53 protein-coding genes, 2 pseudogenes, 1 riboswitch and 1 other annotated feature are annotated in these 56,685 nt (G+C 59.7%); of the genes and pseudogenes, 30 read left to right on the forward strand and 25 right to left on the reverse strand.

Annotated elements, in window-relative coordinates; genetic code table 11:
• Positions 1-72: 72 nt before the first annotated feature.
• Together AB6803_RS18110 and AB6803_RS18115 are read right to left on the reverse strand one after the other, a co-directional pair.
• Complete coding sequence (locus AB6803_RS18110; RefSeq protein ID WP_371110182.1) at positions 73-495, reverse strand: hypothetical protein; 423 nt, start codon at positions 493-495, stop codon at positions 73-75.
• Between the two features lie 99 nt (positions 496-594).
• Entirely contained in the window at positions 595-1,278 is a 684-nt protein-coding gene (locus AB6803_RS18115; protein WP_371110183.1) for a hypothetical protein, read from the reverse strand.
• Between the two features lie 90 nt (positions 1,279-1,368).
• Between AB6803_RS18115 and AB6803_RS18120 the strand changes: the two genes are divergently transcribed.
• Positions 1,369-1,929 (forward strand): hypothetical protein, encoded by a 561-nt coding sequence (locus tag AB6803_RS18120; RefSeq protein WP_371110184.1) that lies wholly within the window; start codon positions 1,369-1,371, stop codon positions 1,927-1,929.
• A 402-nt stretch (positions 1,930-2,331) separates the two neighbouring features.
• Here AB6803_RS18120 and AB6803_RS18125 read toward each other — a convergent pair whose 3' ends face one another.
• The gene (locus AB6803_RS18125; protein ID WP_371110185.1) at positions 2,332-4,413 is read right to left on the reverse strand and encodes a carboxy terminal-processing peptidase; all 2,082 of its coding nucleotides are present in this window, start codon (positions 4,411-4,413) and stop codon (positions 2,332-2,334) included.
• Positions 4,414-4,663: 250 nt separating this feature from the next.
• Between AB6803_RS18125 and AB6803_RS18130 the strand changes: the two are divergent.
• The 5 genes and pseudogenes from AB6803_RS18130 to nrdF form a co-directional block, all read left to right on the forward strand.
• Positions 4,664-4,807 (forward strand): annotated as a pseudogene (locus AB6803_RS18130) (hypothetical protein); the annotation flags it as partial.
• A 42-nt stretch (positions 4,808-4,849) separates the two neighbouring features.
• Positions 4,850-5,077, forward strand: a riboswitch (cobalamin riboswitch).
• Between the two features lie 250 nt (positions 5,078-5,327).
• Positions 5,328-5,549 carry a glutaredoxin-like protein NrdH gene (gene nrdH, locus AB6803_RS18135; RefSeq protein ID WP_371110186.1) on the forward strand — a complete coding sequence of 74 codons (222 nt, stop codon included), beginning with the start codon at positions 5,328-5,330 and terminating at the stop codon, positions 5,547-5,549.
• 14 nt (positions 5,550-5,563) lie between these two features.
• The gene (nrdI, locus tag AB6803_RS18140) at positions 5,564-5,977 is read left to right on the forward strand and encodes a class Ib ribonucleoside-diphosphate reductase assembly flavoprotein NrdI (RefSeq protein ID WP_371110187.1); all 414 of its coding nucleotides are present in this window, start codon (positions 5,564-5,566) and stop codon (positions 5,975-5,977) included.
• Positions 5,947-8,100: a class 1b ribonucleoside-diphosphate reductase subunit alpha gene (gene nrdE, locus AB6803_RS18145; RefSeq protein WP_371110188.1), complete on the forward strand. Its 2,154-nt coding sequence runs from the start codon at positions 5,947-5,949 to the stop codon at positions 8,098-8,100. The genes nrdI and nrdE overlap by 31 nt, the downstream gene beginning before the upstream one ends.
• Before the next feature lie 16 nt (positions 8,101-8,116).
• Positions 8,117-9,106: a class 1b ribonucleoside-diphosphate reductase subunit beta gene (gene nrdF, locus AB6803_RS18150; protein ID WP_371110189.1), complete on the forward strand. Its 990-nt coding sequence runs from the start codon at positions 8,117-8,119 to the stop codon at positions 9,104-9,106.
• Between the two features lie 63 nt (positions 9,107-9,169).
• On the opposite strand, the gene AB6803_RS18155 is transcribed toward nrdF, so the two are convergent.
• Entirely contained in the window at positions 9,170-9,307 is a 138-nt protein-coding gene (locus AB6803_RS18155) for a hypothetical protein (protein ID WP_371110190.1), read from the reverse strand.
• A gap of 81 nt (positions 9,308-9,388) precedes the next feature.
• On the opposite strand from AB6803_RS18155, the gene AB6803_RS18160 reads away from it, so the two are divergent.
• Positions 9,389-9,619, forward strand: a complete 231-nt coding sequence (locus AB6803_RS18160; protein WP_371110191.1) for a hypothetical protein — start codon at positions 9,389-9,391, stop codon at positions 9,617-9,619.
• Positions 9,620-9,690: 71 nt separating this feature from the next.
• Here AB6803_RS18160 and AB6803_RS18165 read toward each other — a convergent pair whose 3' ends face one another.
• On the reverse strand, positions 9,691-11,157 hold the full coding sequence (locus AB6803_RS18165; protein ID WP_371110192.1) for a SulP family inorganic anion transporter: 1,467 nt from the start codon (positions 11,155-11,157) through the stop codon (positions 9,691-9,693).
• Between the two features lie 70 nt (positions 11,158-11,227).
• Positions 11,228-11,283 (reverse strand) — a sequence feature (sul1 is cis-regulatory element that is thought to sense ions involved in sulfur or methionine metabolism; They are found in Alphaproteobacteria).
• 281 nt (positions 11,284-11,564) lie between these two features.
• Between AB6803_RS18165 and AB6803_RS18170 the strand changes: the two genes are divergently transcribed.
• Both AB6803_RS18170 and AB6803_RS18175 read left to right on the forward strand, forming a co-directional pair.
• Positions 11,565-11,711: a DUF1127 domain-containing protein gene (locus tag AB6803_RS18170; RefSeq protein WP_007690640.1), complete on the forward strand. Its 147-nt coding sequence runs from the start codon at positions 11,565-11,567 to the stop codon at positions 11,709-11,711.
• A gap of 672 nt (positions 11,712-12,383) precedes the next feature.
• Positions 12,384-13,586 (forward strand): MFS transporter, encoded by a 1,203-nt coding sequence (locus AB6803_RS18175; protein ID WP_371110193.1) that lies wholly within the window; start codon positions 12,384-12,386, stop codon positions 13,584-13,586.
• A 49-nt stretch (positions 13,587-13,635) separates the two neighbouring features.
• On the opposite strand, the gene AB6803_RS18180 is transcribed toward AB6803_RS18175, so the two are convergent.
• Entirely contained in the window at positions 13,636-14,031 is a 396-nt protein-coding gene (locus AB6803_RS18180; protein ID WP_371110194.1) for a hypothetical protein, read from the reverse strand.
• A 719-nt stretch (positions 14,032-14,750) separates the two neighbouring features.
• Between AB6803_RS18180 and AB6803_RS18185 the strand changes: the two genes are divergently transcribed.
• The 3 genes and pseudogenes from AB6803_RS18185 to AB6803_RS18195 all read left to right on the forward strand — a co-directional run bounded on the left by AB6803_RS18185 (position 14,751) and on the right by AB6803_RS18195 (position 16,775).
• A complete protein-coding gene (locus AB6803_RS18185; protein WP_371110195.1) occupies positions 14,751-15,845 on the forward strand; it encodes an LLM class flavin-dependent oxidoreductase in 1,095 nt (364 codons plus the stop codon).
• A 5-nt stretch (positions 15,846-15,850) separates the two neighbouring features.
• A pseudogene (locus tag AB6803_RS18190) lies at positions 15,851-15,949 on the forward strand (VOC family protein); the annotation flags it as partial.
• A gap of 61 nt (positions 15,950-16,010) precedes the next feature.
• Entirely contained in the window at positions 16,011-16,775 is a 765-nt protein-coding gene (locus tag AB6803_RS18195) for an alpha/beta fold hydrolase (RefSeq protein WP_371110196.1), read from the forward strand.
• Between the two features lie 33 nt (positions 16,776-16,808).
• Here AB6803_RS18195 and AB6803_RS18200 read toward each other — a convergent pair whose 3' ends face one another.
• From AB6803_RS18200 to AB6803_RS18280, 17 genes are all read right to left on the reverse strand, one after another.
• Positions 16,809-17,303: a GNAT family N-acetyltransferase gene (locus AB6803_RS18200; protein WP_371110197.1), complete on the reverse strand. Its 495-nt coding sequence runs from the start codon at positions 17,301-17,303 to the stop codon at positions 16,809-16,811.
• Between the two features lie 25 nt (positions 17,304-17,328).
• Complete coding sequence (pepT, locus tag AB6803_RS18205; RefSeq protein WP_371110198.1) at positions 17,329-18,561, reverse strand: peptidase T; 1,233 nt, start codon at positions 18,559-18,561, stop codon at positions 17,329-17,331.
• Positions 18,562-18,673: 112 nt separating this feature from the next.
• Entirely contained in the window at positions 18,674-20,308 is a 1,635-nt protein-coding gene (locus AB6803_RS18210) for an acyl-CoA synthetase (RefSeq protein WP_371110199.1), read from the reverse strand.
• Positions 20,309-20,566: 258 nt separating this feature from the next.
• Complete coding sequence (gene phnX, locus AB6803_RS18215; protein WP_371110200.1) at positions 20,567-21,370, reverse strand: phosphonoacetaldehyde hydrolase; 804 nt, start codon at positions 21,368-21,370, stop codon at positions 20,567-20,569.
• Complete coding sequence (locus AB6803_RS18220; RefSeq protein ID WP_371110201.1) at positions 21,367-22,521, reverse strand: TIGR03364 family FAD-dependent oxidoreductase; 1,155 nt, start codon at positions 22,519-22,521, stop codon at positions 21,367-21,369. The genes phnX and AB6803_RS18220 overlap by 4 nt, the downstream gene beginning before the upstream one ends.
• 203 nt (positions 22,522-22,724) lie before the next feature.
• Entirely contained in the window at positions 22,725-23,624 is a 900-nt protein-coding gene (locus AB6803_RS18225; protein ID WP_371110202.1) for a LysR substrate-binding domain-containing protein, read from the reverse strand.
• 119 nt (positions 23,625-23,743) lie between these two features.
• The gene (locus AB6803_RS18230) at positions 23,744-24,541 is read right to left on the reverse strand and encodes an ABC transporter permease subunit (RefSeq protein ID WP_371110203.1); all 798 of its coding nucleotides are present in this window, start codon (positions 24,539-24,541) and stop codon (positions 23,744-23,746) included.
• Positions 24,525-25,394 (reverse strand): 2-aminoethylphosphonate ABC transporter permease subunit, encoded by an 870-nt coding sequence (locus AB6803_RS18235; protein ID WP_371110204.1) that lies wholly within the window; start codon positions 25,392-25,394, stop codon positions 24,525-24,527. The genes AB6803_RS18230 and AB6803_RS18235 overlap by 17 nt, the downstream gene beginning before the upstream one ends.
• Complete coding sequence (locus AB6803_RS18240) at positions 25,387-26,535, reverse strand: ABC transporter ATP-binding protein (protein ID WP_371110205.1); 1,149 nt, start codon at positions 26,533-26,535, stop codon at positions 25,387-25,389. Before AB6803_RS18240 ends, AB6803_RS18235 begins: the two co-directional genes overlap by 8 nt.
• Before the next feature lies 1 nt (position 26,536).
• On the reverse strand, positions 26,537-27,568 hold the full coding sequence (locus AB6803_RS18245) for a 2-aminoethylphosphonate ABC transporter substrate-binding protein (RefSeq protein WP_371110206.1): 1,032 nt from the start codon (positions 27,566-27,568) through the stop codon (positions 26,537-26,539).
• 428 nt (positions 27,569-27,996) lie between these two features.
• Entirely contained in the window at positions 27,997-28,452 is a 456-nt protein-coding gene (locus AB6803_RS18250; RefSeq protein WP_371110207.1) for an RpiB/LacA/LacB family sugar-phosphate isomerase, read from the reverse strand.
• Positions 28,449-29,234 (reverse strand): triose-phosphate isomerase, encoded by a 786-nt coding sequence (locus AB6803_RS18255; RefSeq protein WP_371110208.1) that lies wholly within the window; start codon positions 29,232-29,234, stop codon positions 28,449-28,451. The genes AB6803_RS18250 and AB6803_RS18255 overlap by 4 nt, the downstream gene beginning before the upstream one ends.
• Before the next feature lie 8 nt (positions 29,235-29,242).
• Positions 29,243-30,007, reverse strand: coding sequence for a DeoR/GlpR family DNA-binding transcription regulator (locus tag AB6803_RS18260; RefSeq protein WP_371110209.1), 765 nt, complete (start codon positions 30,005-30,007; stop codon positions 29,243-29,245).
• A 115-nt stretch (positions 30,008-30,122) separates the two neighbouring features.
• A complete protein-coding gene (locus tag AB6803_RS18265; RefSeq protein WP_371110210.1) occupies positions 30,123-31,061 on the reverse strand; it encodes a sugar-binding transcriptional regulator in 939 nt (312 codons plus the stop codon).
• Between the two features lie 63 nt (positions 31,062-31,124).
• Positions 31,125-32,057, reverse strand: coding sequence for a sugar phosphate isomerase/epimerase family protein (locus AB6803_RS18270; RefSeq protein WP_371110211.1), 933 nt, complete (start codon positions 32,055-32,057; stop codon positions 31,125-31,127).
• Positions 32,058-32,085: 28 nt separating this feature from the next.
• Complete coding sequence (locus AB6803_RS18275) at positions 32,086-33,597, reverse strand: glycerol-3-phosphate dehydrogenase (protein ID WP_371110212.1); 1,512 nt, start codon at positions 33,595-33,597, stop codon at positions 32,086-32,088.
• Positions 33,598-33,663: 66 nt separating this feature from the next.
• On the reverse strand, positions 33,664-35,214 hold the full coding sequence (locus tag AB6803_RS18280) for an FGGY-family carbohydrate kinase (RefSeq protein ID WP_371110213.1): 1,551 nt from the start codon (positions 35,212-35,214) through the stop codon (positions 33,664-33,666).
• Between the two features lie 924 nt (positions 35,215-36,138).
• Between AB6803_RS18280 and AB6803_RS18285 the strand changes: the two genes are divergently transcribed.
• The 7 genes from AB6803_RS18285 to AB6803_RS18315 all read left to right on the forward strand — a co-directional run bounded on the left by AB6803_RS18285 (position 36,139) and on the right by AB6803_RS18315 (position 44,797).
• Positions 36,139-36,795: a DUF2291 domain-containing protein gene (locus AB6803_RS18285; protein WP_371110214.1), complete on the forward strand. Its 657-nt coding sequence runs from the start codon at positions 36,139-36,141 to the stop codon at positions 36,793-36,795.
• Positions 36,792-38,336, forward strand: coding sequence for a sugar ABC transporter ATP-binding protein (locus tag AB6803_RS18290; RefSeq protein ID WP_371110215.1), 1,545 nt, complete (start codon positions 36,792-36,794; stop codon positions 38,334-38,336). Before AB6803_RS18285 ends, AB6803_RS18290 begins: the two co-directional genes overlap by 4 nt.
• Positions 38,337-38,358: 22 nt before the next feature.
• Positions 38,359-39,411 (forward strand): ABC transporter permease, encoded by a 1,053-nt coding sequence (locus AB6803_RS18295; RefSeq protein WP_371110216.1) that lies wholly within the window; start codon positions 38,359-38,361, stop codon positions 39,409-39,411.
• A 114-nt stretch (positions 39,412-39,525) separates the two neighbouring features.
• Positions 39,526-40,473, forward strand: coding sequence for a D-ribose ABC transporter substrate-binding protein (locus AB6803_RS18300; protein ID WP_007689334.1), 948 nt, complete (start codon positions 39,526-39,528; stop codon positions 40,471-40,473).
• Between the two features lie 145 nt (positions 40,474-40,618).
• Positions 40,619-41,461 (forward strand): DeoR/GlpR family DNA-binding transcription regulator, encoded by an 843-nt coding sequence (locus AB6803_RS18305; RefSeq protein WP_371110217.1) that lies wholly within the window; start codon positions 40,619-40,621, stop codon positions 41,459-41,461.
• A 43-nt stretch (positions 41,462-41,504) separates the two neighbouring features.
• A complete protein-coding gene (locus AB6803_RS18310; RefSeq protein WP_371110218.1) occupies positions 41,505-43,034 on the forward strand; it encodes an FGGY-family carbohydrate kinase in 1,530 nt (509 codons plus the stop codon).
• 23 nt (positions 43,035-43,057) lie between these two features.
• Positions 43,058-44,797: a glycerol-3-phosphate dehydrogenase/oxidase gene (locus tag AB6803_RS18315; RefSeq protein ID WP_371110219.1), complete on the forward strand. Its 1,740-nt coding sequence runs from the start codon at positions 43,058-43,060 to the stop codon at positions 44,795-44,797.
• A gap of 30 nt (positions 44,798-44,827) precedes the next feature.
• Here the strand turns inward: AB6803_RS18315 and fba are convergent, their stop codons facing one another.
• On the reverse strand, positions 44,828-45,892 hold the full coding sequence (gene fba / locus AB6803_RS18320; RefSeq protein ID WP_371110220.1) for a class II fructose-bisphosphate aldolase: 1,065 nt from the start codon (positions 45,890-45,892) through the stop codon (positions 44,828-44,830).
• Positions 45,893-46,308: 416 nt separating this feature from the next.
• Between fba and accB the strand changes: the two genes are divergently transcribed.
• The 6 genes from accB to AB6803_RS18350 all read left to right on the forward strand — a co-directional run bounded on the left by accB (position 46,309) and on the right by AB6803_RS18350 (position 51,565).
• Complete coding sequence (accB, locus tag AB6803_RS18325; RefSeq protein WP_371110221.1) at positions 46,309-46,752, forward strand: acetyl-CoA carboxylase biotin carboxyl carrier protein; 444 nt, start codon at positions 46,309-46,311, stop codon at positions 46,750-46,752.
• Positions 46,752-48,125, forward strand: coding sequence for an acetyl-CoA carboxylase biotin carboxylase subunit (gene accC, locus AB6803_RS18330; protein WP_371110222.1), 1,374 nt, complete (start codon positions 46,752-46,754; stop codon positions 48,123-48,125). Before accB ends, accC begins: the two co-directional genes overlap by 1 nt.
• Positions 48,122-48,583, forward strand: coding sequence for a hypothetical protein (locus AB6803_RS18335; protein WP_371110223.1), 462 nt, complete (start codon positions 48,122-48,124; stop codon positions 48,581-48,583). Before accC ends, AB6803_RS18335 begins: the two co-directional genes overlap by 4 nt.
• Positions 48,580-49,290 carry a 5-oxoprolinase subunit PxpB gene (gene pxpB, locus AB6803_RS18340; protein WP_371110224.1) on the forward strand — a complete coding sequence of 237 codons (711 nt, stop codon included), beginning with the start codon at positions 48,580-48,582 and terminating at the stop codon, positions 49,288-49,290. Before AB6803_RS18335 ends, pxpB begins: the two co-directional genes overlap by 4 nt.
• Complete coding sequence (locus AB6803_RS18345) at positions 49,287-50,285, forward strand: biotin-dependent carboxyltransferase family protein (RefSeq protein ID WP_371110225.1); 999 nt, start codon at positions 49,287-49,289, stop codon at positions 50,283-50,285. The genes pxpB and AB6803_RS18345 overlap by 4 nt, the downstream gene beginning before the upstream one ends.
• Before the next feature lie 77 nt (positions 50,286-50,362).
• Positions 50,363-51,565 (forward strand): pyridoxal phosphate-dependent aminotransferase, encoded by a 1,203-nt coding sequence (locus AB6803_RS18350; RefSeq protein ID WP_371110226.1) that lies wholly within the window; start codon positions 50,363-50,365, stop codon positions 51,563-51,565.
• 46 nt (positions 51,566-51,611) lie between these two features.
• Here AB6803_RS18350 and nac read toward each other — a convergent pair whose 3' ends face one another.
• A complete protein-coding gene (nac, locus tag AB6803_RS18355; RefSeq protein ID WP_371110227.1) occupies positions 51,612-52,517 on the reverse strand; it encodes a nitrogen assimilation transcriptional regulator NAC in 906 nt (301 codons plus the stop codon).
• 279 nt (positions 52,518-52,796) lie between these two features.
• On the opposite strand from nac, the gene AB6803_RS18360 reads away from it, so the two are divergent.
• Genes AB6803_RS18360 through AB6803_RS18380 form a run of 5 tightly spaced genes read left to right on the forward strand, consistent with a single transcriptional unit; the run spans position 52,797 to position 56,649 of the window.
• Complete coding sequence (locus AB6803_RS18360) at positions 52,797-53,555, forward strand: SDR family oxidoreductase (protein ID WP_371110228.1); 759 nt, start codon at positions 52,797-52,799, stop codon at positions 53,553-53,555.
• 4 nt (positions 53,556-53,559) lie between these two features.
• The gene (locus tag AB6803_RS18365) at positions 53,560-54,267 is read left to right on the forward strand and encodes an amino acid ABC transporter permease (RefSeq protein ID WP_371110229.1); all 708 of its coding nucleotides are present in this window, start codon (positions 53,560-53,562) and stop codon (positions 54,265-54,267) included.
• Positions 54,264-55,022: an amino acid ABC transporter permease gene (locus AB6803_RS18370; protein WP_371110230.1), complete on the forward strand. Its 759-nt coding sequence runs from the start codon at positions 54,264-54,266 to the stop codon at positions 55,020-55,022. The genes AB6803_RS18365 and AB6803_RS18370 overlap by 4 nt, the downstream gene beginning before the upstream one ends.
• Positions 55,019-55,783, forward strand: a complete 765-nt coding sequence (locus AB6803_RS18375) for an amino acid ABC transporter ATP-binding protein (protein ID WP_007689376.1) — start codon at positions 55,019-55,021, stop codon at positions 55,781-55,783. Before AB6803_RS18370 ends, AB6803_RS18375 begins: the two co-directional genes overlap by 4 nt.
• 29 nt (positions 55,784-55,812) lie before the next feature.
• Positions 55,813-56,649: an ABC transporter substrate-binding protein gene (locus tag AB6803_RS18380; RefSeq protein ID WP_012649324.1), complete on the forward strand. Its 837-nt coding sequence runs from the start codon at positions 55,813-55,815 to the stop codon at positions 56,647-56,649.
• Positions 56,650-56,685: the final 36 nt, after the last annotated feature.

Here is a 56,685-nt window from a genome sequence, read left to right on the forward strand (position 1 = left end):
TTGATTGGCGATTTGCACCGGGAGCCAGGCAACCGAGCAATGGCAGATAGTGTTGGCTTGTCGCTGCCTCCATCAGTATCGTCGATCTGATCCAATTTCGGTCGGTATCGATACTGCGGAGGGGTGGTGATGGAAGAGTGTGACCTGATCATGAAAGGCGGGATCACCTCCGGTGTGGTCTATCCCCATGCGATCGCGGAGATCGCGACACGCTACCGGCTTCGCAATATTGGCGGCACCTCGGCCGGTGCGATCGCGGCGACTTTTGCAGCCGCGGCGGAATATCATCGGCAGGCGGAAAACGGCAGCATGGCGGGTTTCGACAAAATCCGGGACGTCGCCGGAACGCTGGCAAGCGACATGGGAACGCTGTTTCAGCCGTCGCCGAAGATGAAGCCTCTCTACGGCCTGATGATTGCCGCAATCGAGGCTGGCGAGAACGGCAACAAACTGCTGGCTGTTATCGGGGCGAATTTTAGGATCTTTGCCAGGCAATGGATGCTTGGGGCGATCGTCGCGCTCGCCGGTGTCATCGGCGGGATTTTGCGCGAAGACCTCTGGCTTGCTCTGTTCGCCATCGTCCTGAGCCTGTTGCTATCCATCGGATGTGTCGCTTACAGGCTCTATCGCCTTTTGACCATCGACCTGCCGAACGAGAACTACGGTCTCTGCCCCGGCTTGACGCAGAATGGCAGCAAGGGTCCGGCATTCACCGACTGGATGGCCGACCGGATTGACGAAATTGCCGGCAATGTCGGTCGCGACGGAAGGCCGGATAGGCCGCTGACAGTGGGGCAATTGCAGGCCCATGGCGTGAGCGTTGCCGCAATGACCACGGATCTGTCGACTGGCCGTCCATACCAATTGCCCTTGCGGACCCATATTCACTATTTCAGCAAGAGGGAATTCGAGGAACTCTTTCCAAGCCGCGTGGTTAGTTATCTCGTGCGTGAGCAGGACCGCCTGGAAACGAGGCGGGACGATATCCCGGATGACCTCTACAAGCTGCCTGTCGACAACGATATGCCCGTCCTCCTGGTGGCGCGAATGTCGCTTAGCTTTCCCGGTCTGATTCGTGCCGTTCCACTCTATCGCTTCGATGACGAGATCAAGCCCGAAGACGATTCCACATCTGAAAATAGCGATTATCGAATCCGCAAATGCATTTTTTCGGACGGCGGCATTTCCAGCAATTTCCCGATCCACTTTTTCGATGAATTCCTGCCGGGCCGTCCGACATTGGGGATCACACTCGCCGAATATAGCGAGGAACGTCATCACCGGCTGAGGGTCTGGCTGCCGAGCAACGCGCGTACCCGGACGACCGCGTTGCCGGTGCGTGCCATCGATGGTGTGCTTGGTTTTCTGATGTCCATCGTGGATACGGCCAAGGACTGGCAGGACACGCTGCAGACGAAACTTCCAGGCTATGCTGAACGCATCGTGGAAATAAGGCTGGAGAAGAACGAGGGCGGCATGAACCTTAAGATGCCGCCGGCTATGATCGAAAGGCTCGCCGGATATGGCCGCGACGCCGGCCGCCGGCTTGTCGAGGATTTCGATTTCAACGAACACCGCTGGCGGCGTGCCTTGTCCTTCATGTCGAAGCTTGAGGAGGAGCTGGCGAGCCTTGCCGACAGCTACGCCAAACCGGCGCCCGGCGGGAAGCATAGCGAATATAGCCTTCGCGACGTCTTGCTCGACTACCGGGCTAAGAGCTACGAGAACCCCTCGCAATGGCGACTTAACGTTCTCTCGGCTTTCGTGGAAAAGCTGAACGTCATGGGAGAGGATGCGGCAAGGGCAATGCAGGACCCAAAGCGCAAATGCGTTCGCGAGGGAAACGTGCCGCACATCGACGCCCGCATCCGGCTTATTGCCGATGCCGACCGCGTGCCGGCCGGTTCGGGCGGAGGCGAGGCCGATTGACGAGGTTGTTGGATGTCTATCCTCTAAAACGCGCGGGAGCGATTGAATATTCGGCGGCAAGAGCGGCGTCTCGGCCCGATAGAGCGCTTCACGGAATCACTGAAGCGCTCTAGCTTTTTGTTTCTACGCAATTTCGGACGGAAAACCGCTACGCACTTTTCCTGGAATTGCTCTAGTGATCGCATCAACACGGGCCTTGCACGGCGCGGGAAGCATTCGCCATCAAGGCCGATGTTTGCGCAAGGGCCCGCCATGCCCATCGATATGAGTTTGCCACACCTCGGTGGCTCCGAGAATACGGACCGGCAGCATCCCATTGTCGGCATGGAACTGTTTCGTTGCCTCTTTCGATGGAGGACACCCCAATATGCTCAAATTCCGCGTTACGTTGCGCGGTAGTCTTCAGCGCACACCCGTCTGCAGATCCGCCTCATCGGCGAGAATGGAGGCGGCCTCGTTCAGCAGGACGTCCTTTGCGTTCTTGCGGGCCTTTTCAAGGGCAATATCAGCACTCAGGCTCCGCTCGTTCGCCTGCAGGCCGTCGTCTTCACCGGTGTCCACACCGTCGTTTATTTTCTCACGTGACTTAAGACGATTTGCCTGTGCAAGCAGTTCATTGCGACGTTCGGTTTCATTGAGGGAGATAACCCGTTTCTCGCGCTGCGCCTTCAGTTCGGCGATGTCGTCTAGAAAGCGCTGGAAATCCGGATCGTTCTGCATGCGGGCATCGTGGCGGCTTTGCAGTTGCGGCAGCAATGCCTTTATATCGCCATCGGGCTTATAGTTGGCTGGCTTGACCTCAGTCCACGGCAGAGCATTGTCATAGCTCGCCTCGCCAAAGGTCTTAGGGTCCGAAAGGCCCGGCAGGCTGATGTCAGGCGTCACGCCGCGCAGCTGTGTCGTGCCGCCATTGACACGGAAAAACTGGGCAACCGTCAATTTCAGCTCGCCGAACTTCGGCTTGCTGTTGCGGGCCACCTGGTCGAGATTGACCACGGTCTGCACGGTGCCCTTACCAAAACTGGGTTCGCCGACAATCACCCCTCGACCATAGTCTTGTATCGCTGCGGCAAAAATCTCGGAGGCCGATGCCGAGCCGCGATTGATCAACACGCCAACCGGACCAGTCCAGGCAGGCACGGGAAGATCGTCGCTTTCCACGTCGACCTTGCCGTCCGCATCGCGTTGCTGAACCACCGGGCCTTTGCCAACGAACAGGCCGGTCAAATCGATCGCTTCGGACAGCGAACCACCGCCATTGTTGCGCAAGTCGATCAAAACGCCGTCGACCTTGTCTTGGTTGAGCTCAGTAAGAAGCTTGGCGACATCGCGGCTTGCGCTTCTGTAATCCTTGTCGCCTTTTCGACGCGCTTCGAAGTCCTCATAAAACGCCGGCAGAGTGATCACACCAATTTTGCGCGTGGCGTCGCCATCCTTTACCGACAGGATGGTCTTCTGGGCAGCCTGCTTTTCGAGGCTGATCTTATCGCGCACCAGGCTGATAAGGCGATGTTTGCCATCCGGCCCGGCATCCGCTGGCAAGATATCCAGGCGCACGACCGAACCCTTCGCGCCACGGATCATCTGCACGATTTCGTCAAGGCGCGTGCCGACCACTTCCTTTATCGCGCCGTTTTCGCCTTGACCGACACCGGTAATGCGGTCACCGACCGCAAGCTTACCGGACAATTGCGCCGGGCCGCCGGCCACGAGTTCACGGATCGTCGTGTAGTCGTCTCTTTCCTGCAAGACCGCGCCGATACCAACCAGCGACAGCTTCATGGAAATATCAAATTCAGCCGAAGCGCTGGCACCGAAATAGTCGGTATGCGGGTCAACCGACGTTGTGTAGGCGTCCATGAATGACTGGAACACATCGTCGCTTTTGTACTTGTAGGCACGATCGAGGGAGTTTTTGTAACGTTTGTCGAGCGTATCGCGAATGGCCGCGTCAGTCTTGCCCGCCAGTTTCAAGCGCAGCCAGTCGCTCTTGACGCGTTTGCGCCACAGCTCATTGCTTTCCGCATCGGATTTCGGCCAAGGCTCCTTGTCGCGAATCAGGGGATAGTCTTCCTGCACACTGAAGTCGAATTTCTGGCCGAGCAGGCTGCGCGCGTAGCTCATGCGATCGACGACGCGCTGCTCATAAACGTTGAAAACGGAAAACGGGATATTCAAGTCTTCCCGATTGATGGCGTCATCGATCTTGGTGCTACTGGCCATGAACGTGTCGATATCCGTCTGCAGGAAGATGGCACGGTCCGGATCCAGAGACTTGATAAACCGGTTCATGACCTTGACCGACAAGGCATCATCAAGCGGAACGGGCTTATAATGGAAACGCTCGAGAAATTGCGCGCTCAAATGAGCAGCTTGTGCCTGTTGCTCTAACGGCGTCAAAACTGGCGGCGAGCCGGCTTCCAGGGCGTATGCCGACGGCGCAATTGCCAGGAATATGCAGAGGAAACCGTATTGTATACGCATTGAACTTTGATCCGATTCTCAACGTTGAGTGTTTAATGTGTAATGTTGGTGGAACAATTATGGTTTTTTGGCAACTAGACTAATGCTCTTCCAGAAAGATTTCCGGAATGCCTCCGCCCGGCAATACGTCAATCTGATGAAGTTTCCTGACGATATCTCTGTCTCTTCGCCAAGTTTGAGCGTGCGCGGGTCTGGCAGTCAAGATATCAATAAATAAACATATGTTTATATGTGTTGACACCGCGAACTCAAATTCGCGCTCGAAGCCTATTGGTCCGGTAAGAGCGATAAAGCGACATTGCTTGATGACGTGAGGAAACTTCGGGCCGACAACTGGAAGCTCCGGCGTTCGGCCCATCTGGTCCCTCACCGGTTATTCCCCACCAATTTCTGATGGGTCCCTATCATAGTCGTTGACGAGAATTTAACCTCGTCTACTATATGTAGTGTTCGAGGTTCTTCCGATTCGCAAGGATTGGAGGCTAAGACGGGAATACGGTGCGTGACCGCCCATTATGGGCGCCGCAATGCCGGAGCTGCCCCCGCAACTGTAAGCGGCGAGCATCTATCCACTGAAAGCCACTGAAGCATGATGTTTCGGGAAGGCGAGGATGGATGCAACGACCCGCGAGCCAGGAGACCTGCCTCAAACAAAACGTCCACGGGCGGGGTGTCCGGAAGGTCGCGTTTATGTGCGGAATGAGCTCCGCATATGCCGCTGCCCCCGTATGTCCCGCATGAGCCAACTTCGGGGTGAAGTCCATGTCCAGTTTGTCAGTCAAGCGCAAGCGCGAGTAACCGGGCCTAGCCGCGCGTCGTCGAGGCGCGTCCATCCTCATTTCAGATTTTTCGCACGGGCATCGACGGATGCCTGATCGATCCCGCATGTCTTTCGAACTCATACGAGGAAAATTATGAGCATTACCGTCTATAGCAAGCCCGCTTGCGTCCAGTGCACGGCCACCACCCGCGCGCTCGATCGACAGGGGATCGAATATCAGGTCGTGGATGTCTCCACGGATACCGCCGCCTATGAACTTGTCCAGGGACTTGGTTACAGGCAGGTGCCTGTGGTCGTCGCCGGCGAACAACACTGGGTGGGATTCCGGCCCGACATGATCAGCGCGCTTGCCTGATGGGAGAACCATCGATGGGCCAGATCGTCTATTTCTCCAGCCGGTCCGAGAACACTCATCGTTTCGTTCAGAAGCTTGGTCTTCCAGCGTTGCGCATCTCCCAGAACGCAGTGGGCCTTCTTCATATCCGGGAGCCCTTCGTCCTCATTCTCCCGACCTATTCGGGCGATGGCGGCAAGGGAGCCGTTCCAAAACAGGTGATCCGTTTCCTCAACGAGATGGAAAACCGATCGAACATCCGGGGTGTGATCGCCGCGGGCAACAGCAACTTCGGAGCGACCTTCGGGATCGCCGGCGACATCATCTCCGCCAAATGCCATGTGCCGTATCTTTACAGGTTCGAGCTGATCGGCACGGAAGAGGACGTCGCCAATGTCAGAGATGGATTGGAACGATTTTGGACACGCTCACACTCGAACGCCCGGTGAAGGCCATCGAAACGCAGCTCGACTATCATGCGCTGAACGCGATGCTGAACCTTTACGACGAGGATGGCAAAATCCAGCTCGACAAGGACCGGCTGGCGGCGAAGCAGTATTTTCTCCAGCACGTCAACCAGAACACCGTCTTCTTTCATAACCTCAGGGAGAAGCTCGATTATCTCGTGACCGAGGGCTATTACGAGCGCGAGGTTCTCGACCAGTACTCCTTCAATTTCGTGCGCGATCTCTTCGATCACGCCTATGCGAAGAAGTTCAGGTTCCCGACATTTCTCGGGGCCTTTAAATATTACACCAGCTACACGCTGAAGACCTTCGACGGGAAGCGTTACCTCGAGCGCTACGAGGACCGCATCTGCATGGTGGCGCTGACCCTGGCGCAGGGCAATGAATCCCTGGCTAAGGACATGGTCGACGAAATCATTGCCGGCCGCTTCCAGCCAGCGACCCCGACCTTCCTCAACGCCGGCAAGAAGCAGCGCGGCGAACTGGTCTCCTGCTTCCTGATGCGCGTCGAGGACAATATGGAGTCCATCGGACGCTCGATCAACTCGGCGCTTCAGCTTTCCAAGCGTGGTGGCGGCGTCGCACTGTCACTCACCAACATCCGCGAAGCCGGCGCGCCGATCAAACATATCGAAAACCAGTCATCCGGCATCATTCCGGTGATGAAACTGCTGGAAGACAGCTTCTCCTACGCCAACCAGCTCGGTGCGCGGCAAGGGGCGGGCGCGGTCTATCTGAACGCGCATCACCCCGACATCATGCGGTTCCTCGACACCAAACGCGAGAATGCCGACGAGAAGATCAGGATCAAGACGCTGTCGCTCGGCGTTGTCGTCCCCGACATCACCTTCGAACTCGCGAAGAACAATGAGGACATGTACCTGTTCTCGCCCTACGACGTCGAACGCGTCTATGGGGTGCCGTTCACGGAAATTTCCGTGACGGAGAAGTACCGCGAAATGGTGGCCGACAACCGTATCCGCAAGAAGAAGATCAAGGCGCGCGAATTTTTCCAGGTGATCGCCGAAATCCAGTTCGAGAGCGGCTATCCCTACATCATGTTCGAAGACACGGTGAACCGCGCCAACCCGATCGCCGGGCGCATCACCATGAGCAACCTTTGCTCCGAAATCCTTCAGGTGAGCGAGGCTAGCACCTACAGGGACGATCTTTGCTATGAGCATATGGGCAAGGATATTTCCTGTAATCTCGGTTCCTTGAACATCGCCGCAGCCATGGATTCAGACAACTTCGGCAAGACGATCGAGACGGCAATACGAGCGCTGACGGCAGTCTCCGACATGAGCCACATCTCGTCGGTGCCCTCGATCGAAAAGGGCAATGACGAAAGCCATGCGATCGGCCTCGGCCAGATGAACCTGCATGGCTATCTCGCTCGCGAGCGAATTTTCTATGGCTCCGAAGAAGGCGTCGATTTCACGAATATCTATTTCTATATCGTGACCTATCACGCCATCCGCGCGTCCAACCGCCTGGCAATGGAAAGGGAGCGCAGCTTCAAGGGGTTCGAGAATTCGAAATACGCCTCTGGCGACTATTTCGACAAATACACCGAACAGGAATGGAAGCCTGCAACGGAGCGGGTGCGGACACTGTTCGAAACTGCCGGCATCGACATTCCGACGCAGGAAGACTGGCTGGAGCTGAAGCAGGCCGTGATGACATCGGGCCTCTATAACCAGAACCTGCAGGCGGTGCCGCCGACGGGATCCATCTCCTACATCAACCACTCGACCTCCTCTATCCATCCGATCGTCTCGAAGATCGAAATCCGCAAGGAGGGCATGATCGGCCGCGTCTATTATCCGGCTGCCTTCATGACCAACGACAATCTCGACTACTATCAGGATGCCTACGAAATCGGGCCTGAGAAGATCATCGATACCTATGCTGCTGCCACCCAGCATGTCGATCAGGGACTGTCGTTGACGCTGTTCTTCCGCGACACCGCGACGACCCGCGACATCAACAAGGCGCAGATCTACGCCTGGAAGAAGGGCATCAAGACCATCTACTACATCCGCCTTCGCCAGATGGCGCTGTCCGGCACGGAAGTGCAGGGCTGCGTGTCCTGCGCACTCTGATACCCTGGGGAACAAGATGAACATCCAACTGAAAACCAACACGCCGAAGCGTTCCAAAGCAGTGCGCGCCATCAACTGGAACCGCATCGAAGACGACAAGGATCTGGAGGTCTGGAACCGGCTGACAGGCAACTTCTGGCTGCCGGAAAAGGTGCCACTCTCAAACGACATCCCTTCCTGGGCGACGCTGAAACCCGAGGAGCAGCAGCTTACCATCCGCGTCTTCACCGGCCTGACGCTTCTCGACACGATACAGAACGGCGTCGGTTCGGTGACGCTTATGGCGGATGCGGAGACGTCTCATGAAGAAGCGGTGCTGTCTAACATCTCCTTCATGGAGGCGGTACATGCGCGGTCCTACTCATCGATCTTCTCGACGCTGTGCCAGACGCCGGATGTCGACGACGCCTATCGCTGGTCGGAGGAGAACGAGTTCCTGCAACGCAAATCCGCACTGATCATGGAGCAATATGCCTCCGGCGATCCGCTGAAGAAGAAGGTCGCCAGCGTCTTTCTCGAAAGCTTCCTTTTCTATTCCGGCTTCTATCTGCCGATGTTCTGGTCAAGCCGGGCGAAACTGACGAATACCGCCGACATGATCCGCCTCATCATCCGAGACGAGGCCGTGCACGGCTATTACATTGGCTACAAGTTCCAGAAGGGCCTGGATCGGCTGCCGGAACCGCGCCGGCAGGAGATCAAGGACTTTGCTTTCGACCTGTTGCTCGAGCTCTATGACAATGAGACAAAATACACCGAAGCGCTCTATGACGACGTCGGCCTGTCGGAGGACGTCAAGAAATTCCTGCACTACAATGCCAACAAGGCCCTGATGAACCTCGGTTATGAAGCATTGTTCCCGCCCGAGGCTTGCAAGGTCAATCCGGCGATCCTGTCGGCGCTCTCGCCGAATGCGGACGAGAACCATGACTTCTTCTCAGGCTCGGGATCGTCCTATGTTATCGGCAAAGCGGTGGCGACCGAGGATGAGGATTGGAACTTCTGATTTCATATCTGTCAGTCAGCGAGGACCGCACGACGATTAGGCCTTTGCAGATCAAGGATAAGTTTAACGTGGATTCTGCCAGCCGGCCGCTTCAGCCGCAGTCGGCTGGCGAGTGGCTTTCGCGGTATCCTCGCCAAGGCGATGGTCCGCAGCCAGCTCGACGTCGGGTTGATCTCTTCGGCCCGGACTGAGTTGTTTCATCAAAATTTCCCGACACCCTTGGGTCGTTTCATGAAGTTGTGCGTTTAGCTCAGGAGAAACCGAGCCATCCAGGAGGCTATTATGACCAAGACATTTGATCTATCCGACTTTTCCGAAGAGGAACTCACCTCTATCATCGAAGAGGCAAGGAACTTGCGGGACGTCAGACGCGAGACCCGTGATCGGGAGCTTACAATAGGTAAGGATGGCTCGAAGGGGCAGGATGTGACGGACCCTGAGCACGGCGTCATCCCCACGCCGACACCGCGTGACGTCAAGGATGAAGGTCCGGCGCACGGCGTTCCAAAATAAAGACTGCGAGCGTGCGACGGGGCGGCGGCAAAATCGCGCGCGGGCATATAGCGGATTGGCCGCAACAATTCTCATCCCTTTTGCAGCTTTGGCGACCCCTGGAGGCGTCCGATGAGCGTCGAACTCGCCTGGTTGAGGCCGACCACATCCGCTGAAATGCCATGCGCCTTGAAGCGCTGCACGACTTTATCGAGGGCTGCGACCGCGGTGATATCCCAGAAGTGCGCTTCTGATACGTCGATCAGAACTGTCATGCCGCTCACGTCCTGAATATGGAAGGCTTCGATGAAGACATCCGCGGACGCGAAAAAGACCTGACCCGAAACGCGATATGTCAAACGACCGGCCGAAGCATCCTTTTCGGTTTCCACCCGCAATAGGCGGGCGACCTTGGAGGTGAAGAAAACGCCGCTCAAAAGGACGCCCACGGTCACGCCCAGGGCCAGATTGGTGCTGAATACCGTAACGAGAACGGTCGCGACCATGACTGCACTCGACATTCTGGGATGAATGACGACCGCGCGCAATGACGACCAATCGAACGTGTCGATCGACACCATCACCATGATGGCCGCGAGTGCCGCCACGGGAACCTGAGACACCCATGGTTTCAGCAGGACCATCAGTACCAGCAGAAAGGCCCCCGCAAACAGGGTGGAGAGACGTCCGCGTCCGCCGTATTTCACATTGCTGACGGTCTGGCCGATCATGCCGCAGCCGGCGATCCCGCCGAACAGGCTTGCGGCGGCATTGGCGATGCCGAGGCCCGTGCATTCCCGGTTCCTCGAACTCGGAGTGTTGGTGAGATCGTCAACGACGCTGGCCGTCATCATCGATGCGAGCAGGCCGACCATGGCGATGGCGAGCGCTGGCCCCGCGATGATCCTCAGTGTTTCCAATGTCAACGGAACTGCGGGCCAGCCAAAGACCGGAAGAGAATCCGGCAGTTTCCCAAGGTCGGCGATGGTCATGACCGGGAGCTGGAGGCTTATCGAGGCGATGGTCAGGATGAGAATGCAGATCAACGGCGAGGGGATCGCCCTTGTGACCTTCGGAACCAGATAGATGATTGCCAGGCCAGCGGCCAGCATGGTGTAGGCGATCCAGTCTCCCCCGATGATATGCGGAAGCTGCGCCGCAAAGATCAGGATCGCCAGCGCGTTGACGAAGCCGGTGCGGACAGACTTTGAAACGAACCGCATCAGGACGCCCAGACGCAAGAGCCCGAACAGGATCTGAAAAACGCCCGCCAATAATCCGGCAGCGAAGAGATAAGGCAGCCCGTGTGCGTGGACCAGCGGGGCGGCAACAAGCGCCACCGATCCAGCCGCCGCCGAAATCATCGCGGGGCGGCCGCCCGTAAAGGCGATGACGATGCCGATGACGAATGATGCGAACAGGCCGACCTGCGGGTCGACACCCGCGACAAAGGAAAAGGCGATGACCTCGGGGATCAGCGCGAATGTCGCGACTGCTCCAGCGAGCATTTCGCGCATGGGATTGGCGGACCAATCCCGACGGATGGATGAAAGCTGCATAGGATGAGTTCTCGCAAAGCATGGCGAACACGCTCCGTTGAGCGGTTGTTTGGATGGCATGCAGGTTTTGCGTGGTCTGGCGGATCGGCGGCCAGAAGAGCCACCCGGAGTTTCACCGGGTCCGTGGTGAGTGTATCGCTTATAATCCGCCTTTTTCCCGCATGGCAACATGAATCGCCCGGCCATCGCTGAAGGCCTCTGGGCGCCCGACCCCTTCGATCACATCGTTGCCTAAGAAACGCTCATCTCTTGCGGGATATGCAGGACCAATGCGCCGGATGCATGGGTGGGATGAGGGATTGGCACTGTTTTAAACCGATTGAAATAGCTATATTCCAACCATCGAAACGACGCCGGAGCCGAGCAAGGTTGCTGACGTCATCAAGCCCTCAGGAAAGGGGATTATCATGAACGTAGCACGCTCTTTCAACAATTGGCGCAAGTTCCGTCAGACCGTTAACGAACTCGGCCGCATGTCCAGCCGTGAACTGCAGGACCTCGGCATCGATCGCGCCGACATCCGCAGCGTTGCCCGCGCATCGGTCGCACGCTAACCGCACAGCATCCAGTCTCCAGGACTGCTCGACGCCCGCTGATGACGCGGGCGTTTCTGCGTCGGGATCCCAGTGTGAGGATCGGTTTGATCCTTGCTCGATCGCCAGTCTTTCCGATCTGTATTTCTTGCATAGCTGCAGTGCAGCATAAGGCATAGGAATCGTCCGTGGTCGGTGTATGGTCACAGCCATCGAAGCAATGCACCTCCTCCCGCAGAGCTTCGGAGATCAGACGGCCCACTCCTCCTCCCAGGGACGTCTGTAGGAACGGCGACACTCCTCCTCCCAGTCGCTGTTCGGTTCTTTTCGAAAAGCCTGCCGCACCTCCTCCCGCGGCAGGCTTTTTCGTTTCTGGGGACATTTCGGGCAGTCAGCAGCTGGTACGTGCCCATCGCCGTCATCGGCGTGGGCAGTCTCACGGCTTGCTAATGATTGTGCTGGCGCTTGCTCGATCTGCCGGCGGCCACTGTATCGATGATACCAACGCGATGCCACCGCCAGGGAAGTATCCGCGATTTATCGGTAGATGCGCGACGCGGCGGCATGTTGCGGACACGGCTCATGGCGTTGAGGGCGCTAATATTTCGCTTTGGCAGGTTCCGGCCGTGCTCAAACCTGCTAAAACCCCGTCACCCCACGACCGGGTGATTTGCCAGACCTTCGATATCACTGATGACCCGCCTCTTTCCTAACGTATTCCGCGACCCGACGATCCGGGTGAGCATGCTTGCCATTTTTGCCTTCGGCTTTGCTGGAGCTGCGACATCGCCCTATCAGTCCGTCGTGGGTATTCGCGAACTTGGCCTGAGCAACGGGCTGTATTCGGCGCTGATCTTTTCTGCGGCCGCCGTCAACGTCATCGTCAGCATTCTGCTCGGAAATCTGGCGGACAGGCTGGGTCAATACCGCACGATGATGCTGACGGTCGCCGTTTTCGGCATTCTGGGTTACGGGGCAGTCTATGTCGTTCCGTCGCAGGCGACCTTCATTCTGAGTGCATTGTTTTTCCTGCCGATCTACGGTTCCCTCAATTCGCTGCTGTTTGCCAATGTCCGGGTCGCGACCACGGGGATGGAGCGCAACGAGGTCGCCACGGTCAATTCGGGCGTTCGGGCGATGATTTCGCTATCCTGGGTTCTCGTGCCCGGCATTACCGGCGCGCTGCTTGCAAATTCTCAGAGCATGCTGCCCGCTTATCTTTTTGCGGGTCTGGCCTGTGCGGTCTGCTTTGGACTTATCGCGGTTTTTCTCCCGCGCCAGAATGGCACCGACAAGGCGGCGACGCGCCATCTTTCCTATCTTGCGGCACTCGGCGAGGTCATCTCGCCACCGGTCTTCATGCGCGTGATCGCGGTGGCGCTGATCAGCAGCACGCTTCACGTCAACGGTGCCATTCTGCCCCTCATCGTCACCGGCGCGGCGCATGGGGCCGTCACCGATATCGGCGTGCTCGTGGGGATCGTAGCTCTTCTCGAAGTCATATTCATCGTCATGTGGGGGCGTGCCCAGCGGATCATGAACCATGTCACGGCGCTGGCCATCGGCACCGTCATCTATGTGATTTACCTGCTGCTGCTCGCGTTGGCCTCGGCGCCATGGCATCTCTATGCGCTGACCCTTATCAGCGGGATCGGAGCGGCTGCCCTTATCAGCATTCCCATCACATATCTGCAGGATCTGATTGCCGAGCGCCCCGGGCTTGGCAGCGCGCTCATATCCGTCAACATTTTCCTGAGCGCTGGCCTCAGTGCTCTTCTCTTTGCGATCGGAACGGCTATGAGCAGCTACTCCGGAACAGCGGTTATCGGCGCGGTTGCCGGATTGATCGGCCTCGCCATGCTCCTCTACTTTGATGGCGCCAGACGACGCAAATAGGGAGCAGCTTACCGATCCCGGCGACATGATCCCGCATCAGCGCCGCCCGTCAGACATAGGCGGTTCGCTCTCCGAAGTCGGTGGTCTCGTCGAAATTCGCCGTGCCGATGCGATCGCTTTCGCCGGAGAGCGGCGACTGCGCATTGCTCTGTGACGAACTGGAAGCGGAGGCTGTGCTCGCCTTCGTCGCTTGGCCGGACGCACTCGACTGGGTGCCTGAGGATTTCTGAAGCTTGGCCAGTTTGGCCTCAAGGGCGGTCAGATCCTTTTGAAGCGTGGCAGCTTCGTCCGGGTCTTTCGTGCTGGCGAGCTCCGCCTTCTTCGCCGCGATTTCGGCCTGTAGTTTGGTGGCGTCGTCTGCGGTCGACGAACTCGATGACGTCGATGTGGTGGACGATGTGCCAAACAAGGATGAGGCCGTGGAGGAGGATATTGCGGTAACCATTTTTGACGCTGCCCATTGCTGTATTGTGCGGATGTCCAATTGTGGCAACGGTGAGATTAAACGGACGTAAATGGCCTTTTGCGCACCACTCAGAGCCCGTGGCAGAATGACCCCGAAATAACACGGAAATGCGGGTGCGTTTATTGTGATTTCAGGCGATAAAAGTATATAAAATCAATATTATAAGATTTCTTGCGACGAAGCGCACATCATCTCTGTTCGGACAGGCGGCCTGCGACTGGAAATGTCCGGATAATAAATTCCTTCATGATACCTTTTTTCAGCAATGTTCGGAAATGTCTGCGGCAGGCTTCGGTGCCGATTTATACTCGTTCGGTTGCTTGAGATCACCCGCACTTCCTCGATTGTAATCTCCGCTTGAGATCGGGGAGCCCTCGCAAACGAACTGATTCCCCGGATGCTCCCTCCCAACGGTCTCTCTTTTGACGTCCGCGAGGCCGCCGCAGGCGAGTAAATTTTATACTTGAAATTGTTTTGGTCATAAGTCACAAATCCGTACATGGTTGCGTGCGGTCAGCCGGCACCTATCACCGCGCGTTTCATGGGTTATTTTCAGTCTGCTCGGCCTGGCACCTTTGCCGAGCCCCGCCGTTGCCGCATGTCATATCGAAGGACTTTCAGCCATCCATGCCGCCTTTCTGGGGCGCGTTCTTTGGCCGTTCGCCCCGTCCGCAGAAGACGAGAATAAGGAAGGAACCATGATGAAGACGCATCCGCTGAAAGGTCCCAACCGGCTGAAGCTCGGTGTATTCTCCGCCAATGCCGATGGCGGGCTGGCGATCACCGATGTGCCGGAGCGCTGGGCTGCCGGCTGGCAGGACAATCTCACCGCAGCGCAGATCGCCGACCGCGCCGGCCTGGAGTTCTTCCTGCCGATTGCCCGCTGGCGCGGCTTCGGCGGCAAGAACCGGGTGCGCGAATGGTCGTTCGAGACCTTCACCTGGGCGGCGGCGTTGGCGGCGGCAACCGAGAAGATCGGCCTGTTCATGACCGTGCATGTGCCGCTGGTGCATCCGCTTTATGCCGCCAAGTCCTTGGCGACCGTCGATCACATCAGCCAGGGCCGGGCCGGGCTCAACATTGTCTGCGGCTGGAACCCGAAGGAATTCGGCATGTTCGGTATTCCCCTGGTCGAAAAGGGATACGACCAGGCGGCGGAATGGCTGGAGATTGTCGAAAGGCTCTATGCCGCCGATGAACCCGTCGACTATCCCGGGACCTATTACACCTTGAAGGAGGCCGTCAGCCGTCCGGCGAGCCTGCAGACACCACGGCCGGTGACGATGAACGCCGCCTTTGGTGGTCCAGGGCGGGATTTTGCGGCGGCAAGCTGCGACTATCTCTTCACCACCTTCACCGAGATTGGCGATGCCGGCAAGCATGTTGCGGATATCCGCGAGCGGGCGGAGAAAAAGGGCAGGGACGTGGGTGTCTACACGGTCTGCCATGTCGTCTGCCGCGAGACGCAGCAAGAGGCGGAGGACTATTACACCCGCTATGCCGTCACTCTGGCCGATCATGCCGCCGTCGATCAGCATATGGCCGGCAAGAAGGAATTCTCGCAGTCGCATGACCGCGACGCCTATGATCGCTACCGTCAGCGCTTCGCCGGCGGCGCCGGCAGCTATCCCCTGATAGGCACGCCGGAAAGGATCGCCGAGGAGATGGTCGCGATCTCGGCGCAGGGCTATGCCGGCATCGCCCTGTCCTTCGTCAACTACACGCAGGAGCTGCCCTATTTCTGCGATCGGGTTCTCCCGCTTTTGAAAAGGGCGGGGCTTCGTGTCGGATGAAGAGTGCTATCCACAAGGCTGACGGCTATCTGTTTGCCAATGCAAAAGACGCATGTCAAAATTCCATCTCAGTTTCCAGCCGAGTTTTCCGAAGACAGAACTGATGGCCTTTCCTATGGCTGGCAGGATGGTTGAGAGATGTTCATTATGAGAAGCGATTGACGCATGAAATCCTTGAGACTGGAAACGGAACAGGCCAATCTTGGATATCATGACCTGCCGGGAAGCGGTTTGCCCTTGGTCTTCATTCACGGTCTTGGCGGTGCCTCGTCTTGCGATTATCCGACGGTTGCCGCCGATCCGGCTTTGACGGGTCGCAGGATGCTGCTAGTCGACCTGCTGGGTTCGGGTTTCAGCGACCGTCCTACGGATTTTGGATACACGATCGACCTTCATGCCCGCACCATTGTGCAGCTGGTCGGCCATCTGGGCTTCCAGTCCATCGATCTTTTCGGCCACAGCATGGGCGGCGCTGTCGCAATCGCGGCGGCGCGTCTGCTGGGCAATCGCGTGCAGCATCTTGTCCTGAGCGAGCCCAACCTTGCGCCCGGCGGCGGCATATTCAGCCGAGGCATCGCGGAAACGCCCGAGGCGGATTATGTGGCTCGGGGTCATGACGATCTGGTGCGGAAGTTCGCGGGCGTGGAGGATGGCACCTGGGCGGCCTCTCTTGCGGTCAGTGCGCCCTATGCCGTGCATCGTGGTGCGTCATCGCTCGTCGCGGGCAGCAGCCCGACATGGGGCGAGCAATTATATGCCTTGCCCATGCCGAGGACGCTGATCTTCGGCAGCCGGACCTTGCCCCATCCAGACGCCGAGGGATTGCCCCGGGACGGGGTCAACATAGAGATCGTACCGGACGCGGGTCATTCCATGCCATGGGACAACCCCGTGGGCCTGGCGAGTGCGATCGGCCGGGCGATCGCCTGAGGCTTCACGCCGCGGCAGGGAAGGCGGGTTTCTCTACGGTCCGAATGCCGGCGCGAATTGCAGCGCTCCGCTCGGGATAGGACCTCGAAGGACGAGCCGCTGGATATACCTTGTGTCCAGGCCCTGATAGGTCAGTCGCCCGTCGCTTTCGAAGCCCACGCGGCTGTAGATATCGGGATTGCCGATCAGGGCGCACCCGTTCGCGCCCCTCTCGTTCAGAAGCGCAAGCCCCTTGGCAATGAGCGCCTTACCAATGCCTTGGCGCTGCCTCTCAGGCACAACCGATATCGGGCCGAGCCCGAACCAGCCATTATGCGCGCCATTAATCATTACCGGCGAGAACGCGACATGGCCCAGAATCTTGCTGCTCTCCTCGGCAACGAGCGAGATCGTCAGGTCACCGGCCGCGCGTAACGCCCGGATAATGTCTGCCTCGGTGTCGTCGCTGAAAGGCATCGGCTTGAACGCAGCCCATGTCAGATCATGGATCGCATCCACATCCCCAGGCGTCTCGTGCCGGATAAGCATCTGTGTCAACCCTTCGCGAAGCGGCTCAGGCGCGTTCCGCCCAGATTTTCGAAAGTTCGACGATCGTCTTGACGGCTCTTTCCATGTCCTGCCGGCTGACCCATTCGAGCGGCGAGTGGAAGGCGTGGCCGCCGGCGAAGATATTGGCGCAGGGCAGACCCATGAAAGACAGCCGCGAGCCGTCGGTGCCGCCACGAATACTGCCGCGCACGGGCGTCATGCCGGCACGGCCGACGGCTTCCATGGCGTAATCGACGATCTGCGGATGGCGGTCGAGGATAGTCTTCATATTACGGTATTGCTGCTTGACCTTGAAGGTGTAGGAGGAACCGGGGTAGCCGGCCATCACGTCCTTGACGATTGCCTCAAGCATGACTTCCTTGGTCGTCAGCCCCTCATCGTTGAAATCGCGGACGATGAAACCAAGGAATGCTTTTTCCATCGAGCCGGTCATGCCCGTCGGGTGAATAAAGCCGTCCCGGCCCGCCGTCGTTTCGGGCGCCGTATCCTTGGGCAGGCGGCTGATGATCGTGCCGGCGATCTTGATGGCATTTTCCATCTTGTCCTTGGCGAAACCGGGATGGATGGCGACGCCCTGGATCGAGATCTCGACGCCATCGGCCGAGAAGGTTTCGTCCTCGACATGGCCGGCCGTTTCGCCGTCCATCGTGTAGGCGAACGCGGCGCCGAGCTTTGCCAGATCCACCTTGTCGACCCCACGGCCGATTTCTTCGTCGGTCGTGAACAGGAGCTTGATGGTTCCGTGCTTGATGTCGGGATTGTCGAGGAGGAATTGCGCCGCCGTCACGATCTCGGCCAAGCCTGCCTTATCGTCAGCGCCGAGCAAAGTCGTGCCGTCGGAGGTGATGATGTCGTTGCCGATCTGGTTGCCGAGCTCCGGATTTTCGCTGACGCGGATGATCTGCTGCGGGTCGCCGGGAAGCCGGATGTCGCCGCCGCCATAGTTGCGCACGATCTGCGGCTTCACGTTCGTTCCCGTGAAATCGGGTGCTGTGTCCATGTGCGAGCAGAAGCAGATGGTCGGGACCGGCTTGTCGACGTTCGATGGAATGGTCGCATAGACATAGCCGTGCTCGTCGAGATGCGCGTCGGCAAGGCCGATCGCCAGCAAATCCTCCACCAGGAGACGGCCGAGGTTCTTTTGTTTCTCGGTGGAAGGCTGCGTCGATGAGGCGGGGTCGGATTGGGTGTCGATAACGACGTAACGAAGGAAGCGATCGGTGACAGTGTCGGTCATGAATTCGGTCCAATCTGTGTGCGCCAGCCGTGGACAGCTATAGCGCCCGGCGGCAGAGTCGTGAATCCATTTTCGCTCTGCTGCGGCATTTTGTTGAGGCGGTGATATGCGCTCAGATCGGCATCTGGCGAAGAAGGTATTTCTGGATCTTGCCGGTGGACGTCTTTGGTATTTCCGCAAACACGATGCGCGTTGGGCATTTGAAGCGTGCGATCATTGTTTTGCAGTGGTCTATCAGCTCCTGTTCGGTTGCTTGCCTGCCGGGCTTCAGCTCCACATAGGCAACCGGAGTTTCCCCCCATTTTTCGTGAGCCTTGGCCACGACGGCGGCTGCCGCAACGGCTGGATGCTTGTAAAGCGCGTCCTCAACCTCGATCGATGAAATGTTTTCGCCCCCGGAAATAATGATGTCCTTCGAGCGGTCCTTGATCTGGACATAGCCATCCGGATGCATCACGCCCAGATCGCCCGAGTGGAACCACCCGCCGGCAAAGCACTCGTCATTCGCTGCCGGATTCTTGAGGTAACCTTTCATCACCATGTTGCCCCGAAGCATGACTTCGCCAATGGTCGTTCCATCCGCCGGCACGGGGTTCATGGTTTCGGGATCGATGACGTTGAGTTCGGAGAGAGCGATATAGGCAACGCCCTGCCGTGCTTTCTTGGCAGCCTGCTCAGCTCCGGTAAGGTCATTCCAGGTGGTATTCCACTCGTTGACGACGGCCGGACCATAGGTCTCGGTCAGTCCGTAAAGATGTGTAACCTCGAAGCCTGCATTGGCCATTGCCGCCAAAACCGCCTCTGGTGGGGGTGCGGCGGCCGTATTGAAAACTACCTTCTGGGAAAATGCGCGTCTATCGCTATCCGGCGCATTGACCAGCGAGGACATGACGATGGGCGCGCCACACAGATGCGTAACGCCGTGATCGGCGATGGCATCGAAGATCGGCTTGGCGCGTACCCACCGCAGGCAGACATGCGTGCCGGCCTGAACGGCGACCGTCCAGGTGAAGCACCAGCCATTGGCGTGAAACATCGGCAGCGTCCAGAGATAGACGGGATGTTTGCCCATGCCGGCATGGATGACGTTTCCGAGCGATGCAAGTGCTGCACCGCGATGATGATAGACGGCGCCCTTAGGGTTTCCGGTGGTGCCGGATGTATAGTTCAGGGAAATGGCATCCCACTCGTCATCGGGATCGGCCCATTCGAAAGCCTCGTCACCGCTGGCGCGAAACGCCAGATAATCCACGGTCCCTATTGGCGCGCCCTTCTTATACGGTGCGTCCGACGGAAATTCGGCATCGTCGAAGTCGATCACCAGCGGAGTGACCTTGGCTTTCTCCAGCGCGTGGCGCATGACGTCGGAAAACTCGGTATCCACAATGACGATTTTGGACTCGGCATGGTCGAGCTGGAAGGCGATCGAATCCGCATCAAGCCTGGTGTTGATGGAGTGCAGCACGGCGCCGCCGGCCATCGGTACACCATAATGGGCTTCCAGCATTGGCGGCGTGTTGGACAGCATCACGGTCACCGTATCGCCTTTTCCAATGCCAAGACATGAAAGCGCGGAGGCAAGTTTCCGGCAGTTCTTCCAAAGCTGCGAGTAGCTTAATCGCTGGCTTCCGTGAATAACCGCCGTTTGTTCGGGAAACGTTCGGGCTGCCCGCTCCAGATAGGATATCGGCGTCATCGGGCAATGGTTTGCCGCGCGTCGACCCAGATGGTCGTCATACTTGTTCACTGTTGCGCTCCTCCCAGATTGCAATGAGACTAGACGGCTACCTGTACTCCTCGTGATGCGTTTTGATGGGGATCGTGGCCCCTCCATCCCCGATCATGTCCGACATCTGCGCGTCGGGATCATATCTTCCGCGAGCGTGCGACGATTATATGTTGCGTCAATCTTAGTGATTGCGCCCGCAGCCTTTTAAATCAAGGCTTTTCAATAAGAAGTGCCAAACGCCTTCTGAAATATTCGGAATAGGGCCGAAGTAATCTTTTACGGACGCTCTCCCTCGGAGAGCCTGTGCTCGATATCATCGATCACGGGCAATAGATCCGCGACGGTATCGATGATGTAGTGAGCGCCGCGTGCGCGCAGCACGCCAGCGGCGCGTTGGCGGACGCGGTCGAGTTCGTGCGGGGCAAGTGCTGCGATCTCCTGTTGCGTCATGCCGGCTTCATTGCCGCTGAGCGCGACGCCGACTGTCCAGCAGCCGGCCGCGACCCCTTCGTCGATGCCGACATCTGTGTCGTCGACTTTGACGACCGTATGCGCGGGCCAAACGTTAAGATCAAGAAAGCACTTGTACATGTTCATCGGCGTCGGCCGGCCCTCGGGCAGGTCGCCGGCGCAGACGAGGTTGTCGGCTTCATATCCTTGTGCCTTCGCCAGCGGCAGGAGCCGCTCCATGATTGAGCGGGTATATCCGGTCGTGGAGCCGATCTTCAGGCCTCTTGTGCGCAGTGCCCGGGCCATTTCCGGCGTTCCGGGCACGAGATCGGCAAATTTATGGACGATCTCCTCGTTCATCGGCACGAAGACCTTGTAGATCGCGTCGACATCCGCCGATGTCGGCGCCTTGCCATGGCGGGATGTCCAGGCATCATGAATGCGCGGCTGCTTGAGCATGGCGTCGATATGATCCCATTTCGGCCGTCCCATCGGCTGACGAGCCTCGGCGATCGTCACCTCGATGCCGAACCGGTCGAACACCTCGACGAACACGCCCATCGGGGCGAAGGATCCAAAGTCGATAACCGTGCCTGCCCAATCGAACACAACTGCCTTCAAGCCGCTCATTGCGAAATCTCCTGAAAAACCGAATACGATCCGAAGAGATCGCCAATGACTTGTTCGCCAAGGGCAAAGCCCGTCGATGCGCCCGTTCCCCCCGTCACCATGACGATCCTGACATTGTCAGCCGGCCGATCCACGAGGACGGTGTGCTCCTTGGAAGAGGCGTAGGTGCCGATCCAGCGGTTGACCACCTGCCGGCCCGGCAGATCGAACACACGGTCGAATTCAGCGAGGATGAGATCATCGAGGCGTACTTCCGCGAAGGGCGCCTGAGCGTCCCCATAGACATGGCTGTCACCGACGACCAGTGAATCATCGCCAGATTGCACGGCAATCAGATGAATGCCGGCGGCGCGGCTTTCGGCCTCCTCGGCGTCCAGCCGCTTTGCCAAAGCTTTGGCTTCCGGCAGCGCGGCGAAGCCTTCATAACGGGCAAGGCTCATATCCGACATGACGGCAGCGCCGAAGGGAACTGGCGCGGCGGGCGCCACACGCAGCATCTGCAGGGTGCAGACGGAGAGGGCATGCGGGGCGATCCGTTCCGGATAGAGCGCCGAGAAATCGTCGCCGGGGCAGACGATGGTGGCGTCGGCATGGACGATGCCGCGGCTGGTTTCGATGCGCGATCCTTCGATGGCACGCACTGCCGTATTCCAGCGGAATTCGACATTGTGCTTTGCGGCAAGCCAAAGAGCGAGTTTCGGCAGCGCATCCATGGATTCGACCCGCAGCTCATGCGGGCTGTAGAGGACCGATCTGACCTCGGACAGCCGCAGCGCGGGAACGATGTCTGCCGCCTCTTTCTTGCTGATCATCCGGCAGCCTGCGGCCATCGGCCCCTTCAAGAAAGCCTCCAGAACGTCGGCCGCCTCGTCGCGCCTTGCCGGCAGCAGCGTTCCGCGATGGTGAACGGCAATACCGGCCTCCTCGACCACCTCTGCCCAAATATCCCGGCTTCGCATGGCGCGCGCCCAGTGATCGCCAGCCTTCTGACCGCTGACGGTGATGAAACCGAAATTGCGAATGGAGGCGCCGACCGCCTTGGCGTTGCGCTCGATGACGACGACTTTCTTACCCTGCCGAGACGCCGCCAATGCGACGCCGAGGCCGACAATACCCGCACCGACGACCGCTAGATCATACTCAACCGTCATATTTTAAATCCTTACACCTTGCGACGCTGGCCATCGTTGCCCGGTCATATCCGATCGCAACAGCTAACTTCCCATGGCCGTTGTCGGACAACAGTTGAACCAACCGCAGCCGATTGCGCTATGGGTTCACCATAGCTCATTGTATATGACAATGATATGAATATTTATAATTTATAGGCAAAAACTATAAATTTGCGGGCGGCCTATCTCGGGATTGCGCCATCCGCCGAAGAACCTGATTCTTTCGCCACCTCGAAGAAGGCATTGACTGTGGAATGGTTACGGCACTCCGGCAAGGCGATCAGATAATGTCCGATTGCCAACTCGGGCTCGACAAGCGGTGCGACATCGATATGTTCGTCAGCGCGAACCTCGCCCTCGATGGAAATGGCAAGGCCTATCCCCGCCGCTGCCGCAGCGTAAGCGACATCAAGGGTTGCGACTTCCAGAACCGGTTTCAGTTCCACACCGTATTTATTGGCCGCTTCCTCGATCACCGTCCGGGTTCCGGAAGCGCGATTCCAGAGGACCATATCCTGTCCATCCAGATCCTTAAGCTTCAACTGCCCCTTCTTCAAAAGCGGGTGATCTTTGCGGCCATAAATGGCGACCCGCGAGTCAAACAGTTTGAAGGATGCGAACCGTTTGTCCGGTACGGCCTGGGAAATCGTGGCGACGTCCAGTTCGCCTGACAAGACTGCGTCCGCCAGTTCCAGCGATGGTCCGCCATGCGTCGTCAGGCGCAGCCCGGGGTATTTGCGCACGAATGCCGTCAGCGTCGGCATGATAAGGCGGTGCGCACTGAAGCCGACCGAAAGAAGCCCGCTCTTCAGGGCCGTCTTGTCCGTTATGGCCATGTCGACTTCGTCGACGCATTTCAGCGCAATCTTGATCTTGGCGATGAGATCGACGGCTGCCGGGGCGACATGAATGGTGTGTCCGTCGCGAATAAAGACGCGTGTCCCGCAAAGCTCCTCGAATGACTGGATTTGCGTGGAGACCGACGGCTGACTGATTCCCAGGGCTTCGGCGGCCCGGGAAAACTTGCCCGTTCGCGCAAGAGCGTCAACGGCTCTCATTTGAGAAAGGGTCGGGGACGCCATGCTCGATATTCTCCATCGTTCGCTTCGCGGCAACACACCTCTTAGATGAGCCGCCTAGCCGAAGCAAACAATCCGTGTTGGAGGCTTTGCCTGGCTTCTGGGATCACCGGTCCCCCGGCTCAGCGCAACATCGCCTTCGTCGACAGTCGCGACAACGCGAGAAGGACAATTAGTGTCGCCGCACCGAGGATCATCGTCAGCGTTGCCGCATCGAAGATCGCTCCGCGATCGGAGAGCGCAAAGATATTGACCGGCAACGTCACCCAGCCCGGTGGATAGACCATCACCGTTGCGCCCAGTTCGCCCATCGACATCGCGAAACTAAGGCTGAAGGCGGCAACCAGATAGGGCATGAGGAGCGGCAAGGTTACCCGGCGAAGCTTGTAGAAGGGCCGCGCGCCGAGGCTTTCGGCAATCTGTTCGCAATCGTTCGGCAGGCGCGACAGACCCGCTGTGACATTGCCGTATGTAAATGCGGATATCAGTACGAAATGCGCGATCAGCACGATCAGCCATGTGCCGTTCAGCAGCAAAGGCCGATGGCTGAAGGCAACCAGCAGGCCAAGTCCGATCGATACGGACGGCACCGCGCTTGGAATGAAGAAGAACAGGTCCAGCAGCCGCTTCGGCAGCGGCTTGAGCTCGCGCAACGCAAGTGCCGCCCAGGTGCCGCTCACCAGCGCTGCGGCGCTTGCGATGACGCCGGTCCAGATGCTTGATTTCAGGTTGTTGAAGGAATCGCTCCTGAAAGCGTTTGCATAGTGCGCCAGCGTCAGATGGCTTGGCAGTATGTCGTTCCACTGGCCGCTGATGCTCGCAAGCGCGATCACGGCGACTGGCAGGCCATAGATGACGAGGAACAGCGGTACGGCCACCGCCCAGACGGCAAATCGCCCTGTTTTAGACCACACCAGCACGACCGGCTCCTAAATGCGCTATTGCGACGCGATAGAGACTATAAAGACCCAGCGAGAGAACGATATTGACGACGGCGATGACGCAGGCGGTCGTATAATCGAATTCCTGGATGGCTTTCCCATAGATCAGCAGCGGCAGGGTGATCACGCCCTTGGCGCCGATGAAGAGCACGATGCCGAACTCGTTGACTGTCAGGAGCAGACAAAGGCTGCCACCGGCGACGAGTGCCGGAAGTGCTGCGGGTAAAATGATCTGTCGGACGATGCGCCAGGGCCTTGCGCCGAGACTGCTTGCCACTTCGATCTGTGCCTGATCGATCAGCGAGAACGATGCCAGGAGCGGGCGCATGACGAAAGGCGTATAAACCGTCGCTTCCGCAAGGATGACACCCCATTGCGAATAGAGAAAATCAAGCGGCGGCAGATCGGTATGCATCAACCTCATCAGAGATTCATTGAGGAGGCCCGCCGATCCGTAAATGAAGGTGAAGGCGAGCGTGACGAGGAAGGTCGGTAGGGCGACAAAGGTATCGATCAGTCGGCTCGCCAGTTTTGCGCCGGGAAATGGGACGAAGGCGATCACGAGCGAGAAGACGAAACCGAGGAGGAGACAACCGGCCGTGGCGCCGATGGCAATGACGATGGTGTGGAGGAGCCCGTCACGAAATTCGTGCGAGCCGAGCACCTCGGCGAAAGCGGCCGATGACAGAACATCGCCGTCGCCAAGGGATTGGCGCACGATCAGTCCCAGGGGATAGAGGAACAGCAATGCCAGCAGCAGCAGCGGCGGGGCGATCCAGAACCGACCCCATTTCATCCTGGGCGCGGGCGCCGTGGCAGCGAGGTCAGCCATGCCTGCTGTCCTCCGGCACGAGCGTCACATCGGCGGCGGAAAAATGCACTTCGAGCGAAGCGCCCGGTTGCGGTGGCTCGCTCATCGGCATGGAGGTCATCCGTAATTCGTGACCGCCGACGTCGAAGGTAATGTTGTGGACGTCGCCCTGCCACTGGACGCTGCGTACGACGCCCGTCAGCGAGTTTGAATCGTCGTGAGTTCGTTGAAGCTTGAAATCGTGCGGACGGACGCAGAGCAGGCAATCACTGCCCTGGGGCACGCCATGATGATTTTGTGCCGACAATGCAGCATTGCCGAACTCGACCCGCGCCCGATTGCTGTCAATCGTTTTCAACCCGCTCACCGGAAGCAGATTGGCGCGTCCCAGAAATTCGGCGGCGAAGCGGTTCGGGGGGTGGCGAAACAGCGACTGCGTGTCGCCGAAAGCCCGGAGCTTGCCGTCGCGCATGATGCCGATATGGTTGGCGAGCGTCAGCGCCTCGGACTGATCGTGTGTCACATAGAGAACGGTCAGCGCCGGCAGATCGCGATGCAGCTTGGCGATCTCGTCGACCATCGAACGGCGGATCTGCGCGTCGAGCGCCGAAAGGGGCTCGTCGAGAAGCAGCACCTGTGGCCGGATCGCGATCGCCCGGGCAATGGCGACGCGTTGCTGCTGGCCGCCGGACAACTCTCGTGGATAGCGCTTGGCGTAGGCCGCCATGCCGACCATCGCCAGGGATTCCGGCACGCGCGACCGGATGACGTCCTCCGGCAGGCGACGCGCACGAAGCCCGAATGCCACGTTCTCCTCCACGCGCAAATGCGGGAACAGGGCGTAGTTCTGGACGACCATGCCGATATTGCGATCATAGGGAGCCAGATGTGTAACGTCCCGGTCGCCGATGGTGATGCGTCCGCCGGACGGGCGCACAAAGCCGGCGACCGTCCGCAAAGCCGTCGTCTTGCCCGATCCCGAGGGACCGATCAAGGCGACGATTTCGCCCGGATTAACGGTCAAGGTCAGGGAATCGAGCACCACGAGGCTGCCATAGGCAACCGATACGTTCTCGAAACCGATCCGGCTGCCGCCCTGCGTCCCGGGTGCAGCCGTGGTGGCTGCACCCTTCTTTCCTGCCAATACCGTGGTCGAGGACATATCAGCTCCCCGATACCGCTTGCTTATAGTCGGCGATGTCCTGCTTCAGATCGGTCAGAACCTTGGTCCAATCCGGCGACCAGATCTCCACACCTTCCATGATGGCATGGAGCTTGGCGAAATTCTCGTCGGTCGGATGGATATCGGTACGTACCGGCAGGCCTTGTGCGACGGCACTCACGTCTTTCTGGGCTTCCGCCGTCAGCAGAAAGTCGATCAGCTTCTTGCCATTATCGCTGTCCGGCGCGCCGGCGACCAGCGCGATATAATAAGGCAGGGAGAATGCCGTCTTCTTGCCGTCCGGACCGGTCGGGAAGAATATCTTGATGTTCGGATTGTCAGCCTGTTGCGCCAGGTTCATCTGGAGATCGCCGTTGGCAACATAGAGTTCGCCCTTATTGACGAGCGCCGTGAGCTTGCCGGTCGAGGCCGAAGGGCCGAGATTGTTCACCTGAAGCTTCTTCAAATAGGCAAGGCCATCATCCTTGCCGCCAAACGCGTGGAATGCCTGCAGCATCAGCGCCGTACCGTCGCCGGCCTGGCCGGGCGTCGAATACTGGACTTTCTGCTTGAATTTCGGATCGAGCAGATCGCTGTAGGCCGTGGGTGCGGTCTTCAGGACCGAGGCATTATAGATGAAATTGGGATAGTTATTGACGAGTGCGACGTAGAAGCCCTTCGGATCCTTGTCGCGAGCATCGATCTTGTCGGCGCCGGCTGGCGTATAGGCCTGAAGCAGGCCGTCGGCAGCTGCCTTTTGCACGAAGGGAGGGAGCGTAACGAGAACATCCGCCTGCGTGTTGGACTTTTCCTTCGCCAAGCGATCGACAACGCCGCTCGAGCCGCCTTCGACATATTGCACCTTGATGCCGGTTGCTTTCGTGAAGGCGTCGAACTCGTTGCCAAACCAGCTCGGCGTTCCGTCATGAAGTCCGTCCGCGCTGTAGATGGTGACGACATTATCCGCCGCCATCGCCGGCAGCGCCGCTGCCGCCACAACGCTTGCAGCCAACAATATAGATCTTGCTGTCATGATCTTTCCCTCTTGTTGAATTGCGCGGACCCTCCCGCGGGTTCGCGATCTTTCCGGCCCTGCTCTCGTGCTTGGGAGATCCCTTTAAGAAGGGTACGGTGAGCAGAATTATAGGAAATACCTATTTCATTTTTATGACAATAGCCTTTGCCTATTATTTTAAGGCCAAGGCGGGAGAACGTCGGTCTGAGTGCGTCCCTAAATGGGAAGCATTTGCCAGCCGCGAAAAAGCATCCAAGGATAACGCGATCGAGAGGAGATTAAGTTATTGAAATAATATGAATTTCCAGAACCGCAGAGGTCACGACCGGTGCCGGTCGTGACCTCTGGATGTTCCAATTTTGCTGTCAATTTCAAACCGTTGTCGGGAAGCTAAGAGGGCTCAGCGTTCCGAGGCGGTTTACAGCCGTAAGGTTCGCGCGTGAACCTCAGCGTGCGTTATATTTCGCGTCGACGTCGTTGATCGCGTCCACATTGCCGGCCGAGCGGCCCTTGGTGTCGAAGGTCTGAGCCAGGAAGGCGTCGGCGATTGACTTGGCAAGTTCGGTGCCGATGACGCGGGCGCCCATGGTGATGATCTGGGCATTGTTGGAGAGCGCGGCGCGCTCCGCCGAATAGGTGTCATGGGTCAGCGCCGCGCGGATACCCGGCACCTTGTTGGCCGAGATGCAGACGCCGATGCCGGTGCCGCAGACGAGGATGGCCTTGTCATAGGTGCCATCGATGACGCCCGAAGCGACGCGGTCGGCAAGATTTGCGTAGAACGCGTCCGGTCCGGCTTCCGTGCGAGAAACTTCGCTCACCTCGTAGCGGTCCTTCAGATGATCCGCGAGGACCTTTGCCAGGCCTTCGCCTGCGCTGTCTCCTGCAATGGCAAGTTTCATTTCGTGTCTCCTCTAAGTTTGGCGGCGCATTTGGCGAGGATGTCGAGGTAGCCTTCGACGTTCCAGGCCGAACGGCCGATGAAAAGCCCGTCAATATGCGAGCATGAGATGAGTTCTTCGCAATTGTCCGGATTGACCGATCCGCCGTAAAGGCAGGGGATCCGGCGGCCAAGCACGCGTTCGGCAACCGCAATGATCTCGGCCTGGCGCGCATCGGCATAGGAAGGTTCGGCGGGAATTCCCTTCTCGCCGATGGCCCAGACGGGTTCGTAGGCAAGCAGGATCTGCGCTTGTTTCTGCGAACCTGAAAGTTTGGAAAGGGCGCCGGTAACCTGGGCGCTCAGGATTTCGGTGGCCCGGCCGCTTTCCCGGTCGCTCAGCGTCTCGCCGATGCAGATGAGCGGAATGAGGCCGTGGCGAACGGCCGCTTCGGTCTTCATGCCGACGGTCTCATTGGTCTCGCCGAAATGTTCGCGGCGCTCGGAGTGGCCAAGTTCGACGATATCGAGATTGCAATCCCTCAGCATCGGGGCAGAAATCTCGCCCGTCCATGCGCCCTGATCGGCCCAATGCATGTTTTGCGCGCCGACCTTGACGTAACTGTCCGACAGGATCGCCTTGACCTCGCGAACGGCGGTGAAAGGCGGAATGATGAAGCGCTGGATCGCAGGGTCGCGCAGGGCGTCCGCGTCCCGCAACGCTTCGGCGAAGCTGCGGGATTCCGCCAGTGTCTTGTTCATTTTCCAGCTGGTGCCAATCCAGTAGCGCGGTGATGCTGTCATTTCAAATCCTAGGTCGAGGCAATGATGAGAGTGATGCCGTCACGGTCCAATTGTTCGAGAATGGCGGCGTCGGGGGCGCGGTCGGTGATGACGGCGTCAAAATCGGCAAGTTCGGCCATCACATGCAGGGCGGTGTGGCCGATGCGCTGGTGGCTGACCAGCAGGCAGGTTTTGGCGGCAGAGGCAATCATCGCCCGTTTCGTTCGCACGATGTTGTCGTCCATATGATAGACGAGCCCGCCGGACACGGCCGGCGTTGAGACGAAGGCGATATCGGCGCGCAAGCGAAACAGCGCCTCTTCCGTCACCACGCCCAGGAAGGCATTGAACTTGGCGGAATAGATGCCGCCGAGCGCGATGAGGGTAATGCCGCTTTCGTTCTTCAGCCGGTCGATGATGGCGGCATTGTTGGTGATCAGCGTCAGGGGCCGCTTCTGGAGCAGCATTTCCCCGAGGACGGCCGCCATCGAGCCGTCATTGACCATGACCGACATGCCAGGCTCGACAAGCTCAAGCGCGGCGCGCGCCATGGCGAGCTTTTCCTCATGCCCCTGTCGCTCGCGGAAGCGGAAGTCGCTTTCAAACTGGGTGCCCGCGTCGATCGTCGCCCCGCCGCGAACCTTGCGCAACACACCGGCCTGTTCGAGATCGTCCAGATCGCGGTGAATGGTCATCTTCGACACGACAAAACGATCGGCCAGATCGTCGAGGTCGACGGTCTTGTGCTCCACAAGCAGGTTGATGATCGATTGTTGACGCTCTTCCCGTTTCACCTTGCGCTCCGGTCTTGGGGAGAATTGAATGCATCAAACATAACATTTATATCACATAATTCAACATCAAGATTGTTATGTTGAGATGAAATTATGTTTGCTTATTGTGGTGGGTTCAGCTCTTCAGCAGCGCTTGCGCTGTCCGCTCGTCGGTGATCAACCCATAAAGACAGTGGCTGTTGAGGACCGCGCGGATGGCCTCCACCTTCGGCAGACCGCCGGACAGGGCGACAAGCTTTTCCTTTTTCGAACGCGGTAGCGAGGCGGAGAGGGTTCTGGCCGACAGCATCGTTTCCAGGATGTGCCCGTCGGCATCGAAGAAATGTCCGAGGATTTCGCCGGCGCCACCCATGGCGGCGATCTCCTTGATCTCGCGCGGCTCCACCATGCCCGACAGGACGAGCTGGGCGTCGATATCGACCGTGCCGAGACCGACGAGCTTGAGTTCGGCATTGTTGGCAAGGTCGAAGACTTCTTTCACGCCGCGTTGCGCCAGCAGCACGTCGCGGTCTTCCCTTGTATTGGCGAAGAACGGCACCGGCATCACATAGGCCTGCGTGCCCGTCTTTTCGGCGATGCGATGCATGACGTCATAAGGGTTGGCAGCATAGTTTCGCGTCAGCCCGCCCAGCAGCGAAACGAAGCGCACGCCCTTGGCATTGACGCGCGACATGTGATGAACGGCGGAAGATAGCGTTCGACCATGCCCGAGGCCGATGATCTTGTGCTTGCCGCTCTCGACTTCCCGCCGCAGGAAGCTGGCGCCGGCCTGTCCCAGGGCGCGAAACTCGAAGCCATCCTCGCCGAGATCGGGCGCGACTTCGCAATATTGCAGGCCGAACCTTGCCGCGAGTTTTGTTTCAAGCTCGACGCATTCGACGATATCGCCATCGATCGTGACCTTGACAACGCCGTCGGCAACCGCCCTTGCGATCAACCGATGTGCCTTGACCGAGGGCACACCCAGGCGCTTGGCGACTTCGGACTGTGTGAAGCCGCCGGCATAGTGTAGCCAGGCTGCGCGTACCGCAAGCGACTCATCCGCATCCGCCATCAATGGTTCCCTTTCCCACTTGGTCATGCATTTACCGCAAGACAGCTTGATCGGCGCTTGCGGCTAGATATGCAAGTCGTCAATGCCGGTATCGATGTGCGGCGCCCAGAAGGCGATGCTTTCGGCAATCTGCGAGACGACCTGGCGATCGTTGGGCTCGCGTTCCTTGAAGGACAGTTCGAGGCAGATTTCATTGTCCTGCGCGCCGCCCTCGCCAAAGGCCGCAAGCAGGGGATCGGGCTGGATGCGGCCCTTGGCGTTGAACTCCGCTGTGAACGGCCGGTGACCACCCTTGTCCATCAGGCTCTGCTTGATGTGAATGATCGGGGAAATCTTCGGAACCGCGCGCGCCCAGGCATAGGGATCGTAGTCATCGGGATTGGCCGAGGTCACGTCGCCATGGTCGATATCCGCCATCATCCACATCGGCACCGCGAGATTGGCCGCCGTCAGGCGGGATTGCAGCTTGAGGCAGGCGTCGATGGTCTCGCCGAATTCGCGCCCGATGCTCATCGGTTCCCAGAAGACGTAGGAAAGACCGGCGGACTTGGCATGCTCGGCCACTTCGCCCCAGCAATCGATGGCGATCTTGATCAGCTCCTCGCGCCGGGCCGGATCATCATAGTCCTTGTAGGTGAAGATGGCGAATTGCGTGCCGACAGAATGGCCGCCGAGATCGGCGGTGATGTCGGCGAAGGTCTTGAACCAGTCGACATAGTAGCGCCGGACATCGGCATCGGGGTGGCCGAAATGGTTCAGGCGGCCGTAAGGCCCGGTCATGCCGGATGTCACGCGAACGCCGGTGCGCCGAAGGGCTGCCTGCATCGTCCGGGTGAGGCGACGGATGACGGGCGCCTGCCAGCTCGGATTGATGAACTCGTGCGTGAGCTGGAGATCACGGATTTTCAGGTCCCGCGCCACCGTCTCGATCAGGTCGTCGGGGTCGGCGAAGCGGTTCACCAGCGGATTGGTGTTGAGGGAAAGCGTCAACGGCATAAGGTCTGCTCCTTGAAGGGCGGATGGTTCAGGCGGCGAGCGCCAGTTCGCTCTCGAACCAGGCCGAGAAATTCGCTTTTTCCGGCGCCGTCATATGCAGTCCTTCCTTGGTGCGCCGCATGAGAACGTCCTCCGCCGACTGCGCCCATTCCGAAGCTGCGAGATAGCGGGCCTCGGCCTCATAGAGATTGCCGCCGAAATGACGCCCGAGGTCGGCAAGCGATGTGGCATTGCCAACGACCAATTTGGTTCGCGCGCCGTAAAGGTGCCCGTAATGGTTCACGAGCTGGCGCGGCATCCACGGATAGGCGCTGCGCAGGCTGTCGGAAAAGGCGATGTAGTCGGCATTCGGAATATCGCCGCCCGGCAGTGCCGCCTCGCGCGTCCAGTCGCCGCCCATGTTCGGGAAGAACTTGGCGAGCTTCTGCAAGGCGTGTTCGGAGAGTTTGCGAAATGTGGTGATCTTGCCGCCGAAGACGTTGAGGAGGGGTGCGCCGCCGGTCTCGTCGAGATCGAAGACATAGTCGCGAGTGACCGCCGAGGGATTACCCTTGCCGTCATCGAACAACGGGCGAACGCCCGAGAAACTCTCGATCACGTCGGAGCGGCGCAGCTTTTCCTTGAAGTAGCGGTTCACGGCGGAAATCAGATAGTCGATCTCCTGCTCGTCGGCCTTCACCTCTTCCGGCTTGCCGTCATAGGGAATGTCAGTCGTGCCGATCAGGGCCATGTCGCCCTCATAGGGATTGATGAAGATGACGCGCTTGTCGTGGTTCTGGACCAGATAGGCCTGCTGCCCGCTCCAGAATTTCGGAACGATGATGTGGCTTCCCTTGACGAGCCTGACATTGCGCCGGCTGTTGGAGCCGGCAACGCGGCCGATGATGTCGTTGACCCAGGGACCGGCGGCATTCACCAACACCCGCGCGCGCACGGTGCGTAGTTCGCCGGACCGCTGATCGCGCATCTGGACGACCCAACAGCCCTCGTCACGTCGTGCGCTGACGCAGGCCGTGCGCGTCAGGATTTGCGCGCCCTTGCTGGCGGCGTCGAGCGCATTGAGCAGGACAAGCCGGGCGTCGTCGACCCAGCAGTCGGAATATTCGAAGCCCTTGGTATATTGGTCGAGGATGGGCGCACCTTCCGGATCGCGGCGAAGGTCGAGCGAGCGCGTGCCGGGCAGCCGCTTGCGGCCACCGAGATGGTCGTAGAGGAAAAGGCCGAGACGAACGAGCCATGCCGGGCGGTCCGTCGGGCTGTGCGGCAGAACGAAGCGCATCGGCCAGATGATGTGGCTTGCTGAGTTCAGCAGCACTTCGCGCTCGATCAGCGCCTCGCGGACCAGGCGGAATTCGTAATATTCGAGATAGCGCAGGCCGCCATGCACCAGCTTCCCGGATCGCGACGACGTTCCCTCCGCCAGATCGCCCTTTTCGCACAGCATGACGGAAAGGCCCCGACCCGCGGCATCGCGCGCGATCCCGGCGCCATTGATGCCGCCGCCGATCACGAAGAGATCCAAGATTTCGGATTCAGTCATTTCATGCTCCTTGGGATGCTTCCTGCATCGTCACGTCATTTGCTTCTGTGGGCACTCGCTCGCCGCTCAGGGCGCAACGAGCGTGTCCCAGGCAGGCGCGATCGCCTGCCGAATTTGTACGTAGGCTGAGAACAATCGGTCGTAGCGGCGAGCCTGTTCGGCATCCGGCGCCTCGGCGTCTCCGAGCAGCGGCGTTACCCATTCGGCGATGCAGTCGTCCATGTTCGAATAAGCACCGATGGCGACCGCCGCCATCATGGCGACGCCGGCAGCACCCGCTTCCTCGCGGCGCGAGACACGGACGGGGGCGTTGACGGCGGCCGACAGGGATCCGCGCAGCGCACGCGAGCGTGCCGCGCCCCCGGTGATCCGCAATTCGGCGGGCATGTTGCCCATCGCCGCGTAGCAGTCGCGCGTTGCCATGCCGAGTCCTTCGACGACGGCCCGCAGCATGTCGGCAAAGCCGTGGCGCGTCGAAAGGCCGGTAAAGCCGGCGCGCGCATGCGCGTTGACGAAGGGGCCGCGCTCCCCCGCCTCGGAAATATAGGGGTGATAGAGCAGCGCGCCCGGCTTGCTCTCGGCAAACCACGCGTCGATCCGCGAGATGAGATCGGAAGGCGCGACGGGCTTGCCCGCCTCCGACATGAGTTCGGCGGCGACTTGCAGGATCCAGTCGATATTGATCGTCGCGCCCATGTTGGTCTGGACCTGCGTGACGATGCCGGGGATGGGCAAGGCGATCACATAGCCGGTTCCCTCGGCATTAAGCTGGACATCGGATACCGGCTTTGCGCGCATATGCACGCCCGTGGATCCGATCGTTGAGCACGCTGCGTTCTCACCGCCGCTGCGAACGCCGGCACCAAGCGCGGTCATCACCATATCCACATAGCCGAGACACACTGGCGTGCCGGCCAGCAATCCCGTTGCCTTCGCCGCATCGGGCGATAGCGGGTGGGCGATCTCGGTTCCCTCGATGATCTCAGGCAAAAGGGAGCGCCTATGCTTGAGCCCGAGCGCGTCGATCACGACGGAATCATATTGGCGAGTGCGGAAATTGCCGAAGGTGAAGCTTGCTTCCGAGGGATCGGTGGCGCGAATGCCGGTCAGGTTTAGATAGAGCCAGTCCTTACAATGCAGCGCCGTCTCGGCCCGATCGAGGACCTCCGGCGTGAAGCGATCCATATGGGCAAGCTGCGCGCCTTGCTGGCAGGTGTTGAGGCCGGTGCCGGTCGCCTCGAAGCGCGCCCGGCTCTCGGGGTGGCCGCCGAGATGGGTCACGGTCGCAGCGGCGCGGGCGTCAAGCCAAAGCCAGGCATCGCCGACCGGTGCATTGCCGGAGCCGATAAGCCAGGTCCCATCCCCTTGGCCCGTCACGGCGATGGCGGCGGTCCGCGTGGCGAGATCCGACACTTTGTCACTCAGGCCCCGCAAGGCGCTGACGCAGTCGGCCCAGGTACGCTCAAGTGATTGCGTGGCTGAGCCGTCTTCGCCCATCGCATAGTGATTGCGCGCCGATGCCGAGGCGATCTGGCGGCCGGACAGCTCAAAAGCCACGGCTTTCAGCACAGAGGTTCCCGCGTCGATGCCGATAATGATCTTGTCGCTCTTAGGCATCGTGGGCCTGTCCTGCCGCGATGAGGCAAGCCGTCGCGCGCGATGCATCCGTCAAAGCCATTCTGCTCCTCCCTTCCTGATCGACCTCTAACCGTCATTCGGTCGAGATCAGGCGGGCAGTCGTCACGACGCGGTTGTCAGGCTCCAAGCGCCCGTCGTCCATGTCATTCCGACCCCACCGCTCACGCTTTCAGAGCGCTCTTCATTCCGACAGGCAAGCTGCCCCAAATCCGGCGCTCAGATTACGCTTAAATTATAACATAGAGATATCACAGATGTGTAATATTTTTCTAGTAATGTAATTTTTTTCATATAAAATAGGCGCTGTCAACCTCGGGGAGGCAGGTAGATCGTTGCCGGCGCAAGGCGTGCGGCCGCGATTTCAAGAATATCGCGATGAAGATGTAGCTGATTGCTCGGTCCGCAACCGATTTTTTAAAATCAATAATATTCAATGGCTTAATGGAAATTGATTTTACGCGATTTTCGGTCCGCAAGACTGCGCCTCCCGAGGTTGGCGCCTTTAATGGCTGCCAGCTGGGATTTTGTGAAGGGCTCTCGTGCAGAGTCGACAGCAGCAAAATGAAATTCCGAAGCGATAGAGGCCTGTTGACAGGATTGATAAATTATAACATAGATTGCGAAGTTAATAACGCGCTTATATCATGATCCGCATGGATTGAATGATAAATGGCGACGGCGGGTAGCTGGAGGAAACAAGCGCCCGCACTGAGGAGGCTCCTATGAACACTCTCTTCCCAGGCCATGGCTTGGTCTTGCGCCGGCGGCATTTCGGGCAGCCTTCACGCGTTTCCGCACGCGGGGCTTGGCCGGGTCTCGAATAGATCGGCATCGGATCTGCGCGCCCTCTTTTCTTTCCAGCAAACAGGCAATCCGGCCAAAAGCGCCGAAGGTCTTTCGAATATGAATACACAGACTGAATACGCAGCTTTCAAATCCGGCGGCACGAGGTTCACGATACTGGCAAGTGTCGCGGCGGCCGTGATTGTCATCGGCGCGATTGCCGCCGATACAAAGGTAGTCAAGATCGGTTCCGCGCATGACGTGCGCGAGCAGTCCTTCTCGCCCGAAACCTTTGGCGCCCAGGAATTCCCGAAGATCCAGGCGGATGTCGAGAAGCGCGCGGTCGATGCCGCGACGCTGTCGGGTGCCATCATTGCCGACAAGAAGGCGGCTGGTGAGAAATACGGCGTGGCGACGAGCACCGGCGCGGTCATGCCTGTCTCTCTGTCCGGCACTTTCGGCGCCCGCAAGGCCAACTATAGCGAGATCAAGGTCGACGGACTGCCCGCCGACGTCACCGTTCGCGTCCAGACCGGCCCGGCGATCAACGGCACAGACCTGCGCGACGCCACCGGCGCCATCCAGTTCGGCCAGTTCACCAATCAGATCGAGTATCAGGATGCCGGTTCGGCGATCAACAACGAGATGAAGAAGGCGGTTCTCTCGGGTTTCGACGCCGAGACGCTGACGGGCAAGACCGCAACCGTCGTTGGTGTCTTCAAGCTCATCAACCCGAAGAACTGGCTCGTCACTCCCGTCAAGGTCGACGTCAAATGATTGAGGCGGCGCAGAAGCAGGGCGCAAACGGCGAGGTCGTTCTTGCCGCCCGCAACATCAGCAAGTCCTACGGCAATGTTCATGCCCTGAAGGGCGTGAATTTCGACATCCATCGCGGCCAGGTCACGACTTTGTTTGGCGAGAACGGGGCCGGCAAATCGACCCTGATGAAAATTCTATCCGGCGTCGTCCAGCCGACCGGTGGCGAAATCATTTTGGACGGCAGCCCGATTGCTTTCTATTCGTCCACCCATGCGCGGGCTTGCGGGATTTCCATCATCCATCAGGAATTGAGCCTCGCGCCCAATCTCAGCGTCCGCGACAACATCTTCATGGGCCGCGAGATCATCAAGGGCGGCGTCGTCGATTTCGCCGAAGAGGAGCGGCAGACGCGCGCCCTCATGGAGGAGTTGGAAGAGCACATCGACCCGCTGACCCTAGTGGAGGATCTGCGCCTCGGCCAGCAGCAGATCGTCGAGATCGCGCGCGCCCTTTCGGTCAATTCGCGCATCCTGATCATGGACGAGCCGACCTCGGCGCTGAGCGCCACGGAAGTGGAGGTGCTGTTCAAGGTCATCCGCGACCTGACGGGCCGCGGCGTGTCTATCGTCTATATTTCCCACCATCTCGAAGAAGCGTTGCAGATCACCAATCATGCCGTCGTGCTGCGCGATGGCGCCATGACTGCCTATGCCGAGCGCAAGGACATCGATCTCGAATGGATCGTGCGCAACATGGTCGGCGATAATTTCGATCTCGGAAGCCCACCCACCGGCCACACCATCGGCGATGTCGCGCTGACCATCGACAATCTGACCGTTCCCGGCCCCTCGGGTGCCGCCTATAACGCTGTCGACCACATGTCGCTGCAGGTCCGCGCCGGCGAAATCGTCTGCATCTATGGCCTGATGGGTGCGGGCCGCACCGAACTGCTCGAATGTGTCGCCGGACGCCTGCGATCGAGCGGCGGCCGGGTTCTGCTCGGCGGTCGCGACGTTGCGCGTCTCAGCATCGCTGGCCGTATCGCCAATGGTCTCGTCCTGGTGCCCGAGGATCGTCAGCGCGACGGCCTCGTTCAGACCATGACGGTCGGCGCCAACCTGTCGCTCGCCAGCATCGGCGCCTTCACCAAAGGGCTCTTCACCTCCGGCGGTCGTGAACGGGAACTGGTGGGTGAATCGATCCGCAAGGTCCACATCAAGACCGATGGCGGCGAGGCGGTGATCGGTTCGCTTTCCGGCGGCAATCAGCAGAAAGTGGTCATCGGCAAGATGCTTGCCACCAACCCTCAGGTCATCCTGCTCGACGAACCGAGCCGCGGCATCGATATCGGCGCCAAGGCGGAAGTGTTCAAGCTGCTCGCCGAACGCGCCAAGCAGGGCCTGGCGGTGATCTATTCGACGTCGGAAGTCGCCGAATGCCTCAGCATCGCCCATCGCATCATCGTCATGCACCGCGGCAAGATATCCGCCGAATTCGGTCCCGACGTCACCAAAGAGAAGATCATGGCCGCCTCTGGCGAAGCAGTGGTCGCGCACTAGCCGCATTCATGGAGCACTGATTATGTCAGTCACGAATATCACTGAGAAGAAATCAATTTCGAACGGCCAGCGGCGGAACTTCAGTCTGGTGCGGTTGATTCTGGAAGGCCGCGCGTTTTTCGCGCTGATCGTCATCATCGCGGTCTTCTCCTTCCTGTCGCCCTATTATTTCTCGCTCAGCAATTTCCTGACCATGGCCTCGCATGTCGCGATTTTCGGTATCCTGGCGATCGGTATGCTGCTGGTGATCCTGAATGGCGGCATCGATCTCTCGGTCGGCTCGACACTCGGCCTTGCGGGCTGCATCGCCGGCTTCCTGATGCAGGGCGTGACGCTCTCGAGCTTCGGCGTCATCCTCTATCCGCCGGTCTGGGCCGTTGTCGTCATCACTTGCGTCATCGGCGCCATCGTCGGTGCGGTGAACGGCGTGCTCATCGCCTACCTGAAGGTTCCGGCCTTCGTCGCCTCGCTCGGCGTGCTCTATGTTGCGCGCGGCATCGCGCTGTTGATGACCAACGGCCTGACCTACAACAATCTCGGCGGCCGTCCGGAACTCGGCAATACCGGTTTCGATTGGCTGGGCTTTAATCGTCTGGCTGGCATCCCGATCGGCGTCATCGTCCTTGCGGCCCTTGCGATCATCTGCGGGTTGGTTTTGAGCAAGACCGCCTTCGGCCGCTGGCTCTATGCGTCCGGCGGCAACGAGCGCGCGGCTGATCTTTCGGGCGTACCGGTCAAGCGCGTCAAGATCCTGGTCTACGTGTTTTCCGGCGTCTGCGCCGCAATCGCCGGTCTGGTCCTGTCCTCGCAGCTTACCTCGGCTGGCCCGACCGCCGGCACCACCTATGAATTGACGGCGATCGCAGCCGTCGTCATCGGCGGGGCGGCGCTTACCGGCGGACGCGGCACAGTGCGAGGCACGATGCTCGGCGCCTTCGTCATCGGCTTCCTCTCGGACGGTCTCGTGATCATCGGCGTGTCCGCCTATTGGCAGACCGTCTTCACCGGCGCCGTGATCGTTCTGGCGGTCCTTATGAACAGCATTCAATACGGACGTCGGGTCAAAGCGAGCTGACGGACGAACTGAACTTCTCCACGACGGCGGATCTGGTTCGAACAGCCAGCCGATTGCGGAAAGCACGACCGGTTCGCCGGTAACATCAGAGCTCATCAAAAAGGGAGAGAGACTATGTTTAAGAAAGGCATGCGCTTAATTCTGGCGGCTGTTGCCGTTGCCCCGATCTTCGCAAGCTCCGCCTGGGCGGCCGGCCAGATGACGATCATCGTCAACGATCCGTCCAACCCCTATTGGCTGACGGAAGGCAATGTTGCCAAGGCGACTGCGGAGAAGCTCGGCTACACCGCCTCGGTCAGCGCCCATAAGGGCGACACCAATACCGAGAGCAACCTGATCGACACCGCGATCACCAATAAGTCGGTTGCCATTATTCTCGATCCGGCCAATGCCGATGGCTCGGTCGGCGCGGTGAAAAAGGCGGTAGCTGCCGGTATCCCGGTCTTCCTGGTCAATGCGGAAATCAATCAGGAAGGTCTCGCCAAGGCGCAGCTCGTCTCCAACAACGCCCAGGGTGCGGCAATCGGTGCCCAGCAATGGGTCGAAGCCGTTGGCGACAAGGGCAAGTACGCCGAACTGTTCGGCGCTCCCTCCGACAACAACGCCGCAACCCGTTCCAATGGTTATGAAACGGTGCTGACGCAGTATCCGGATCTGCAGAAGGTCGCAAAGGAAGTTGCCAACTGGGACCGTACCCAGGGCCACAACAAGATGCAGTCCATGCTGCAGGCCCATCCGGATATCATCGGTGTGATCTCCGGCAATGACGAAATGGCGCTCGGCGCGATCGCAGCCCTGAAGGAAGCCGGCAAGCTCGCCAACATCAAGGTCGGCGGCTTTGACGGTTCTCCGGACGCAGTCGCCGCCATCAAGGCCGGTGAACTTCAGTACACCGTTCTGCAGCCGGTTGCCGTCTTCTCGGAAGAGGCGGTCAAGCAGGCCGATAGCTTCATCAAGACGGGCAAGACGGGTGCGTCGAGTGAAAAGCAGCTCTTCGATTGCCTGCTGATCACGAAGGACAATGTCGACAAGTACACGGGTCCGTTCGTTCTGTCCCAATAACAAGGCGGGGGACGCCGAAAGCGGCGTCCCCCATCATTTGCCGCTTCGCAGATGTAGCAAAGGATTGTTCCATCTCCACTTTTTGCCTTCGCTCGGCATTCGCAGTACGAAGCTGATACCCCCAGAGTCAGCATCAGAGGCCACAGTGACACAGAAGACGAATATCGGAGCATTCCTGTCCGACGAACTGCCAAGCGACAGCCGGCATAGCCGCCAGCTCGCCCGCCGGCAGATGATCGCCGAAGCCGTGATGGCGGAGGGCTCCATGCGGATCGAGGATCTGACCGATCGCTTCGGCATCAGCCTGATGACGGCGCATCGCGACGTCGATGAGCTGGTGAGCCGTGGCCTTTTCCGAAAGACGCGTGGCATCGTCACGGCGGCCGCCACCAGCCTGATCGAATCGAGCGACGTTTACCGCGCGAACCGCCAGTCGGCGGAAAAGAAGATGATTGCCACAGCCGCGATGCAATTCGTCGAGCCGGGGCAGGCGATCTTCCTCGACGATTCCACCACCGTCCTGCAAATGGCGGCGCATCTGTCGGCCAAGGTTCCGCTGACTGCAATCACCAATTCGCTGACGCTGATGAACGCGCTGAAGGACATGCATGATGTCACGCTTCTGGCTCTCGGCGGCCAATATTACAATTGGTGCAATGCCTTCATGGGGCGCATGACGATCAATGAGATCAACAGGCTCAGGGCGGATGTCGCCTTCATCTCCATGTCCGCCATCACCGATGACATCGTCTTTCATCAGTCCCCTGAGATCGTCGACATCAAGCGGGCGATGTTCGATAGCGCCGCCAAACGCATTCTTCTCACCGATCACACGAAATTCGAGCGGCGCGCTTTGCACAGCTTCGCGGCCTTGAGCGAGTTCGATGTGGTCATCGTCGATGAGAAGACGCCGGCCGATCATCTCGATCGGATGCGAAACAAGAATATCAATGTGGTCGTCGCCAGGAGCGACGGAGATCGGTCATGAGGGCAAAGCCTGAGCGGCCCTTCCATCAGTCGGAGTAATCAGCATGCCGAGTCTGCTCGGAATCGATAGCGGTCTCACCGTCACCAAGGCCGTTATTTTCGATGTCGACGGCACGCAGCTTGCCGTGGCGCGGCGGCGGGTGACGCAATTCATGCCCAAGGCCCGCCACATCGAGCGGGACATGGACGAACTCTGGACCGCCACCGCCGATGCGATCGCGGAGGCGATCAGCCTCAGCGGGCGTCCGGCGAGCGACATCCAGGCGATCGCGGCAACGGCCCATGGCGATGGCATCTATCTGCTCGACCGGTCGAGCAAGCCGCTCGGCCGCGCCATCCTGTCGCTGGACAGCCGGGCAGGCGCCATTGTCGACCGCTGGCTGGAAAGCCCGGTCGCCGATGAGGCCCTTAACCTCACCGGCCAGCTTCCGCATGTCTCCGCGCCCTCGGCGCTTCTCGCCTGGATCAAGGAGAAGGAGCCCGCTCGTTTCGAGCGCATCGGCCGTATTCTGAGCTGCAAGGACTGGCTGCGCTTCTGCCTGACCGGCGTGGTCGGCACCGACCGGACGGAGGCAAGCACATCCTTCACCAACGTCAGGGACCAAGGCTATTCGCAGGATGCGCTGAAGCTCTTCGGGCTCGATGAACTCAAAGGCGCCCTTCCGCTCGCATCGCGTTCCGACGAAGTCGTCGGTCGTGTCACCAGCGCTGTTGCAAGCCGCACCGGCCTTGCTGAGGGAACGCCGGTGGTTGCCGGGCTGCACGATGTCACGGCATCGGCTTTGGGTGCCGGCGGCTACGCATCCGGCGTGGTCGCGGTAATTGCCGGGACCTATTCGATCAACGAAACGCTGTCTTCGGAGCCGCGTGTAGACAAGCGGTGGTTCTGCCGTAATGCGATCGCGCCCGGCCAGTGGAACAACATGTCGATCTCGCCGGCATCGACGGCGAATTACGACTGGTTTCTCGATAAACTCTGCGCCGGCGAACGTGCGGGTACCGAGGCGGCGGGACAGTCCATTCATGCGCTGCTCGCGCCCGAGATCGAGGCAGCCTTTGACCGTCCTTCAACGGCGCTCTTCCATCCCTATCTCTTCGGCTCCCCCTATGGTGCCTCGGCGAGCGCCGGTTTCTTCGGTCTCGGCGGCTGGCATGATCGCGGCGACATGTTGCGGGCTGTCTTGGAAGGCATCGCCTTCAATCACAAGATCCATGTCGATGCGCTGGGCGATGGCTTTTCCTTCAGCGAGGCGCGGCTTGCCGGCGGGATTTCTCGGAACCCTGTTGTCGTCCAGATGTTTGCCGACGTGCTCGGGATGCCGGTGACGGTGACCGAAACGGACGAGGCGGCAGCCTGGGGTGCGGCGCTATGCGCTGGCGCCGGCATCGGTCTCTACGCCGATCCGCAGAGCGATCCCCGTGATGTCGGCGCGATTGCGAAGACCTATCATCCCGATGCGGGCCGCAGCGCCGATTATCGGCGCCGATACGACGTCTTCCGGGAAATTGCCGATGCGATGACGCCGCTTTGGCCCAAGATCGGCAGCCTCGTGCCGGCGGAATCCCAAGACTAGAGATGCAGCAGGACAATGATGCCATGACCGACACCGCCGCCGACCAGGAACAGCGCTTTTCGACACTGAAGGACGGGGACATCGATGTCGTCATCCTCGGCGCGGGCATCAATGGCGCCGGGCTGTTTCGCGACCTGTCCGTCCAGGGCGTCAATTGTCTCATCGTCGACAAGTCCGATTTCGGCTCGGGCACCAGCGCCGCGCCGTCGCGGTTGATCCATGGCGGCCTGAAATATCTGGAGACAGGCGAGTTCGGACTGGTCGCGCAGTCGACGCTGGAGCGCAATCTGCTTCTCAAAAACGCGCCGCATTGCGTCGAGGCGCTGCCGACATTCGTGCCGATCTTCTCCTGGACGCGCGGCATTTGGGCAGCGCTCCGGACACTGACGGGTTCGACCACGGCGCCGAGAAGCCGTGGCGCCGTACTCATCAAGATCGGACTTGCTCTTTACGATTTCTTCGGCTTCCGCAGCCGCGTCATGCCGCGCCACAGGTTCATCTTCAAGAGACGTGCGCTGAAGGAAATGCCGTATGTCACACCGAAAATCGTCGCCGGCGGCATCTATTACGACGCCAAGATCAGCCGGCCGGAACGGCTCGTCTACGAGCTGGTCAAGGATGGGCTGGAAGCGAACGGCAGTGCGCTGGCGGCGAATTCCACGACGCTGATCGCTTCATCGGACGGAAAACTTACCTTCCGGCGCTCCGACGACAGCACCTTTTCCGTCACACCAAAACTCGTCGTCAACGCCGCCGGTCCCTGGATCGATCATGTCAACGAGGCGCTCGGCGCGCCATCGCACCTGATCGGGGGCACCAAGGGCTCGCATATCCTGCTCGATCATCCCGAGCTCGTGCGCAGCCTGAACGGCCATATGATCTACTTCGAAGCCGACGACGGGCGCATTTGCCTGGTCTACGGCTATCTCGGCCTGGCGCTGGTCGGCTCGACGGACATTCCGAGCGCCGATCCCGACAATGTCCGCTGCGAAGAGCCGGAACTCGAATATTTCCTCGACAGTCTGAGGTCGCTCCTGCCGGGGCTGCGCTTCGGGCCGGAACAGGTGGTCTATACCTATAGCGGCATCCGCCCGCTGCCGGCCTCCGACGCCTCTTCCCCTGGGCTGATCAGCCGTGACCACTCCGCGCCGGTGATGGAGCCGCAAGAGGGCCGCCCCTTTGCGATCATTTCGCTGGTGGGCGGCAAATGGACCACTTTCCGCGGCTTTGCCGAGGAGGTCGCTGATACCGTTCTGACACGCTTCAAGCGCATCAGGAGCCAATCGACGCAGCAATTGGCGATCGGCGGCGGCCGCAATTTCCCTGCTGATCCCGCCGCAAGGGCGGAGTGGGTACGGGCAGTGGCAGGAAAGACCGGCGTGAACCCGAAAAGGGTCGACGAGCTTCTGGCGCGCTACGGCACCACGGCTTCGGCGATTCTGGGCTGTGGATCAACCTTTAGCGACACGGAACGCCTTGCCGGCGCTTCCCACTATAGCCATCTGGAAATCGACTGGATCACGCGGCAGGAAATGGTCGTGCATCTCTCTGATATCGTCTTCCGCCGCACGACGCTTGCGATCGAAGGGGCGCTGACCATGGAAGGCCTGCGCCAGATCGGCATGATCGCCGGCGCGGCGCTTGGATGGAACGGGCAAAGACTGGCGACGGAGATCGACGACGTGGTCACATCGCTGGCGAAATTCCACGGTCTGCGATTGTCCGACACCGCCGGGCGCCAGCCGGCGGAAGCGCGGATCTAAGTAGATCCGGCTTCCGGCTGCGGCCGTTCTTTACGAGAAAACCGGGTCCAGTGAGCCGGCCTTGTAGCGCTTCGCCATGTCGGAGACCGGGAGCGGCTTGATCCGGGAAGCGTGACCGGCCGTTCCGAACTGCTCGAAGCGTTCTTTGCAGAGCTTCGTCAAGGCGGCCATGGCCGGCTTCATATATTTGCGCGGATCGAATTCGCTCGGGTCTTCCTGCAGCACACGGCGAATCTGGCCGGTCATCGCCATGCGGCCATCCGTGTCGATGTTGATCTTGCGCACGCCGTTCTTGATGCCGCGCTGGATTTCCTCGACCGGCACGCCCCAGGTCGGCTTCATCTGGCCGCCATACTTGTTGATGATCTCCTGGAGATCCTCGGGGACCGACGAGGAGCCGTGCATCACCAGATGGGTGTTCGGCAGCTTGCGGTGGATCGCCTCGATGACCTCCATCGCCAGCACAGACCCATCCGGCCTGCGGGTGAATTTGTAGGCGCCATGCGAGGTGCCCATGGCGATTGCCAGTGCGTCGACCTTCGTCTCGCGTACGAACTTGACCGCCTCGTCGGGATCGGTGAGCAACTGGTCGTGCGAGAGCTTGCCTTCGGCGCCGTGGCCGTCCTCGGCTTCGCCCATGCCGGTTTCCAGCGAGCCCAGCACGCCGAGTTCGCCTTCCACGGAAATACCGCCGAGATGCGCCATCTCGGTGACCATCTTCGTGACGCCGACATTGTAGTCCCAGTCGGCCGGCGTCTTCGCATCAGCCTTGAGCGAACCGTCCATCATCACCGACGTGAAGCCGGCCTGAATGGCCGTCATACAGCTCGAAGCGTCGTTGCCATGGTCGAGATGCACGCAGACCGGAATATGGGGATAGATCTCGACGACGGCATCCATCATGTGCTTCAGCATGATGTCGTTCGCATAGGCTCTTGCGCCGCGCGAAGCCTGGATGATGACAGGTGCATCGGCTGCATCCGCCGCTTCCATGATGGCTAGAGCCTGTTCCATGTTGTTGATGTTGAAAGCGGGCACGCCATAGCTATTTTCGGCAGCGTGATCGAGCAACTGTCTCAGCGTAATGCGTGCCATTCAACTCTCCTTTGATAAGACTGGGCATCGATGATCATTCCGATCATCGACTGAAATATCGGCGCTTTCGACGGCATGAGAACGGTGATTTCGCAAACTGACCATACCCATCGGCACTTGCCTTGAGGTCTTCCGGCCATTCCCCACACACGAAATCCCACTCAGGCGTTGACCAACATATCCAGCTACATAACAATGTAAAATGACAAAATCACATTATTTATGACATTTTGTTTCGATGGGCCTTTCGTGCTCCGGCCGGGTGCCGGATGCTGCTCCATTGAAACTTTGTTTGCCCCCATCAGACGAGGCGTTGTGTAACTATCCTGAAAGCTTCGACTGGCCGGCCACGCCTTGCACTTGCCTCCAGTCCGACGCGGAGAGGCAAGTCGAACGCCGTGGATGGTGGAGAGAGCATGGATCTGCAAAAGATCAAAACGCTGATCGAATTCGTCGGTCGATCGCGCATATCCGAACTGGTGGTGAGCCAGGACGGCACGACCGTGCGGATCTCGAACGGCATTTCCAGGCAGGCGACCGCTGCGGATAATTCGACCGTTGCGCGGCAACAGCCCGCCCGATCACACGTCGTCACGGATGCCGCTGTGCCTGAAGGCGGCAAGACCGCACAAATGGTGGCCGCGCCTGTGTTCGGGCTGCTGCATCGCTCGCCAAGCCCCGGTGCGCCGCCTTTCGTCAAGGTGGGCGATGTCGTCGAGGCGGGCCAGAGCCTCTGCATCATCGAGGCGATGAAAGTCTTCAATACGGTGTCGGCGCACAAAACGGGGCCGATTCTGCGTATCCTGGCCGATGACGGTCAGGAAGTGGACGCCGGGCAGCCGCTGATGGAGATCGGCTGATGTCGTCGGGCGAAAGTAAACGTCGGTTCAACACCGTGCTGATCGCCAATCGCGGCGAGATCGCGTTGCGCATTCAGCGGGCATGCCGTGAATTGGGCCTGCGTTCGGTGATGATTTGCTCCGAAGCCGATCGGGATGCGCCTTATGGGGCGACAGCCGATGAATTCGTCTGCATCGGGCCTTCGGCGCCGGGCCAAACCTATCTCAATCAGGCAGCCATCCTGCTTGCCGCGCGAACGACGGGTGCACAGGCCATCCATCCGGGATACGGGTTCCTGTCGGAGAATGCGGGCTTTGCCCAAGCTGTGGAGGATGCCGGATTGATTTTCATCGGGCCGCCCGCTTCGGCGATCCGCATGATGGGGGACAAGATTGCCGCCAAGCGGGCGATGATCGAGGCCGGCGTGCCCTGCGTGCCTGGCCCGGATACGGCGCTCCCCGAAGATATCGCTACGATCAGGAATATCGCCCGCGACATCGGCTATCCGGTGATCGTGAAGGCGGCGGGCGGCGGCGGGGGACGCGGCATGCGTGTCGTCCATGACGCGTCGGCGCTGGAAGACGCCGTGTCGGTGACGCGCGAAGAAGCAAGAAGAGCCTTCGGCACGCCGGAGCTCTATCTCGAGAAGTTTCTCGAACATCCCCGGCATGTCGAGATCCAGGTTCTTTGCGACAATCACGGCAACGCCGTGTGGCTCGGTCACCGCGATTGCTCGACGCAGCGACGCCATCAAAAGGTGGTGGAGGAAGCACCGGCGCCCGGCATTCCGGCCGAGATCGCTGCGGCTGTCGGCGAACGTTGCGTCGAGGCCTGCCGCCGGATCGGTTACCGGGGAGTGGGGACCTTCGAGTTTCTCTATGAGAACGGCGCATTTTATTTCATCGAAATGAATACGCGTCTTCAGGTCGAGCATCCGGTGACGGAAATGACCTCGGGCATCGATATCGTCAGCGAGCAGCTTCGCGTCGCCCAGGGCCTGCCGCTCGATATTTCCCAGGCGGATGTTCAGACATCGGGTCACTCCTTCGAATGCCGCATCAATGCGGAAGACCCATTCACCTTTGCCGCGTCTCCGGGCCGGATCGCCAATGCACGGTTTCCGGCAGGTCCCGGCGTGCGCATCGATAGCCATGTTATGACCGGCTACAAGGTGTCGCCCCATTACGACTCCCTGATCGCAAAACTGATCGTGCATGCGCCGACGCGCGACCAGGCAATCCGCCGCATGCAGATCGCGCTGGCGGATACGAGGATCGAGGGGATCGCGACCAATCTTGCGCTTCATCGGGAAATTTTCGAGGACCCGGCTTTCAGAGCCGGCGGAACGGACATTCATCATCTTGAGCATTGGCTGAGCGAGCGGAAGCCATGATGAAGCGAGCAAAGCGGACAGCCAAGGCGATGACCGAAGACTTCACCGATCCGGCGATCATGCAGGAAATCGCCGTTTGGCTGGAAAAGGCCGGCGTAAGCGCGATCGAGATCGACATGGAGGATGGCCGTCACGTTCGGATCGTCATGGACGGCGAGGCCTGTCTGCGTGCCGATGACGGACCGCGCGACATGATTTCGACCACGCCTGCAAGCGTTTCGGCGGCCAAGGCGCCGTTCGCGGGCCATTTTCTCGATACGCATCCGGCGCGCGACGTTCCTGCGGCGGCGGAAGGCGCTGCTGTTGCCGCCGGGGATATCGTTGGTTTCATAAAGGTGGGACCGCTCCTGCTGCCGGTTCGCGCTCCCGAGGCCGGTACGCTGAACGAAAGCCCGGTCAAGGCCGGTGATCTCGTCGGCTATGGCGACACCATTTTTCCGATCGAGCCAGCAGAATGACGGACATGCAAGCAACAGCTCTTTCAACACCAGGCTACATCTCTCCGGTTCTTGCCGATGTTCCGAAAATCTCCGTTATCGGCACCAGCGCCTATCTGGTGGAAGCGCCCGGGGATTTTGACCTTCCAACCCAGAGGCGGATCTGGGCACTGGCCAAAGCGGTAGAAACATGGTCCGAGGTTCGCGAAATCGTTCCCGGGGTTACCAACCTTCTGGTGATCCTCAAGCAGACGCCCGAGGAACCGGACCAGGTTGAAGCCCAGCTGAGACAGGAATGGGATCGTGCCCGTGGTATCGATCTTGCCGGCAAGACGATCGAGATTCCGGTGACCTATGGCGGCGAGCATGCGACGGATCTCGCGGCCGTTTGCGATTTCTCCGGCCTTAGCGACCGTGAGGTCGTCCAGCTGCATTCGGAAGGCAGCTATACCGTTTTCGCCCTCGGAAGTGCTCCGGGCTTCGGCTATCTGCACGGCCTCAATCCACGCATCTATATGCCGCGCAAGAAGGTGCCGTCGCTGAAAATGCTCAAGGGCACGGTGACGATCGGCGGCATGCAGACGGGTGTGTCGGTTCTGACGGGACCGAATGGCTGGAACTCGATCGGCTTTGCGGAACTATCGGTGTTTGATCCCACGAGGGCGTCCCCGGCACTGCTGACCCCCGGCGACAAGGTTCGCTTCCTGCCCGAGAGGATCGAGCTGTGATCCACGTTCTTCAGACCGGCCCCTTGAATACAGTGCAGGATCTCGGCCGCTTCGGCTACCGGAACATCGGCGTCACGTCGAGCGGTGCGATGGACAGATTGGCTCTCACCGTCGGCAATCTGCTGCTTGGCAATGAGGATGGGGCGGCGGGTCTTGAGATTCAGACCTTCCCGTTTTGCGTTCGGTTCGAGAAGGACACGGTCGTTGCCATTACCGGCGCGGACTGCAACGCAAGCCTCGACGGGCGACCGCTGCCGCCCTGGTGGGCAATGCCGGTATCGGAAGGGCAGGTGCTGGAACTCGGAGCTCCGCTGCGGTCCGCACGCGCCTACCTCTGCTTTGCCGGCGGACTTGACGTCGAGCCGGTGATGGGCTCGCGCAGCACGTCGCTGCGCGGTAGCTTCGGTGGACTGGAGGGCCGTTTTCTGGCGGCGAATGATCGCCTGAGCATTGCCGAGAGGGAGATCAGCGCAGTGCCGGGTGGCGGGTTTGGTGCTGTTCCGCCCGAAACGGCGCTTGCGTCGCATTTTCCGGCCCCGGAAGACGGCGTGCTTCCCGTCCGGGCGATCCCGGCCGGAGAGCATGCCCTTTTCGGCGATGAAGCAGAGCGCTTCTGGACCCAGACATGGAAGATTTCGTCCCAGAGCGACCGTACCGGCTACCGGCTTTCGGGCGAACCGATCATGCTTGCCTCTCCCGTGGAGATGCGCTCGCACGGTGTCGTTCCGGGCGTCGTGCAGATGCCGCCGGCGGGAGAGCCGATCATCCAGATGAGCGACGCCAATACGGCTGGCGGCTATCCCAAAATCGCCGGCGTCGTCGAGGTCGATCTCTGGCGGCTGGGCCAGGCGCGCATTGGCAGCCGCATCCGGTTCATTCGCTCTGATGTCGCCGAGGCGCGCGCAGCCGAGCAAGCACTGCAAGCCTATCTCGAGGATATCCGCCACACGGCGCCGACGCTGATCCAGGCGCTCGCGACCATGTCACGACGATAGCGGCCCGCCGCGAGGACTTTGCCAGAACGCCTGCACTGAAACCCGACATTCCCACGATCATCGAAAGCTGCAAAACAATGCCGACCACAGCCGACCGCCTCAAGAATGTGTCTATATCCGCCTCCGCCGTCATGACGCAGCGCGCCCGTGACCTCGCATCGAAGGGGATCAATGTCGTTTCCCTGTCGTCGGGCGAGCCGGACTTTCCGACGCCGTTGCACGCGATCGAGGCGGCCCATGCCGCGGCTCTGGCCGGCGACACCAAATATCCGCCGCTCGACGGCACGCTGGCGCTGAGAACCGCGATTGCGCGCAAGTTCAAGCGGGAGAATGGGCTTGACTATGATCCGAGCCAGATCGTCGTCGCCGGCGGCGGCAAGCAGGTGATCTTCAACGCCGTGATGGCGACCTGCAACCCCGGCGATGAGGTGGTGATCCCCGCCCCGGGCTGGATCAGCTACGCGGACATCGTTCGCTTTGCGGGCGGCGTGCCTGTCCCCGTCGCATGCAAGCAGGAATACGGTTTCAAGCTGCGCGCCGAGGATCTGGAGGCGGTCATCACGCCGAAGACGAAGTGGCTGTTCCTCAATTTTCCGAACAATCCGACGGGTGCTGCCTGCTCGCGAGCCGAGATGGCCGCGATCGCCGAAGTCATGCTGCGCCATCCCAACGTATGGATCATGACCGACGACATTTATGAGCATCTGATCTACGACGATTTCGAATTCTGCACGATCGCCGAAGTCGAGCCGCGTCTCTACGACAGGGTGCTGACCGTCAACGGCGTCTCCAAGGCCTATGCCATGACGGGATGGCGGCTGGGCTTCTGCGGCGGGCCAAAGGACTTGATCTCCGCCATCAGCAACGTCAACGCCCAGAATAGCGGCGGGACGTCGACGGTCACCCAGGCTGCCGCCGTAGCGGTGCTGGACGGCCCACAGGACCTTCTGAAGGAGCGGGCGGCGATCTACAAACAGCGCCGCGACTTCGTGCTCGACAAGCTCGCCGGTATCGACGGGCTGACGTGTCACAAGCCGGAAGGCGCATTCTACATTTTCCCTGGTATTGCCGGCCTTCTCGGCAAGACCAGCAAATCCGGCCGCAAGATAGAAAACGACACGGATTTCGTCTTGGCTCTGGTCGATGAGCAACATGTGGCGACAGTACAGGGCGCGGCCTATGGCATGAGCCCGTTCTTTCGCATCTCCTACGCCACCAGCATGGAGAAGCTCGCCGATGGCTGCACGCGTATCGCGCAGTTCTGCCATGATCTCAAATAGGATGAGATCTGAAATAGGATGAGACGGGCAGGGTGGCGGTGGGCATTTACTGCTTCAGCCGCTCGGTCAGCTCCTTAAGAATTTCCTGCACGGCGGCGGCGGGGTCCGAAAGCGATGCGTATTCGGACACGCAGAGCGACAGCGTCTCCTCGATCTTCGGCGAGACGCTCCGACAGACGATCGGACCGTTGCTCTCGGAGACGAGGCGGTCGGCGACCGCCTTGGGCATGATCGTGGCCCCGAGACCGGTGCCGACGGCACGTGCCAGCGTTCGGATTACCTCGACCTCACCGATTACCTCCAGATTGACGCGGCTTCGCGAGAAGGCGGTCTCCACCGCCCGCCGCACGAAATTATAGGGCGGCGGCAACAGAAACGGCAGGGATTCGAGCGCCGAGACGGAGATCGGAGTGTCGCCGGCTTCGATGCCGAATGTCTCGTGCGCGACCAGGTAGAAATCCTCCCGCAGAAGGGGAGAAAAGCGCAAGCCCTTCATGGGGCCGGCGCCGTGGATCAGCGCGATCTCGAGCCGGTTGTTCAGCAGCATCTGGCTGTATGTCTGCCCGACGCTCTCGGTGAGGTGCAGCACGATCCCCGGATGCCGGCGCCTCGTTTCCGCTAAAAGCTCGAACGAAAGCGTTGCGGCGCTGCTGAACGGTGTCAGGCCGACGGAAACGCGGCCCGCCAGGTGCTTGCCTGCGGTAACGACGTCTTTGTGGACCTGCTCCATCTGGCGCAGGATGATCTGGGCATGCCGATACACCTCGGCGCCTGCATCCGTCACGGTGACGCCCTGCTGGCTGCGGATGAGGAGCTTTGTTCCGAAGTGTTCCTCGAGTGCCGCGAGCTGCTGGCTGAGCGCCGGCTGTGCGATGTGGAGTATATCGGCCGCTCTTGTGATGCTGCCCGTATCGACGATCACAACGAACGATTTGAAACGCCTGATGTCCATTTAAGATTAATGCTCGCTCTTGCTGCCGCCCGATATATTACCGCGTGATTGTTAGTTTGTAACTCGGTCTGTCCCAAGCACTTTTTAGGTGGAAAACACTGCGCCAAGAGAGCCGAGAGCCGGTTTCCGGCTGCAAAATAGTGCGGATTTCTTGAATGGAATCAATGCGATGATGCCACTGGATGTCCCTCATAAGATCGGCTTATCCCTCCAAAGATAATCGGAATTATCGCGCGGCGGAAAGGTCGGTTAAGGTTCGACAAACAAAAGGGAACAGTGATGCCATTCTCCGATTATAAGACCGCACTGGTCACGGGTGCCTCCTCCGGAATTGGGGCGGCTATCGTCGAGCGCCTTTGTGCCGAGGGACTTGAGGTACATGCGGTCGCGCGCAATGGCGAACTCCTGCGGAAGCTGGCGGAACGCACCGGCTGCATCGCGCATGTGATTGATGTCACCGACCGGGCGACCCTTGCCGATCTGACGAAGCGCACTCCGTTTGACATTCTCGTCAACAATGCCGGCGTCGATCGTCCCAAGAAGTTCCTCGAAGCTGAGGACGGTGACATCGATCTTCTTGTCGACGTCAACCTGCGCGCCGTCCTTCATCTCTGCCGCATGGTGGTGCCGGGCATGGTGGAGCGCGATCGTGGTCACGTCATCAATATCTCATCGATCGCCGGCGCCTATAATTTCGGCGGCAACTCCTCCTATCACGCGACGAAGGCGGGCGTGAGCATGCTGTCGAACCAGCTGCGCATCGACGCTTTCGGTAAGCGGGTCCGGGTGACGGAAATCTGCCCCGGCCGCGTCGCCACCGACATCTTCGCGCATGTCCATGGTGACAGCCCCGAGATACGGGAGCGCTTCATCGACGGCTTCGAATTGCCCGAGGCGAAAGACATTGCAGATGCCATCGCCTTTGCGATCGCAGCACCGGTCGCCGTGAACATCGGCCATATGGAAATCACGCCGACCCTTCAGGTGATGGGTGGCTTGCAGACGGCAAAGCCCCAATCTTCCAAGCAAGGGGACTGAGGCGGTGGGCAAGCTCGATCTCTCGGCGATCCTGGGCAATCCGGAATATGTCTCGATGCTGCTGCACGGGGTCGAGATGACCTTTGTTGTCGCCATCGGTTCCTGGCTGCTCGCGATGACCCTTGCCATGCTCCTTCTCGGTTTGCGATATGCGCCCGGCCCAATCGGTAACGCGGTCGTCACCGCCTATGTCTCCTATCACCGCAACGTCCCGACGCTGGTGCAGCTGATGCTGTGGTATTTCGGCATTTTCGCCCTGATGCCGCAGCCGGTCACCGATTGGCTGAACGACCACAATGCCGAGGCGACCTTCGCGATCATCGGGCTCGGCCTGTGCCAGGCGGCCTATTTCAGCGAGGATCTTCGCTCCGGCCTGCGCTCGGTCAGCTCCGGGCAGATGGAAGCGGCACGCGCGCTCGGTCATGGATATATCTCGGCTATGCGCTTCGTGATGATCCCGCAGGGGATCAGAAATGCGCTGCCCGCGCTGATCAATCATAGCGTTTCCCTGTTCCAGAACAGCAGCCTGGCGGTCGCGATCGGCGTTGCGGAACTGACCTATGCCGTCAAGGAAGTGGAGAATCTGAGCTTCCTGACCTTCGAGACCTATCTGCTGGCAACCGTTCTCTATCTCGCTTTCTCGCTGATGATCATGATCGCCGGCTCATACATCACCCGGAGAACCAATCCGATCAGGAGTGGACGGGCATGATCGGCGACATCATCCAGATCATCCACGATTACTGGCTGCTGCTGCTCGTCGGACAATATCCGAACGGCCCGATCGGCGGCCTTGCTGCGACCCTGATCCTCTCGGTTCTGGCAATCGTCTTTGCCTTTCCGGTCAGCATCCTCCTGGCTCTTGCCCGGCTTTCGAAGTCGCCGTTTCTGAACTGGCCTGTTACCGCGCTGGTTTATTTCACGCGCGGCGTGCCCCTTTTGATGCTCATCCTCTGGGGCTATTTCCTCGTGCCGCTGCTGACGGGCGCCGACGTTCCGAGCTTTGTCACCATGCTTGTGACGCTGGTCATCTATCAGGGTGTTTTCCTGAGTGAGGTCGTGCGTGGCGGTATTCTTGCGCTTGGGCACGGCCAGCTGGAGGCGGCACGCGCGCTTGGACACAGCTATTTCGGCGCCATGCGCTACGTCGTCCTGCCGCAGGCGCTGTACAACGTCATCCCGAGCATCCTTTCGGTTCTGGTGTCGACGATAAAGGACACGACGCTCGGATACGTGATCAACGTGCCGGACCTCACCTTCGCGGCCAACCAGATCAACAACCAGCTTTTGACCCAGCCATTCCAGGTCTTCTTCATCCTGGCGGCCGTCTACTACGTGATCTGCTGGTCGTTGACCCAGGTGGCATCGGTTCTGGAGCGTCGGATCACCCGCAAGCGCGCCGGCACGGCTGCACAGAAGCCCGAGAACGTCCTGCAACTCAAAGCTCTTACGGATCTGTCGCTATGACCCTCGCCCAGTCCTCCCAGAATCCGCCCATGATCCGGCTGTCCGCGGTGCGCAAGTCCTATGGCCATTTCGAAGTCCTCAAGGGGATCGATGCCGAGGTGGCGCGCGGCGAGGTCGTCGTCGTCTGCGGTCCATCCGGTTCGGGAAAATCCACCTTGATCCGGACGGTGAACCGTCTCGAGGAAATCGCCAGCGGATCGATCACCTGCGACGGCAATGACATGCACGGCTCGGTGCCCGCCAGCGAGATGAACCGCCGACGCAGCCGCATCGGTTTCGTGTTCCAGAATTTCAACCTGTTTCCGCATCTGTCGGTTCTCGACAACATCGCGATGTCGCCGATCCGGGTGAAGGGTGTTGCGCGTGATGTTGCTCGCAACAAGGCGAAACAGCTTCTCGACAGGGTAGGGTTGGCCGATAAGGCCGGTGCTTTTCCCGCCCAGCTTTCCGGCGGGCAGCAGCAGCGGGTCGCGATCGCGCGTGCTTTGGCCATGGAGCCGCCGGTGATGCTCTTCGACGAGCCTACAAGCGCGCTGGATCCGGAAATGGTCGGCGAGGTGCTCGCGGTCATGAAGAGCCTGGCAGCCGACGGTATGACGATGATGTGCGTCACCCATGAGATGGGATTTGCCCGCGATGTGGCCGATCGCGTCTGGTTCATGGATGACGGGCTGATCCTCGAGGCGGCGCCACCGAAAGAATTCTTTTCCAACCCGCAACATGCGCGTGCTCAGCGGTTTCTCGCTGATTTGCGGCATTGAATTTCGTCCAACCCACAGGAGACTTTGCAATGAACATGACGTCATGGACCCTAAGCATCGCGCTCGCAGCAACAGCGCTAGCCGGGTCGGCGAATGCGGATCAGCTGGCTGATATTATGACGGCGAAGGTGATCCGTTGCGGAACCTTTGCCGATGTTCCTCCTTTTGCATCTCCGGATCCGAAAACGCGCGAGATGGTCGGCTTCGACGTCGATCTCTGCGGCGCGATCGCCCAAGCACTCGGCGTCAAGCCGGAGATCAAGCCGGTTTCCGTCGAGGCCCGCGTTCCCGAAGTCAAGCTCGGTCATGTCGATATCGCGGTTGCCAATCTCGCCTACACCGTCAGTCGCTCCGAGCAGATCCAGTTCAGTGACCCTTATTACCTGGCTAAGGAAATGCTGATCGTCAAGGTCGGCGATGCCGGCCAGAAGAAGGCCGATTTTGCCGGCGTTCGCCTGGCATCGACCAAGGGCTCGACCTCGGAACTCTCCATCCGCCTCAACAAGTCGCAGCCGCTGACCTTCCAGGATACCGGGTCGGCCTATCTTGCCGTCCAGCAGGGCAAGGCACGCGGCATGGTCGCCAACACGATGACGACGACGAAGATCGTCAATGAATCGAAGACCAAGGGCGCCGAGATGCGGATGATCGACGAGCCGATGCTTTATCAGCCGATCGGCATCGGCATGAAAAAGGACGAGCCGGCGCTGACTGCGAAGATCAACGAAGTCCTGGTCTCGCTCGACAAGTCCGGTGAGATCAACAAGATCTGGGACAAGTGGCTCGGCCCGAATACCGAGTACAAGATGACCCGCACGGACAAGGTCGTCCCGATCACCGAACTGAAGTTCGATCCGATCCCGTAATTTTGCGAACGGGGCGCGAATGCCCCGGCGCTCTTG

The sequence above is a fragment of the Rhizobium sp. RCC_161_2 genome, from assembly GCF_041355235.1.
Classification (GTDB): domain Bacteria; phylum Pseudomonadota; class Alphaproteobacteria; order Rhizobiales; family Rhizobiaceae; genus Rhizobium.

What these genes read in the sequence shown, in the direction of transcription:
- AB6803_RS18115 (WP_371110183.1), bottom strand. Translation starts at nt 1,278, where the DNA reads ATGACGTTCCTCGCTATATTCGGCGAGTGTGATCCCCAATGTCGGACG.
- AB6803_RS18120 (WP_371110184.1), top strand. Translation starts at nt 1,369, where the DNA reads ATGTCCATCGTGGATACGGCCAAGGACTGGCAGGACACGCTGCAGACG.
- AB6803_RS18125 (WP_371110185.1), bottom strand. Translation starts at nt 4,413, where the DNA reads ATGCGTATACAATACGGTTTCCTCTGCATATTCCTGGCAATTGCGCCG.
- nrdH (WP_371110186.1), top strand. Translation starts at nt 5,328, where the DNA reads ATGAGCATTACCGTCTATAGCAAGCCCGCTTGCGTCCAGTGCACGGCC.
- nrdI (WP_371110187.1), top strand. Translation starts at nt 5,564, where the DNA reads ATGGGCCAGATCGTCTATTTCTCCAGCCGGTCCGAGAACACTCATCGT.
- nrdF (WP_371110189.1), top strand. Translation starts at nt 8,117, where the DNA reads ATGAACATCCAACTGAAAACCAACACGCCGAAGCGTTCCAAAGCAGTG.
- AB6803_RS18155 (WP_371110190.1), bottom strand. Translation starts at nt 9,307, where the DNA reads ATGAAACAACTCAGTCCGGGCCGAAGAGATCAACCCGACGTCGAGCTG.
- AB6803_RS18160 (WP_371110191.1), top strand. Translation starts at nt 9,389, where the DNA reads ATGACCAAGACATTTGATCTATCCGACTTTTCCGAAGAGGAACTCACC.
- AB6803_RS18165 (WP_371110192.1), bottom strand. Translation starts at nt 11,157, where the DNA reads ATGCAGCTTTCATCCATCCGTCGGGATTGGTCCGCCAATCCCATGCGC.
- AB6803_RS18170 (WP_007690640.1), top strand. Translation starts at nt 11,565, where the DNA reads ATGAACGTAGCACGCTCTTTCAACAATTGGCGCAAGTTCCGTCAGACC.
- AB6803_RS18175 (WP_371110193.1), top strand. Translation starts at nt 12,384, where the DNA reads ATGACCCGCCTCTTTCCTAACGTATTCCGCGACCCGACGATCCGGGTG.
- AB6803_RS18180 (WP_371110194.1), bottom strand. Translation starts at nt 14,031, where the DNA reads ATGGTTACCGCAATATCCTCCTCCACGGCCTCATCCTTGTTTGGCACA.
- AB6803_RS18185 (WP_371110195.1), top strand. Translation starts at nt 14,751, where the DNA reads ATGATGAAGACGCATCCGCTGAAAGGTCCCAACCGGCTGAAGCTCGGT.
- AB6803_RS18195 (WP_371110196.1), top strand. Translation starts at nt 16,011, where the DNA reads ATGAAATCCTTGAGACTGGAAACGGAACAGGCCAATCTTGGATATCAT.
- AB6803_RS18200 (WP_371110197.1), bottom strand. Translation starts at nt 17,303, where the DNA reads ATGCTTATCCGGCACGAGACGCCTGGGGATGTGGATGCGATCCATGAT.
- pepT (WP_371110198.1), bottom strand. Translation starts at nt 18,561, where the DNA reads ATGACCGACACTGTCACCGATCGCTTCCTTCGTTACGTCGTTATCGAC.
- phnX (WP_371110200.1), bottom strand. Translation starts at nt 21,370, where the DNA reads ATGAGCGGCTTGAAGGCAGTTGTGTTCGATTGGGCAGGCACGGTTATC.
- AB6803_RS18220 (WP_371110201.1), bottom strand. Translation starts at nt 22,521, where the DNA reads ATGACGGTTGAGTATGATCTAGCGGTCGTCGGTGCGGGTATTGTCGGC.
- AB6803_RS18225 (WP_371110202.1), bottom strand. Translation starts at nt 23,624, where the DNA reads ATGGCGTCCCCGACCCTTTCTCAAATGAGAGCCGTTGACGCTCTTGCG.
- AB6803_RS18235 (WP_371110204.1), bottom strand. Translation starts at nt 25,394, where the DNA reads ATGGCTGACCTCGCTGCCACGGCGCCCGCGCCCAGGATGAAATGGGGT.
- AB6803_RS18240 (WP_371110205.1), bottom strand. Translation starts at nt 26,535, where the DNA reads ATGTCCTCGACCACGGTATTGGCAGGAAAGAAGGGTGCAGCCACCACG.
- AB6803_RS18245 (WP_371110206.1), bottom strand. Translation starts at nt 27,568, where the DNA reads ATGACAGCAAGATCTATATTGTTGGCTGCAAGCGTTGTGGCGGCAGCG.
- AB6803_RS18250 (WP_371110207.1), bottom strand. Translation starts at nt 28,452, where the DNA reads ATGAAACTTGCCATTGCAGGAGACAGCGCAGGCGAAGGCCTGGCAAAG.
- AB6803_RS18255 (WP_371110208.1), bottom strand. Translation starts at nt 29,234, where the DNA reads ATGACAGCATCACCGCGCTACTGGATTGGCACCAGCTGGAAAATGAAC.
- AB6803_RS18265 (WP_371110210.1), bottom strand. Translation starts at nt 31,061, where the DNA reads ATGGCGGATGCGGATGAGTCGCTTGCGGTACGCGCAGCCTGGCTACAC.
- AB6803_RS18270 (WP_371110211.1), bottom strand. Translation starts at nt 32,057, where the DNA reads ATGCCGTTGACGCTTTCCCTCAACACCAATCCGCTGGTGAACCGCTTC.
- AB6803_RS18275 (WP_371110212.1), bottom strand. Translation starts at nt 33,597, where the DNA reads ATGACTGAATCCGAAATCTTGGATCTCTTCGTGATCGGCGGCGGCATC.
- AB6803_RS18280 (WP_371110213.1), bottom strand. Translation starts at nt 35,214, where the DNA reads ATGCCTAAGAGCGACAAGATCATTATCGGCATCGACGCGGGAACCTCT.
- AB6803_RS18285 (WP_371110214.1), top strand. Translation starts at nt 36,139, where the DNA reads ATGAATACACAGACTGAATACGCAGCTTTCAAATCCGGCGGCACGAGG.
- AB6803_RS18290 (WP_371110215.1), top strand. Translation starts at nt 36,792, where the DNA reads ATGATTGAGGCGGCGCAGAAGCAGGGCGCAAACGGCGAGGTCGTTCTT.
- AB6803_RS18295 (WP_371110216.1), top strand. Translation starts at nt 38,359, where the DNA reads ATGTCAGTCACGAATATCACTGAGAAGAAATCAATTTCGAACGGCCAG.
- AB6803_RS18300 (WP_007689334.1), top strand. Translation starts at nt 39,526, where the DNA reads ATGTTTAAGAAAGGCATGCGCTTAATTCTGGCGGCTGTTGCCGTTGCC.
- AB6803_RS18310 (WP_371110218.1), top strand. Translation starts at nt 41,505, where the DNA reads ATGCCGAGTCTGCTCGGAATCGATAGCGGTCTCACCGTCACCAAGGCC.
- AB6803_RS18315 (WP_371110219.1), top strand. Translation starts at nt 43,058, where the DNA reads ATGACCGACACCGCCGCCGACCAGGAACAGCGCTTTTCGACACTGAAG.
- fba (WP_371110220.1), bottom strand. Translation starts at nt 45,892, where the DNA reads ATGGCACGCATTACGCTGAGACAGTTGCTCGATCACGCTGCCGAAAAT.
- accB (WP_371110221.1), top strand. Translation starts at nt 46,309, where the DNA reads ATGGATCTGCAAAAGATCAAAACGCTGATCGAATTCGTCGGTCGATCG.
- accC (WP_371110222.1), top strand. Translation starts at nt 46,752, where the DNA reads ATGTCGTCGGGCGAAAGTAAACGTCGGTTCAACACCGTGCTGATCGCC.
- AB6803_RS18335 (WP_371110223.1), top strand. Translation starts at nt 48,122, where the DNA reads ATGATGAAGCGAGCAAAGCGGACAGCCAAGGCGATGACCGAAGACTTC.
- pxpB (WP_371110224.1), top strand. Translation starts at nt 48,580, where the DNA reads ATGACGGACATGCAAGCAACAGCTCTTTCAACACCAGGCTACATCTCT.
- AB6803_RS18350 (WP_371110226.1), top strand. Translation starts at nt 50,363, where the DNA reads ATGCCGACCACAGCCGACCGCCTCAAGAATGTGTCTATATCCGCCTCC.
- nac (WP_371110227.1), bottom strand. Translation starts at nt 52,517, where the DNA reads ATGGACATCAGGCGTTTCAAATCGTTCGTTGTGATCGTCGATACGGGC.
- AB6803_RS18360 (WP_371110228.1), top strand. Translation starts at nt 52,797, where the DNA reads ATGCCATTCTCCGATTATAAGACCGCACTGGTCACGGGTGCCTCCTCC.
- AB6803_RS18370 (WP_371110230.1), top strand. Translation starts at nt 54,264, where the DNA reads ATGATCGGCGACATCATCCAGATCATCCACGATTACTGGCTGCTGCTG.
- AB6803_RS18375 (WP_007689376.1), top strand. Translation starts at nt 55,019, where the DNA reads ATGACCCTCGCCCAGTCCTCCCAGAATCCGCCCATGATCCGGCTGTCC.
- AB6803_RS18380 (WP_012649324.1), top strand. Translation starts at nt 55,813, where the DNA reads ATGAACATGACGTCATGGACCCTAAGCATCGCGCTCGCAGCAACAGCG.